At 43.3% G+C, this 57,671-nt stretch carries 47 protein-coding genes, 8 pseudogenes and 1 riboswitch (2 of these 56 running past the window's edge); of the genes and pseudogenes, 34 read left to right on the top strand and 21 right to left on the bottom strand.

The window, feature by feature from the left end:
* Window positions 1–1,319, top strand: the 3' portion of a protein-coding gene (locus NXM86_RS16250; RefSeq protein ID WP_081189855.1) for a TOMM precursor leader peptide-binding protein. Its footprint begins 625 nt before the window's first position; 1,319 of the gene's 1,944 nt are visible here — the last part of the coding sequence; the start codon falls outside the window, past its left edge; its stop codon occupies window positions 1,317–1,319.
* Between the two features lie 11 nt (window positions 1,320–1,330).
* Window positions 1,331–2,911, top strand: a complete 1,581-nt coding sequence (locus NXM86_RS16245) for a SagB family peptide dehydrogenase (protein ID WP_498958304.1) — start codon at window positions 1,331–1,333, stop codon at window positions 2,909–2,911.
* Between the two features lie 171 nt (window positions 2,912–3,082).
* Here NXM86_RS16245 and NXM86_RS16240 read toward each other — a convergent pair whose 3' ends face one another.
* On the bottom strand, window positions 3,083–3,178 hold the full coding sequence (locus NXM86_RS16240) for a YjcZ family sporulation protein (RefSeq protein ID WP_073967986.1): 96 nt from the start codon (window positions 3,176–3,178) through the stop codon (window positions 3,083–3,085).
* A 229-nt stretch (window positions 3,179–3,407) separates the two neighbouring features.
* Window positions 3,408–4,460, bottom strand: a complete 1,053-nt coding sequence (locus NXM86_RS16235; protein ID WP_171699404.1) for a 2,3-butanediol dehydrogenase — start codon at window positions 4,458–4,460, stop codon at window positions 3,408–3,410.
* A gap of 241 nt (window positions 4,461–4,701) precedes the next feature.
* Here NXM86_RS16235 and mutT point away from each other — a divergent pair, with 241 nt between their 5' ends.
* A complete protein-coding gene (gene mutT / locus NXM86_RS16230) occupies window positions 4,702–5,112 on the top strand; it encodes an 8-oxo-dGTP diphosphatase MutT (protein ID WP_012749096.1) in 411 nt (136 codons plus the stop codon).
* Window positions 5,113–5,146: 34 nt separating this feature from the next.
* Here the strand turns inward: mutT and NXM86_RS16225 are convergent, their stop codons facing one another.
* Window positions 5,147–8,308 carry a DUF3427 domain-containing protein gene (locus NXM86_RS16225; RefSeq protein WP_498958303.1) on the bottom strand — a complete coding sequence of 1,054 codons (3,162 nt, stop codon included), beginning with the start codon at window positions 8,306–8,308 and terminating at the stop codon, window positions 5,147–5,149.
* A 460-nt stretch (window positions 8,309–8,768) separates the two neighbouring features.
* Window positions 8,769–10,051, bottom strand: a pseudogene (locus tag NXM86_RS16220) (Gfo/Idh/MocA family protein).
* Between the two features lie 380 nt (window positions 10,052–10,431).
* Between NXM86_RS16220 and NXM86_RS16215 the strand changes: the two are divergent.
* The 4 genes from NXM86_RS16215 to NXM86_RS16200 are packed head-to-tail and all read left to right on the top strand — an operon-like array spanning window position 10,432 to window position 15,181.
* Window positions 10,432–11,475, top strand: a complete 1,044-nt coding sequence (locus NXM86_RS16215) for a nucleotidyltransferase family protein (RefSeq protein WP_062679318.1) — start codon at window positions 10,432–10,434, stop codon at window positions 11,473–11,475.
* Window positions 11,472–12,689 (top strand): glycosyltransferase family 4 protein, encoded by a 1,218-nt coding sequence (locus NXM86_RS16210; RefSeq protein WP_081188398.1) that lies wholly within the window; start codon window positions 11,472–11,474, stop codon window positions 12,687–12,689. The genes NXM86_RS16215 and NXM86_RS16210 overlap by 4 nt, the downstream gene beginning before the upstream one ends.
* On the top strand, window positions 12,670–13,806 hold the full coding sequence (locus NXM86_RS16205) for a glycosyl transferase (RefSeq protein ID WP_089096820.1): 1,137 nt from the start codon (window positions 12,670–12,672) through the stop codon (window positions 13,804–13,806). Before NXM86_RS16210 ends, NXM86_RS16205 begins: the two co-directional genes overlap by 20 nt.
* Window positions 13,757–15,181 carry a phosphomannomutase/phosphoglucomutase gene (locus NXM86_RS16200; RefSeq protein WP_081188396.1) on the top strand — a complete coding sequence of 475 codons (1,425 nt, stop codon included), beginning with the start codon at window positions 13,757–13,759 and terminating at the stop codon, window positions 15,179–15,181. The genes NXM86_RS16205 and NXM86_RS16200 overlap by 50 nt, the downstream gene beginning before the upstream one ends.
* A gap of 369 nt (window positions 15,182–15,550) precedes the next feature.
* Here NXM86_RS16200 and NXM86_RS16195 read toward each other — a convergent pair whose 3' ends face one another.
* On the bottom strand, window positions 15,551–16,072 hold the full coding sequence (locus NXM86_RS16195; RefSeq protein WP_498958302.1) for an exosporium glycoprotein BclB-related protein: 522 nt from the start codon (window positions 16,070–16,072) through the stop codon (window positions 15,551–15,553).
* A gap of 634 nt (window positions 16,073–16,706) precedes the next feature.
* Here NXM86_RS16195 and NXM86_RS16190 point away from each other — a divergent pair.
* The 18 genes and pseudogenes from NXM86_RS16190 (at window position 16,707) to NXM86_RS16105 (ending at window position 36,371) form a co-directional block, all read left to right on the top strand.
* The gene (locus NXM86_RS16190; RefSeq protein WP_190305454.1) at window positions 16,707–17,069 is read left to right on the top strand and encodes a DUF3147 family protein; all 363 of its coding nucleotides are present in this window, start codon (window positions 16,707–16,709) and stop codon (window positions 17,067–17,069) included.
* A 14-nt stretch (window positions 17,070–17,083) separates the two neighbouring features.
* A complete protein-coding gene (locus NXM86_RS16185; RefSeq protein ID WP_498958301.1) occupies window positions 17,084–17,377 on the top strand; it encodes a DUF3147 family protein in 294 nt (97 codons plus the stop codon).
* Window positions 17,378–17,817: 440 nt separating this feature from the next.
* Window positions 17,818–18,402, top strand: a complete 585-nt coding sequence (locus NXM86_RS16180) for a PocR ligand-binding domain-containing protein (protein ID WP_498958300.1) — start codon at window positions 17,818–17,820, stop codon at window positions 18,400–18,402.
* Window positions 18,387–19,487, top strand: a complete 1,101-nt coding sequence (locus tag NXM86_RS16175) for a response regulator transcription factor (RefSeq protein WP_498958299.1) — start codon at window positions 18,387–18,389, stop codon at window positions 19,485–19,487. Before NXM86_RS16180 ends, NXM86_RS16175 begins: the two co-directional genes overlap by 16 nt.
* Window positions 19,488–19,767: 280 nt before the next feature.
* Window positions 19,768–20,169 carry an ATP-binding protein gene (locus NXM86_RS16170; RefSeq protein WP_062754923.1) on the top strand — a complete coding sequence of 134 codons (402 nt, stop codon included), beginning with the start codon at window positions 19,768–19,770 and terminating at the stop codon, window positions 20,167–20,169.
* Window positions 20,170–20,190: 21 nt separating this feature from the next.
* Window positions 20,191–20,529, top strand: coding sequence for an STAS domain-containing protein (locus NXM86_RS16165; protein ID WP_012749106.1), 339 nt, complete (start codon window positions 20,191–20,193; stop codon window positions 20,527–20,529).
* Window positions 20,526–22,054, top strand: a pseudogene (locus tag NXM86_RS16160) (SpoIIE family protein phosphatase). Before NXM86_RS16165 ends, NXM86_RS16160 begins: the two are co-directional and overlap by 4 nt.
* A gap of 174 nt (window positions 22,055–22,228) precedes the next feature.
* Window positions 22,229–22,636: an RDD family protein gene (locus tag NXM86_RS16155; protein WP_498958298.1), complete on the top strand. Its 408-nt coding sequence runs from the start codon at window positions 22,229–22,231 to the stop codon at window positions 22,634–22,636.
* A 399-nt stretch (window positions 22,637–23,035) separates the two neighbouring features.
* Window positions 23,036–23,460, top strand: a pseudogene (locus tag NXM86_RS16150) (DUF2935 domain-containing protein).
* 187 nt (window positions 23,461–23,647) lie between these two features.
* Window positions 23,648–24,901 carry a methyl-accepting chemotaxis protein gene (locus tag NXM86_RS16145; RefSeq protein ID WP_498958297.1) on the top strand — a complete coding sequence of 418 codons (1,254 nt, stop codon included), beginning with the start codon at window positions 23,648–23,650 and terminating at the stop codon, window positions 24,899–24,901.
* Between the two features lie 63 nt (window positions 24,902–24,964).
* Window positions 24,965–25,079, top strand: a riboswitch (TPP riboswitch).
* Between the two features lie 151 nt (window positions 25,080–25,230).
* Window positions 25,231–26,951 (top strand): annotated as a pseudogene (gene thiC, locus NXM86_RS16140) (phosphomethylpyrimidine synthase ThiC).
* Window positions 26,929–27,114, top strand: a complete 186-nt coding sequence (locus NXM86_RS16135; RefSeq protein WP_012749112.1) for a hypothetical protein — start codon at window positions 26,929–26,931, stop codon at window positions 27,112–27,114. The pseudogene thiC and the gene NXM86_RS16135 overlap by 23 nt, the downstream one beginning before the upstream one ends.
* 231 nt (window positions 27,115–27,345) lie before the next feature.
* Window positions 27,346–28,830: an NAD-dependent succinate-semialdehyde dehydrogenase gene (locus NXM86_RS16130; RefSeq protein WP_498958296.1), complete on the top strand. Its 1,485-nt coding sequence runs from the start codon at window positions 27,346–27,348 to the stop codon at window positions 28,828–28,830.
* Window positions 28,831–29,151: 321 nt separating this feature from the next.
* Entirely contained in the window at window positions 29,152–30,717 is a 1,566-nt protein-coding gene (locus NXM86_RS16125) for a Na+/H+ antiporter NhaC family protein (protein ID WP_498958295.1), read from the top strand.
* A gap of 66 nt (window positions 30,718–30,783) precedes the next feature.
* Window positions 30,784–31,953 carry an aminotransferase class I/II-fold pyridoxal phosphate-dependent enzyme gene (locus NXM86_RS16120; RefSeq protein WP_498958294.1) on the top strand — a complete coding sequence of 390 codons (1,170 nt, stop codon included), beginning with the start codon at window positions 30,784–30,786 and terminating at the stop codon, window positions 31,951–31,953.
* Window positions 31,954–31,958: 5 nt separating this feature from the next.
* Window positions 31,959–33,617: a thiamine pyrophosphate-binding protein gene (locus NXM86_RS16115; RefSeq protein ID WP_498958293.1), complete on the top strand. Its 1,659-nt coding sequence runs from the start codon at window positions 31,959–31,961 to the stop codon at window positions 33,615–33,617.
* A gap of 81 nt (window positions 33,618–33,698) precedes the next feature.
* Window positions 33,699–35,180, top strand: coding sequence for an aldehyde dehydrogenase family protein (locus tag NXM86_RS16110; protein WP_498959055.1), 1,482 nt, complete (start codon window positions 33,699–33,701; stop codon window positions 35,178–35,180).
* A gap of 36 nt (window positions 35,181–35,216) precedes the next feature.
* Window positions 35,217–36,371, top strand: a complete 1,155-nt coding sequence (locus NXM86_RS16105) for a saccharopine dehydrogenase family protein (protein ID WP_498958292.1) — start codon at window positions 35,217–35,219, stop codon at window positions 36,369–36,371.
* 188 nt (window positions 36,372–36,559) lie between these two features.
* Here the strand turns inward: NXM86_RS16105 and NXM86_RS16100 are convergent.
* The 3 genes and pseudogenes from NXM86_RS16100 to NXM86_RS16090 all read right to left on the bottom strand — a co-directional run.
* Window positions 36,560–37,096: pseudogene (locus NXM86_RS16100) on the bottom strand (molybdopterin cofactor-binding domain-containing protein); the annotation flags it as partial.
* Between the two features lie 43 nt (window positions 37,097–37,139).
* Entirely contained in the window at window positions 37,140–37,331 is a 192-nt protein-coding gene (locus tag NXM86_RS16095; RefSeq protein ID WP_498958291.1) for a type II toxin-antitoxin system antitoxin, read from the bottom strand.
* A gap of 15 nt (window positions 37,332–37,346) precedes the next feature.
* Window positions 37,347–38,192, bottom strand: a complete 846-nt coding sequence (locus NXM86_RS16090) for an SPFH domain-containing protein (protein ID WP_498958290.1) — start codon at window positions 38,190–38,192, stop codon at window positions 37,347–37,349.
* A gap of 247 nt (window positions 38,193–38,439) precedes the next feature.
* Here NXM86_RS16090 and NXM86_RS16085 point away from each other — a divergent pair, with 247 nt between their 5' ends.
* Window positions 38,440–39,126, top strand: coding sequence for a TerC family protein (locus tag NXM86_RS16085; RefSeq protein ID WP_012749123.1), 687 nt, complete (start codon window positions 38,440–38,442; stop codon window positions 39,124–39,126).
* 72 nt (window positions 39,127–39,198) lie between these two features.
* The gene (locus NXM86_RS16080; protein WP_012749124.1) at window positions 39,199–40,131 is read left to right on the top strand and encodes a D-2-hydroxyacid dehydrogenase; all 933 of its coding nucleotides are present in this window, start codon (window positions 39,199–39,201) and stop codon (window positions 40,129–40,131) included.
* 138 nt (window positions 40,132–40,269) lie between these two features.
* Here NXM86_RS16080 and NXM86_RS16075 read toward each other — a convergent pair.
* The 4 genes and pseudogenes from NXM86_RS16075 to NXM86_RS16060 form a co-directional block, all read right to left on the bottom strand.
* Window positions 40,270–40,991: pseudogene (locus NXM86_RS16075) on the bottom strand (LutC/YkgG family protein).
* A pseudogene (locus NXM86_RS16070) lies at window positions 40,991–42,417 on the bottom strand (LutB/LldF family L-lactate oxidation iron-sulfur protein). The pseudogenes NXM86_RS16075 and NXM86_RS16070 overlap by 1 nt, the downstream one beginning before the upstream one ends.
* A gap of 16 nt (window positions 42,418–42,433) precedes the next feature.
* Window positions 42,434–43,150 carry a (Fe-S)-binding protein gene (locus NXM86_RS16065; RefSeq protein WP_498958287.1) on the bottom strand — a complete coding sequence of 239 codons (717 nt, stop codon included), beginning with the start codon at window positions 43,148–43,150 and terminating at the stop codon, window positions 42,434–42,436.
* A 174-nt stretch (window positions 43,151–43,324) separates the two neighbouring features.
* Window positions 43,325–44,041 carry a FadR/GntR family transcriptional regulator gene (locus NXM86_RS16060; RefSeq protein ID WP_498958286.1) on the bottom strand — a complete coding sequence of 239 codons (717 nt, stop codon included), beginning with the start codon at window positions 44,039–44,041 and terminating at the stop codon, window positions 43,325–43,327.
* Between the two features lie 378 nt (window positions 44,042–44,419).
* Between NXM86_RS16060 and NXM86_RS16055 the strand changes: the two genes are divergently transcribed.
* Complete coding sequence (locus NXM86_RS16055) at window positions 44,420–46,096, top strand: L-lactate permease (RefSeq protein ID WP_498958284.1); 1,677 nt, start codon at window positions 44,420–44,422, stop codon at window positions 46,094–46,096.
* 161 nt (window positions 46,097–46,257) lie between these two features.
* Here the strand turns inward: NXM86_RS16055 and mreBH are convergent, their stop codons facing one another.
* Window positions 46,258–47,265, bottom strand: coding sequence for a rod-share determining protein MreBH (gene mreBH / locus NXM86_RS16050; protein ID WP_012749130.1), 1,008 nt, complete (start codon window positions 47,263–47,265; stop codon window positions 46,258–46,260).
* Between the two features lie 370 nt (window positions 47,266–47,635).
* A complete protein-coding gene (locus NXM86_RS16045; protein ID WP_498958283.1) occupies window positions 47,636–48,088 on the bottom strand; it encodes a C40 family peptidase in 453 nt (150 codons plus the stop codon).
* Window positions 48,089–48,433: 345 nt separating this feature from the next.
* Between NXM86_RS16045 and NXM86_RS16040 the strand changes: the two genes are divergently transcribed.
* From NXM86_RS16040 to NXM86_RS16020, 5 genes are all read left to right on the top strand, one after another.
* Window positions 48,434–50,890, top strand: coding sequence for a putative bifunctional diguanylate cyclase/phosphodiesterase (locus tag NXM86_RS16040; RefSeq protein ID WP_498958282.1), 2,457 nt, complete (start codon window positions 48,434–48,436; stop codon window positions 50,888–50,890).
* An 11-nt stretch (window positions 50,891–50,901) separates the two neighbouring features.
* Window positions 50,902–51,273, top strand: coding sequence for a DnaJ family domain-containing protein (locus NXM86_RS16035; RefSeq protein WP_062679345.1), 372 nt, complete (start codon window positions 50,902–50,904; stop codon window positions 51,271–51,273).
* Between the two features lie 174 nt (window positions 51,274–51,447).
* On the top strand, window positions 51,448–52,035 hold the full coding sequence (locus NXM86_RS16030) for a hypothetical protein (protein WP_081188350.1): 588 nt from the start codon (window positions 51,448–51,450) through the stop codon (window positions 52,033–52,035).
* A 61-nt stretch (window positions 52,036–52,096) separates the two neighbouring features.
* Window positions 52,097–52,735 carry an NAD(P)-binding protein gene (locus NXM86_RS16025; protein ID WP_498958281.1) on the top strand — a complete coding sequence of 213 codons (639 nt, stop codon included), beginning with the start codon at window positions 52,097–52,099 and terminating at the stop codon, window positions 52,733–52,735.
* Window position 52,736: 1 nt separating this feature from the next.
* Window positions 52,737–52,922, top strand: coding sequence for a PhzF family phenazine biosynthesis protein (locus tag NXM86_RS16020; RefSeq protein WP_498958279.1), 186 nt, complete (start codon window positions 52,737–52,739; stop codon window positions 52,920–52,922).
* A gap of 51 nt (window positions 52,923–52,973) precedes the next feature.
* Here NXM86_RS16020 and bshB2 read toward each other — a convergent pair whose 3' ends face one another.
* Together bshB2 and NXM86_RS16010 are read right to left on the bottom strand one after the other, a co-directional pair.
* Window positions 52,974–53,627 (bottom strand): bacillithiol biosynthesis deacetylase BshB2, encoded by a 654-nt coding sequence (gene bshB2, locus NXM86_RS16015; protein WP_062754881.1) that lies wholly within the window; start codon window positions 53,625–53,627, stop codon window positions 52,974–52,976.
* A 16-nt stretch (window positions 53,628–53,643) separates the two neighbouring features.
* Window positions 53,644–53,988, bottom strand: coding sequence for a YojF family protein (locus tag NXM86_RS16010; RefSeq protein WP_012749137.1), 345 nt, complete (start codon window positions 53,986–53,988; stop codon window positions 53,644–53,646).
* Window positions 53,989–54,148: 160 nt separating this feature from the next.
* Here NXM86_RS16010 and NXM86_RS16005 point away from each other — a divergent pair.
* Window positions 54,149–54,918: pseudogene (locus NXM86_RS16005) on the top strand (arginase family protein).
* 216 nt (window positions 54,919–55,134) lie between these two features.
* Here NXM86_RS16005 and NXM86_RS16000 read toward each other — a convergent pair.
* From NXM86_RS16000 to NXM86_RS15980, 5 genes are all read right to left on the bottom strand, one after another.
* Entirely contained in the window at window positions 55,135–55,407 is a 273-nt protein-coding gene (locus NXM86_RS16000; protein ID WP_012749139.1) for an acylphosphatase, read from the bottom strand.
* Window positions 55,408–55,522: 115 nt separating this feature from the next.
* The gene (locus NXM86_RS15995) at window positions 55,523–56,269 is read right to left on the bottom strand and encodes a sirohydrochlorin chelatase (protein ID WP_062754875.1); all 747 of its coding nucleotides are present in this window, start codon (window positions 56,267–56,269) and stop codon (window positions 55,523–55,525) included.
* An 11-nt stretch (window positions 56,270–56,280) separates the two neighbouring features.
* Window positions 56,281–57,060 carry a uroporphyrinogen-III C-methyltransferase gene (cobA, locus tag NXM86_RS15990; protein WP_062754873.1) on the bottom strand — a complete coding sequence of 260 codons (780 nt, stop codon included), beginning with the start codon at window positions 57,058–57,060 and terminating at the stop codon, window positions 56,281–56,283.
* A gap of 35 nt (window positions 57,061–57,095) precedes the next feature.
* Entirely contained in the window at window positions 57,096–57,314 is a 219-nt protein-coding gene (locus NXM86_RS15985; protein WP_062679350.1) for a DUF3906 family protein, read from the bottom strand.
* Between the two features lie 12 nt (window positions 57,315–57,326).
* On the bottom strand, window positions 57,327–57,671 hold the end of the coding sequence (locus NXM86_RS15980; RefSeq protein WP_498958278.1) for a nitrite/sulfite reductase. It continues 1,281 nt past the right edge of the window; 345 of the gene's 1,626 nt are visible here — the last part of the coding sequence; its start codon lies beyond the right edge, outside the window; its stop codon occupies window positions 57,327–57,329.

The following is a 57,671-nucleotide window of genomic DNA, read 5'->3' as shown; positions in this document are numbered from 1 at the left end:
ACAGTTACCGCTGCCGTCCGATCGAGGAGTTAAAAGAAGTTCTGGTTAAAGACTATCTAGATTATCGAACTGGATTATTGAATGGTAAAATGCATAATTTCGCGTTGCCGTTTGCGGATGTTGTTGTAAATATGCCGATGTTTATAGGGGACGAGGGAGTAGCAGGCCGGACTCATTCCTATGAGGTTAGCGAGTTAACCGCCATTTTGGAGGGGTTAGAGAGATATTGTGGCATCGAACCTCGTGGCAAACGGACAGTGATTCATGACAGCTACCGAAATTTGAAAGATCAAGCACTCAACCCAGTAAGGGCAGGAGTACACGCGAAGGAACAATATGCGCGGCCTGATTTTCCGTTCAAACCGTTTGATCCTGACCGTCCAATGAATTGGGTATGGGGCTATTCGTTTTTACAAGAGCGTCCGATTTTGGTTCCAGAGTTGCTCGCATATTACAGTTTGGGAGGTGGGGATGGCTTTGTCTATGAAACTTCCAACGGATGTGCATTAGGCGGGAGTTTAGAAGAAGCGATTTTCCATGCCATTTTGGAGGTGGTGGAGCGCGATTCATTCTTGATGGCTTGGTATGCGCAGCTACCTCTTCCGCGTCTTGACCTTCGTTCGGCTAACGATAAAGAATTACAGTTGATGGTCGATCGTGTACGTGCGGTGGCGGGATATGATCTGTATTTTTTCAACTCGACGATGGAGCACGGAATTCCAAGCGTCTGGGCAGTGGCGAAAAACAGAAAACAAAAGGGATTGAATCTCATCTGTGCCGCTGGAGCTCATCCGGACCCTATACGGGCGGTGAAAAGCTCGATTCACGAGTTAGCGGGCATGATGCTTGTGCTTGACGAGAAATTTGAGGCAAACCGAAAGAAATATGAAAAAATGTTGCATGATCCGCTATTAGTACGGCAGATGGAAGACCATGGCATGCTGTACGGTTTGCCGGAAGCAGAGGAGCGCCTGCAATTTTTGTTGGATGATCATCGTCCGTTGCGAACGTTTGAAGAGGAATTCAAGCAGCAAACGAAGAATGCAGACTTGACGGATGACCTGCGGGTTATTCTTCAGAAGTTCCGACGATTGAATCTTGAGGTAATTGTCGTGGACCAGACAACACCTGTCATCAAACGGAATGGATTATATTGTGTGAAAGTACTGATTCCGGGAATGTTACCGATGACATTTGGGCATCATCTTACCCGCGTGACAGGCCTGGAGAGGGTGCTCCGGGTACCAATGGAACTCGGGTATACGACAAAACCGCTCACGCTTGAACAGCTTAATCCACATCCCCATCCGTTCCCATAGGAGGTAGTAGGATGGAGCTAGAGACATTTTTACACCATCTTCATTTTGACATCGATAAGATTATGCCGCCAAATTGGGAGGTAGATTGGGAAGATGCGCCGCTTGCGTATAAGCTGTACCGTAACTTGCCAGTGATTCCGCTTTCTCCAGAAGTGCCGTTAACACTCGAGGGAAGGAAAGCGGATGGCAAGCTCGATCTAGAAGAAATAGGTCATTTTCTCTGGTACGTTTTCGGCCTTACTCAATTTTCTCAGCTAGCCTTTTCCGTGGATCCCACAGAACAAACAGTAAACCTAATGCATTTGTACCGGCGGTTTGTTCCCTCGGGAGGGGCGTTGTATCCAAATGAATTATACGTGTATTTGAAAATAAGGGATATTCCAGATGGAGTGTACCATTACGATGTGGCACACCATCGCTTGGTGTTGTTGCGGGAAGGCAATTTCGATTCCTATCTAACTAGGGCGCTGGGCAATCGCTGTGACGTATCGGCTTGTTTCGGTGTTGTTTTTGTATCGACAATGTTTTGGAAGAATTTCTTTAAATACAATAATTTTGCTTACCGTCTGCAAGGGCTGGATGCTGGCGTGCTAATCGGACAGCTGTTGGAAGCGGCGAAACGGTTCGGCTTCGCATCGGCAGTGTATTTCCAATTTCTTGACAGGGCCGTCAACCATCTACTTGGACTGTCCGAACAGGAGGAGAGTGTGTATGCGGTTATTCCATTATCTTCGGAGTCTTCCATCACTTGGTTTGATAACGATAATAACTTAAAAGAAAGTGCCTCTGCCACTGAATTGTGCAGAGAATTGCCAGAAGTTCAGCATCATTACTATATTCGATCACGGAGGATTATTGACTATCCGATGCTGAGAAAAATGAATGAGGCATCGATGTTGGAATCGCCGCGATCATTTCGGCAGATTAAGGGAGATAAGAGAGATGCCTGTGGGATGCAAGCAGTAGTTCTGCCTTGTGTGAAGCGGTTATCGTATGATCTGGCGTCAGTCTGCCAGAAGCGGCATTCACCAGATATGGATTTTGTTTTGGGAAAGGTAAGCCAAGAACAATTGGCAGCTTTGCTAAAAGAGGCGACGCTTTCTTTCTCGTATCGAAATGATTTGGATGGAGAACACGAGAAGCCGCCGTCCCGTGTCTCCCTGTATGGCTGTTTTTATAACGTTGAAGGCGTTCCAGATGGAGCTTACTACTATGACAGTGCTGCTCATGCGCTAGGTCGGATACGTTCCGGAGATTATCGACACTACCTGCAATACGGAATGTCAATGGACAATGTAAATCTATTCCAAGTACCGCTCTGTCTACATGTGATAGGAGACAGGGATCACCTCCAAATGGCATTAGGGTACAGAGGATATCGCATTCAACAGATGGAGGCGGGGATGCTCGTGCAACGACTGCTCTTGGTGGCGTCTGCCATGGGGATGGGTGGGCACCCGCTTCTCGGATTTGATGTAAACTTATGCGATAAACTTTACAAGATCGATTCGCAAGGGAAAACAAGCTTAATCCAAATCCCGATCGGACCCTATCGTCCCCGCGCCTGGTTAAAAGGGAGTTTGCGCAGCTAGAAGAGACAAGAGTAACGCTTTGGTTTTGTTATAAGCAGACATATGTTAATTAACAGATATTTATGAGTTTTTGGATTAGGGAGAGAAACAAAAGAGTAATTGGGTTGCCTTGAATTAAAAAAGGACAGATCTATACGATCCGTCCTGTAAAACTTTTCAGCCGATTCTAGATTAGTAACGACCAAAAAAACAACTGCACCCAACAATAATTAAAAGGATAAACAGCACCACAATTAAAGCAAAGTTTGATCGAAAGCCACCTGACATTTAGTACACCTCCTGCTTTACATAGGATAGTACATCCTATGCAAAACATAGCGAGTCTGTATAAGACAAACATTTAATTTGGAGGAATTAATACAGATAATGAAAAAAACGCAATTCGATGTTTTGGCAAATATGCTCAAGAAACAAAAATGAATCCGGCTTGACTTCTGAAACAAAAAAGGGATTAATCCATCATGGACTAATCCCTGAAGTGATTTTTTAGCTGTCTTTATTCTGGTTTGACCAGAATTTTCACTTGGTTTTTTTCTTTGATGAGCGTTTCAAATCCTTCTGTTACAATATCATCTAGCTTAATTCGTTTCGTAACGAGCTTTTCAGCTTGGAAGTAGCCTCGTTTCATCAATTCCATTACAGCAGGGAAAATATCGCGGTATGCAATAACTCCCTTTACATTTCTTTCTTTTAATACGATATTATTCGGCTGAAGGTTTGCTTCTTTTTCCCATATACTAACGATAATCGTTTCTCCTTCGAATGTAGTGCTGTCAATAGCTTGTTGTAAAACAGCCGGTACTCCTGTTACTTCAAACGCAACATCGACACCGCCATCGGTCAATTCGCGGAGCTTTTGAACCGGATCTTCTTCTTTTGGATTGATGACAGATGTGGCGCCAAGTTCTTTCGCTTTTTGCAGACGTTCTTTGGAAACTTCTACTGCATAAATTTCTGACGCGCCAGCTGCTTTTAATGCTTCAATAACAAGAAGGCCTATAGGACCTGTTCCAAAGACAGCGGCTTTGTCACCAGGTTTGATTTTGCTTGATCGAACAGCGTGCAAAGCTACGGCCGCTGGTTCCACCAGTGCTCCTTGTTCAAAAGAAAGGCCCTCAGGCATTTTGTGAACCATATATTCATCAACCACGGTATATTCAGAGAATCCGCCGCCACCTCCGGATAGACCGTGGAATCCTAAATGTTCGCAAAGATTGTATTTTCCTTTTTTGCAAGCTGGGCATTTTCCACAGCGAAGAATAGGTTCAACAACGACAGGATCTCCTACCTTGACTTTCGTAACTCCTTCCCCGACTTCAACGACTCGTCCAGAAAATTCGTGACCCATGATAATAGGAGCCACATCTTTACTGACGGGATGAGGATCTTTCACAGGAACAAAAATTGGGCCAGCCGCGTATTCGTGTAAATCGCTTCCGCAGATTCCTGCCCATTCGACTTTAATTTTTACTTTTCCTTTTCCTGCTTTAGGTTCTTCCACTTCTTCTACTCGAATGTCTCTAGCGTTATGCCATCTTGCTGCTTTCATAGATATCCCCTCTCCATTCTATATTCATTATTATTATATCATTAAAATTTATATTATTTTTTCTAATAGAAAAAAGTTCGAAAATATTTCAAAAAACAAGAGATGATCTTTGTCTTTGTTTGAGTGTGATTTGTCCTTTTCAAATCATCATGCTCCTGTCACTACCCGATTTTTGTTTTTGCATAATCTAATTGTTTGCTAAAATAAACTAGAAAATACCATGAAAAAGGGGCGGGTTGTGATGAAGAAAACAGTTCGTGTGGTTGGTGCGGTCATTTATAATGAACAAAATGAGATTTTGTGCGCGCTACGCTCTCCGGAAATGTCACTTCCGAATCTATGGGAGTTTCCAGGTGGAAAGATCGAAGAAGGAGAAAATCCTGAAGAGACATTAGTAAGAGAAATTCGTGAAGAATTAGGATGCACGATTGAAGTGTATGAAAAAATTGAAGAAGTACATCATGAATATCCGAATGTGATTGTTAATTTGCTTACATATAAAGCAAAAATCATTGAAGGAGAGCCAAACGCAAAAGAGCATGCGGAATTAAAATGGGTGCCGCTTCAAGAATTGCACTCTCTTGAATGGGCACCGGCTGATATTCCAACCGTAGAAGCGTTATTAAAAGGGGGCTGTCCCTCATCACCTTAATGTTTTAACACAGTGGGGGGAAGCCCCCATGTTGTTAACGAATCAGGTCAATGTATAAGTCTTCTGGTACGGGGTGGTGCAGCCGCCATTTAATGTTCATTGGCTTATCGCCATAACTGGATACATAGTCTACCTCACCAAGATACATAAATGGCAAGGTCATCCCGTGCATTTGATCAAACTTGCGCACAAACAAATGAATATGAATGCCTCTTTCTTTGTGATAAATATAATTTTGCCCGACAGAAGACTCGTGGGACGTTTGATTTTGACTTTGCCAATGAAAATGCTGCTGATCGATAAAGTAATCCTTATATTGCAAATGCTCTTCTACTTTTTCTGATTTGTTCAAGTTTACGAACAAGAAATAATGGTTGCCTACTCGGCTTACTCCTTCTCTCCAAGAGCCTTCTTTTACTCCTGCTTCAAATAAGAAGATTAGGTCATTTCTCGTGTAATTTTGATAAAGAACAAGCTTTTCGCCTTCTGCGAGAAATCTTTCTGGATGATACGTTCGTCTAAATTCAATAATTCCATAATCAATTCGATCCTTTAAGTATTGATAAAACTCTGGATCTTCTGTTACCGCAAGAATATCATCATTCAATACAAATTTGTCATCAACGACTTTGCCAAACGACCATTTTTGTTTTTTATATGGGGTTGCTAGTCGGGCCATTGACTGCCTAATAAGCGTTTGATGTTTTTCTAAGTCAATTTTTGTTGCAAATCTCTTTTCTAACTGTTTGACGACATCTGCATACGAAACATTTTTTTGTAAAAAGGCTAATTCTAAAATAATGAAATCGTAAGGCCACTTTATTGGAAACTGGTTTTCGAGCCGTTCTACTATTTCACTCATTAACTGGTGGCCCAAAATTTTTCTATCTAATTCATTTACATCATTCATTTTTTCTTTTGTTTTTACCCATGATTGATATTTGTAAATGAAAAACATCAGGCTTGGCGATTGTTCATGATATAAGAAATCCAGGATTTCTGGAGCTCGTCCAAGTTCATTTTTAAATTGCTGATACAGAGACTTCAGCATGTCCGTTGAATTCATTTTGATCGAATCAATGCGGTCTAAAATTTCTTTTTGCGTAATTGGGTCTAAATCAACGTAAGAACCAGCAGGCAAATCAGCAAATTCATGTGTCACTGCAACCCGGAGTGAATCTTTGTCAAAGGCTTTATGATTTAGTTGCCCTGATAAAGCGAGCGGCACGACGAATGATTTTTGGTAGTTACCAATGAAATCTAGTATCGTGACAAATTCTTTCCCCTCTACTTTCCGCAATCCTCTTCCAAGCTGCTGGATAAAAACAGTAGAAGATTCCGTTGGTCTAAGAAAAAGAATTAGATTTAACTTTGGAATATCGATTCCCTCGTTAAAAATATTGACAGTAAAAATCAACTCTAAAGGATGGTTTTCATCTTCTAGCTGTTTAATGACTTTTTCTCGATAATCGATGCTGTGCTCACCGGTCAAGTAGGTTGTATGATACCCACGTTTGTTAAATTCCTCACTCATATATTTCGCGTGTTCAATGTTTGTGCAAAATCCTAGCCCGATCATCCGGTCACCGTGGTAGCCGTAGGTCTTAATCATTTCGATAATAAAATCTGTCCGTTCATTTGTTTTTAATGCTTTTACAAGAGCATCTTCATCAAAGAAGCCGTTTTTAAGAGGGATTTTACTGTAGTCAACGGTATGGTCTGATACACCGAAATAGTGAAACGGTGCTAGTAAATTGGCCTCTAGTGCTTCTCTCAAGCGAATTTCGTAGACAATGTTATGGTCACAAAGCGCTAAAACATCTCGTCCATCCATTCGTTCCGGCGTAGCGGTCAAGCCTAGTAAAAACTTCGGTTGAAAATAGTCGATCACTTTTCGATACGTCGGTGCTTCGGCATGATGAAATTCATCGATAATTATATAGTCAAATTCGTCTCGCTTAAATCGTTTTAAAATCTCGTCTTTATGCAGGGATTGGACCGTGCTGAACAGATAAGGTTTATCAAATTCTTTGACCGTTCCAGTAATTTTTCCGAAAATTTCTTTCTTCGGGATCACTTGCTGAAATGTCTTAATCGCATTATCTAAAAGCTCTTCCCGATGAGCGATAAAGAGAAGTTTTTTCGGATTAAATGCTTTCACATCAAATGCGGACAAGTACGTTTTTCCCGTTCCAGTTGCCGCTATGATGACGCCTTTGTTATTGCCATTTTTTCTTGTATGTTGAAGATTTCTTAATGCTTTTTCCTGCATGGCATTTGGTTTAATGCTGTGTTTGGTTTGATAGTGTTCTTTTGTTTCGGCTGCTATCATTTCTTTTTTCCTGAAGTTTTCGAGCTTTCGTTTTGCCTCAATAAATTCACTGTAATAACGAATAAACTCGCTATCAAGCGTAACTGCTTCTTCGCTGTTCCAGATTTGATCAAATATCCATTTTGTTTGTTCATAAATAGGCAGAAAACTCGTATCAGGGAGTTTAACGTTCAACTCATGCCCATTAATTAAAGCGGAATGAGAAAGATTGGAAGAGCCGATAATGACCGTATTCAATCCTGAATTTCTATGAAACATATACGCTTTTGTATGAAATGATTCTGTTTGCGTATCGATCATCTTGACTTGAACGTTGGAAAATTGCATGAGTTTTTTGAGCGCTTTGACTTCTGTAATTCCTAAGTAGGTAGAGGTAATAATGCGAACCGGTATGTTTCGTTTTTCAAGCTCTAATAGCGGCCGGATGATGAGCTGTAATCCCGACATACGAATAAAACTGACCATAAAATCAACAGAGTCGGCCGTCAACATTTCATATTTAAGAGTTTTAAAAAAGTTTTTCATTGAGTGTTTGTCATTATGTAGCAAGTTCAATCTTGATAAAAACAAATCTTCAATAACAGGTAATTCCCTGTTGGAATAGTTATATGTAATCATCGAAAGCGGTAAAGAAAATTCTTGTTGATGATCGGATGCTAAATTGGAAATGTGTTCTGTCAGCTGGATAATCTCATCAAAACGATTTTCGTCGGCAAGGCGCTTAAATTTATCTCCAAGCTGCTTTGCTGCATGAAGAATAAGGACTTCTATATATTCTTTTGGAGAAAGACGTTGAATGATATTTGATTCGGGATATGTTTTATTTGCGAGATATAGTTCTTCAAAGAAACCTTTCTTTTCCAAGTTGCTCACCTGAAAATTTATTTTTTTTCTATTATTTTAGCAAATTAAGTTTGTTAATGTTATTATTTGTTATCTATTTTCTATTAAGATGGATGAAGGGATCTTTTCTTTCGATTTGTGCCTGTCTTAGTTTTCTGTATTGTATTGGCGAAAGGGAGGCGACGTGGATGCCGGATAAATTAGCGGGCAGTTGTTATTTTTGGAAGAATGGTTACTCTTAATCCCTGTTGTGCATCATTGGTCAAATATATAGATTTTCTTTTACTTCATAGATGATATTCGGCTCAGTGGAATAGGTGAGAAAGGTTCACGACGATAGGGTAGTTTTGATTTCCAACGACAGAACTATAAAAATTTGAAACCGCCAACCAGGCGTTTCCCTGGTTGGCGGTTTTTTTTTCGTACGCCCAACAGATGGAATTATTTAATGATGTCCAGAAAGGAGATGGTTGGGTGCGAATCAAGGTGAAAGCGGTCTCGTCTGATTGGATGAAAAGTCCCGACTCAAGCCTTCCTGCCAAGCTTCCGAAACCGTGCAAGCTTCGGCGAGGGCTAGGTCGGATGCGGCGTCGTCGGGCGTTACCAGTCCGCTCCAGTTCGGGTCTTGGATCATCCGGCAAAAGTCTAGGAAGCGGGCTTGGACCATCGCCTCATACCATCCTTGTCGATCAACTAATGATAACGTCCGCCGATACGGTAGGCGGGAAACAGAAGAAGAGGATGTACGATCGGACGACGGGAACCGCGATGCGGCCCATGTCCGTACCTGTTCGCCAGCGTTTGCCGCAGGTTGCGTAGGTATGGTGTCGAGAAGAGCGTCGATTAGTTCTGCCTGTTCTGCTGTGAGTACGCCCTCGACGTACAGACGTTGAGGAATCCAGCCTTCGAGCACAATCCGCCCTTGGGCACAGTGGACTTCCCATTGTGTCGATTCGGGAGCGTCCGCCTCCATTGTGAATCCGTGGTAGTACTGAACCGGTACGTACTCGTTCGGAGATTCGGCGCCTGCCTCTTTTGTCGGCAATTGCGCTTTCTGTACATGGCCCTGACGTGTGCAGCTGCGGTGAATCACACTCGCCCACACGCGCGACTGCTCGCCGTTTGCTTCGGTTGCGGCAAAACCGCGCGCATCCACAGGTTCGCCAAACCAGTGGCGACCGACTTCGAAGAAGTGAACCCCATGTTCGATGAAGATGCCTCCACTCAATTCGCGGTTCCAGAACCAATGCCCAGATGTGACGCGGTGTGCGGCGTTGTGGAGACTGGCGTGGTGCGCACGACCCAATAGATGGTGACGGAGCATCCATTCGACCGCTTCCACCAAGGGGTTGTAGCGCAAGACCAGATTGACGGCGAACGCTCGCCGTTGTTTCGCTGCGAGCTGGGCATTGCTTTTCAGCGCCGCTGAAGTCAGCGCCCCTGGTTTTTCCAGCAACAGATGCTTTCCTTTCGTCAACGCAAGTTCGCCGAGCGGTGCGTGGAGGTGAGGCGGTGTTGTCAGGATCACCACGTCGATGTCCGGATCGTGGATAAGTTCGGACGCTTCCCGATATTCGCGCGGGGAGCGGCATCGGATCGATGGTGGCGATAGGCGTCCAGCACGCGCTGGCGCTTTTCGTCAGTACGGCCAGCAACGGCTGTCAACTGAAATTCCGGCAACGGAGCGAGAGCGCCGGCCAAGAACTCAGCAAAAGCGCCTGCGCCGGCAATTCCTACGCGATATGGTGGGAGCGGATAAGGCATGGCATCTTTACCTCCTTCATCTCGTATGAATCCTTATTATCTTATATTATGTCAACAATTGTATTATACCGAAAAGACAGCTTTTGGCGCTCCTGTTTTGCGTCCTTCTTAGCACAGAGGGACGCAAAGTCCCAAATCCTCAGGCTTTCTCTTTAGCAGCATGGAGATCGCTGAGCAAACTCAATGTGGTCCAACCAAAAGTACGAGCGTTTTACTTGCCATCACAGGGGATATTATGTATACTAATTATTAGCAACCGGTGATATTGAGTGCTAACAATCAACCTCTCATCTTTCATTTTTTCATTCATCCATCTGTTTCGGTCTTCATAGTAATTTAGTAAACCCTATGAATTTCGAAACTAATGGAGGGATGGCAAAATGAAAGCATTGCTGCTAGCTGGAGGTTTGGGCACACGTCTACGTCCACTAACTGAAAACCTACCGAAACCAATGGCACCCATTGCAAATCGACCATGGTTGGAACACCTCATCACTCATCTGCGTGAACAAGGCGTCGATCAGTTTGTCATAGCCGCTCACCACTGCTCAGATGTGATTCGTCGTTACTTCGGCGACGGACGGCGCTGGGGAGTGAAGATTGAGTATGCTCTCGAACCGTTTCCGATGGGGACGGCAGGAGCCATCAAAAACGCGGAGCGACTACTCGATGAGCGGTTCTTGGTTTTCAACGCCGACATCGTCCACTTGCCACAGTTGATTCCTCTTCTTGAGTTTCACCGCCAGCACGGTGGAATTGCCACCATTGCACTGACAGAAGTAGATGATCCTTCTTCATACGGAGTAGTTGAACAGGATGATACCGGACGGATCTTGCGTTTTATTGAGAAACCGCGCCCTGAAGAGGCACCGTCAAATCGAATCAACGCCGGCTTGTACATCCTCGAACCGGAGGTTATGCGTTATATTCCGGCGCAACGCGAGGTCTCGATTGAACGCGAAACGTTCCCGCGTTTGATTCAGGAAAACGCTGGAGTCTACGGTATGGTAAGCAGTGGCTACTGGCGCGACATGGGAACTCCGGCACGTTATCGCCAAGTTCATTGGGATGCGCTCGACCGACGTTTTCCTCTTTCCATGCAAGGGCGTCAGGTTCAGCCAGGTGTTTGGACAGGGGAAGGCGTCGAATTAGGTTCCGGCGTCCTCTTGGTGCCACCAGTATTAATTGGAAATAATGTGAAAGTAGGCGACCAAGCGGTGATTGGTCCATACGCGGTGATTGGTGATAACTGCTACATCGGTGCTCGCGTGCATTGTTCGAACTCCATCCTTTGGGATCGTTCAGTCGTACGCGATGGTAGCCGTCTCAGCAACAGCATTTTCGGGTATCGGACCGTGGCGCCTGCCGGCGAGGAGTTCAAAAATTCCATTATCAACCAACCTCAAGAGGTGATGCAGGCATGAAGCGGATCGCATACGTCAGCACATATCCACCGCGTCGTTGCGGCATTGCCACGTTCACCGAGCATCTTCTTGAGAGCGTGAGCGCCGCCGGCAAACGACGAGATGTCGATCCGGTGATTGTGCTCTATAACGAAAGCGATGACGATTCAGTGTACCGGAACAATCCGAAGTTTTGGCCGCTGGCAGCACAGGACCGAGCGGCTTACACGCGAATGGCGGAACGGGTTAATCTTAGCGATGTCTCAGTAGTGGTCTTGCAGCACGAGTTCGGTATTTTCGGAGGCGAAGCGGGTGAATACATACTGGACTTCGTCCGAGCCCTGAAAAAGCCGCTTGTCACGACGTTTCATACCATCTTTGCTGATCCTCAACCGCCTTATCGCCGTATTCAGCAAGAAATTGCCGATGCGAGCGACGCTATCGTGGTTATGAATCGTCAGGCGATTTCGTACCTGACACGAGCGTTTAACTTGCCGGAGAGTAAAATCTTCTACATTCCGCACGGTTCACCAAAGCCGCTCAGTGAGGAACGGGATCGCCTTCGCCGCCGCTTGGGCTTCGAAGGACGCAAGGTTATGTTCACTTTTGGATTGCTCAATCGCGGCAAGGGCATCGAGTCAGTGATCTCCGCCTTGCCGGGAGTCGTTCGCGAAGTGCCGGAGACGCTATATGTCATCGCCGGACAGACACACCCTGAAGTGAAAAAACGCGAAGGAGAAGCGTACCGCGAGGAGCTTCAGGAGATGATCCGTCGCCTCGGACTGGAGGAGAACGTACGAATGATCGACCGCTATTTTAGCGAGGAGGAACTCATCGCCTATTTGACGGCGTGTGATCTTTACGTCACTCCGTATCCGGGGATGCAGCAAATTACCAGCGGCACCTTGGCCTATGCGGTTGGCGTGGGCCGTCCGGTTCTCTCGACGCCATATGAACATGCCCGCGACCTGTTGCGCGGATGCGAGGAACTGTTGCTGCCGTACGGCGACACTGAAGCCTGGGAGCGGCAGTTGCGGCGGCTGTTGGCCGATGATGCGGCTTTGCGGCAGTGGGAAGAGCGGATTCGGAAGATTGGTGAAACGACGCACTGGCCTCGTGTAGGCGAGCAACACCTGCAACTGTTTGCAAAGCTCTGCAGTGAAACGGACGGTGATGAAAAAGCCAAAGAGCGATTGGAAGGAGAGGTGAATCCCGTTGCCTCTGTCAGTCGTTAAGTTCGATCATTTAGAACGCATGACTGACGACACGGGGCTGCTTGAGCATAGCTTGGGGCGCATTCCGCGCCGACGCGAGGGATACTCAACCGATGACAATGCGCGTGCCATCTGGGTGTGCATGGAGTGGCTTGATTTATTTGGAGACGATGAGTCCAAGGAGCAAAACAGGCTATATCGGCTGTTGGATCGATACTTGGCCTTCTTGCTCTGGGCGCAGAGGGAGGACGGCTGGTTCCAGAATAACTTTCATTTTGACCGGACGCCGGAATCAGAATCACGCTCAGACGACTGCCTAGGCCGATCACTCTGGGCTGCGGCAGTGGCGTACGTAAATCTCGATGATGAGGCCCGGAGATGTGTGGCCGCCGAGATCCTGGGCCGGGCGCTTTCGGCCAGCCGCGGGTTGCGGTTTTTGCGCGGTCAGGCATGGGCTCTTGCGACTTGTTGCCTGCTATTGTCTAAGCGGAGAGACGGTTTGGATTTGCCTTCTGGTGTGACCGAGGCTGATCTCATCAATCTGGCGGACGTATTTGAGCGGAGTTTGCTCGACGCTTACCACATGAACAGAACGGATGACTGGCGTTGGTATGAGCCGCAAATCACCTACGCCAATGGGCTGTTGCCGTGGGCGTTGTTTGTGGCCTATCGGTATCGCGGCCGCGTTGAGACGCTGCAGGTAGCTAAAGAAAGCCTCGACTTCCTGCTGGATAAGATGAGCGGCCAGGGAGGCGTCATCCGTCCTATCGGCAATCGCGGTTGGTGCAGCCGCAACGGACGCGCTGACTGGGATCAGCAACCCGTTGATGTGATGAAACTGGCCTTGGCTGCCCGCGAGGCCTATCGGGTATTGGGAGACGACACGTACCGAGAAGTCGTTCGTCGCTGCCGCGATTGGTTTTATGGCGATAACGACCTCGGTGTTCCCCTCGCCGATCTGAGCGATGGGAGCTGCTGTGACGGCCTAAATTCGGATGGGCCGAATCCGAATCGAGGGGCTGAGTCGACACTTTCCTATTTATTGACGGAAGCTATGGCAAATTCCTTGCAATTGGAGGTGGCTTTCAATGAGTCTTTCGATGGAACAACGATCCGTTCTACCGAAGCACGTGTTTAAAGAGTACGATATTCGCGGACGCGCAGGAGAGGAGCTCGACGAGAATTTTGCCTATTTGTTAGGATTGGCGTTTGCGGAAATGGTACGGCAAGCCGGTGAGGAGAAAGTGGTGGTTGGCCACGACAACCGCATCTCTTCACCTGCATTACACCGTGCGCTGATTGCGGGGCTTAGCCAGGCGTCGTGTCGGGTGATTGACATCGGTCAGGTGACGACCCCGATGTTCTACTACAGCCTCGAGTACACTAATGTGCCGTGCGGCATGATCATCACCGCAAGCCACAATCCAGGCGACGAAAACGGTTTTAAGATTGCAATGAATAAGACTACCATTTATGGCGAGCGCATTCAGGAATTGCGGCGGACGATGGAGCGGATTCTCCACTCACAAGGGATCAGCCGCATCGACACGTGGAAGGAAGGATATGTGGAGACGCTTGACATCGAACCGGCCTATCTGAAAATGCTGCAAGACAAGATCCAGCTGGGATCGCGCAAGCTCAAGGTAGTGGTCGATTGCGGCAACGGGACCCCTTCGGCGATTGCGCCGAAAGCCTTGGAGGCATGGGGCTGCGAGGTCATACCTTTGTATTGCGAATCCGATCCGACATTCCCTAATCACCATCCAGATCCGGTGGTACCGGAGAATCTGAAGGATTTAATTGACGTGGTGCGACGGGAAAAGGCGGATCTCGGTGTGGCATTCGATGGCGACGGTGACCGATTGGGAGTCGTCGACGAGGCAGGAAACATCCTCTGGGGCGACCAATTGATGATTTTATTCTGGCGTGAGATTCTCCGTCGCTATCCAGGGGCCGAAGCGCCGGTTGAGGTCAAGTGTTCGCAGGCGTTGGTCGAGGAAATCGAACGGCTTGGCGGCAAACCGTTCTTCCATCGCACTGGCCATTCACATATTAAGGCGACACTGCGCAGCCGGCCAGAGATTCCGTTTGCAGGAGAAATGTCCGGACATCTGTTCTTCAATGACGAGTTCTACGGCTATGATGACGCCTTGTACGCGGCGGGGCGGTTGTTGCGTATACTCTCCAATGATGACCGCAAGCTGTCGCAGCTATTTGCCGACGTCCCACGGTATCATGCCACTCCGGAGACGCGCGTGCCTTGTCCGGAAGAGCAGAAGGCGGAAGCCATCGCCGCGGTCAAACAGCGGTTTGCAAGCAGTCATAAGGTCGTAGACGTGGACGGCGCCCGCATCCAGTTCAAAGACGGTTGGGGATTGGTGCGTCCGTCGAATACGCAGCCTATCCTTGTTCTGCGCGCCGAAGCCAAGTCGCCGGAGACATTGGCCGATATCAAACAGCAGCTGGCTGACGTACTCAGCAAGCCGCCGCTTAACTTGACTATTCCATGGTGATGTGGAGCACGATTGAAATCGGATCACCGATTATCGGCGCTGTCCCGAACAGCGTAGACTGTTCGGGACGGTGCCGTTTTCCTTTTTTGCAGTTATGTCGTGTCACTTATTGACCATAAAAAGTGAAAGACTGATTAACGATGTGGTGATGAAACAGCCGCAGGAGAAAGAGCTAGCGGAGGAAATATAGGTGGTGGACGCAGATTTTAAATCATTGCGGGCTCTACACAGTGGATCGCGGATAGGGATCATGAAAGAAAAGAAAAAGTTCACGAGGAGCGTGAACTTTTTCCTTTTTCAACACTTTGGAGAGGCATCCTTATTATGAGGATGTCTCCCTTTTGTGTCGACTAGGTCATGGGCTATTTATTAACTGATTCCAATACCTGCACTTGCAAAACCTGTAAGGGCGCCGATATTAATTAGAGTAGATCCAGATGTCCTTAAAGAAAAAACCAGTAATAGTTTATCACCCGCAGCTACTGGAAGTGACGCCGCAGCAGTATTAGCAGCAGTATTGCCAACGGAAACTATAGGGCCGAAGTTTGGTGCTAAATCTACAAAAACGCCTGTTGGAGTAAAGGAGTTGCTTAGTGCAGATGCCCTCCATAATTCTGCTCTGACTGTTCCAGCTGTAGCTAAAGTTACACCTACTGTAGCGCTAAAGAATACAGATATGGATGTGACTGTTCCGGCACGAGGAACCACAAATGCGAAGTCAGGAATGTTTATGGCGGCGGTGCCTAGATTTAGTGTTCCTGCACTAAGGTCAACAGTTGGCGCAGAACTTCCGAATCCAAGGATAGATCCAGTACTAACTACTACACCTAAAACATCAGTTGTAGACAGTGCAACAGGAGTTAGTCCAGATGCATACGGAATAATAAGCACCAGCCCCTGGAGGTCCTGGAGGTCCCGGAGGTCCCGGAGGTCCTTGCGTTGCAGGTCCATTCACTGTCACTACTTGCCCATTAATACAACCACATCTTATCTTTGGCTTATGGTGATCTTTACATTTTTCTTCCCAATCTTTTGACATATGTTTCACCTCTTTTAATTAAGATTCGATATTAATATATGAGCAGGATAATAAGTTTGATTAGACAAGTTGTAGGTTAAGTGTTTGTATTTCCAAAATTAGGCTATTGAATATTCGGAGATGAGATAGCCAAAAGGAGGCATTCCCTCTTTCTCTTGTAGATTTTTTCAGTTCAGAATGTTCATTGATGTTCCAGCTAGCCATGCTGTTTTTGAATGTTTGCATTTACGTTGTTCATATGATGATTAAATCGATTTACTATAAAAATATTTGCCGCCATGGTTGGGAGTAAGAAAAAATAAGTTTTATTCAAACATTTGTCACAAATTTGGAAGTGTAAGCGTTACAAGAAAAAAATTAAATAAAAGTTCACAAGCGTTTGTTCTATCGTCGTTTACAATATATACGTGAAAATAATCACAAATAAATATATAAAAATAATATTTACCTCACTAGATTGGTCACCAAAGAAAGGATGAATCTATCTTGGAGTCATTATCGATTAGTGGAATAGTTATTCGATTTTTATTAGGGGGAGGCGCGGTCGTCGCTTCTACCATTATCTCGAGAAAATTAGGGCCGAAAATAGGAGGAATTTTTGCTGCCTTTCCCGCTGTATTTTTAGCAGCATTACTGACACTTCGGCTCGATGCAAAGGGCAGTGAATTAGTGGAAAAGTCGATTGTTCTATCTCAAGGAGCCGTTGTTGGGATGTTCATCAATATTATGTGTGCAATAGGGGCCGTTTACTTTTGTACTAAGCAAGGTTGGAAACGTGGGCTTACACAATCAATAGCTGGGTGGTTTCTCGTTTCCATCCTTTTTGCTGTCATTTCAGGATATTTTTAATTAAAGGTGATTGTATGGATAGACGTGATTTATTTTTCCGTTTTTTATTCGGCGGATCAGCCGTTGTGTTAAGTTATGTAACGGCAAAACTATTACCATGGAAAGTTATCGGGGGAATTTTTGCCGCATTTCCAGCCGTTATGGTTGTTGCTGTGATGATGGTTGGCATGAAGAAAGGTTCTAAAGAAGCAGCGAAAACTGCGCAAGGGTCTGTTTATGGGATGATTGGTGGTTTCATTTGTGTGTTAACGGTTTTATTTTCTCTACAATTTACACAAAATTGGTGGGAAGTTTTATCTTTGGGTTGATTACATGGTTTGCAAGTTCATTATTCCTTGTATACATGCGGGATCATAAAAAAGAAAATAGAGCATCAAATATCAAATTGGAACATTGATAAAGAGGTGGCAGACCGAAAAACAATGGAGCCATGAGTAACGAATACAGAAGCCTGGCATGATACGAACGTGCCGGGCCTTTTATATGTTATGAAAGATTGAATTAATAGAATCGTAAACAATAGATGGAAAATGGTAGAGGTTGTTTGCCTGTTAACTGATGGTTTTGATCAATCGGCATTTCAAGACTAAAAAATTATTAACAGATCGACTTATGATATTGAACATATGAAAATAGGACTATATAGTTGAATTATCTATCCTTATTTTCCTAAACTTGACTTCGCTTTACTTATACGTAAATAATAGATAAGGATGACAATATTACAAGTAAGTGAGTTGAGGAGGAATTGAATATTAAAGATTTTTTGCAGCATGTTCAAGATGCATATGCAGCACTCACGGAGTTAAGCATTATTATGCTTGATTTACAGCATCAACCTGTTACAAAAGTCTCAAATATAACGGAATTAGCGGAGCTTGTACTTTTTTCTCCAGATAAGCCGTTTCCTCCTTCATGTTTTCCGAATGACTATACCGAATGGCAACGTCCGATGGTTGTTCAGACAGGGTATTGGGGAGTAAAGGCAATTGTCGCACCTGTACTAGTGGAACAAAAAGTCGAGTATTGGATTTGGGCAGGTGCGTTTATTGAAGAAGAGACAAAACCGATGATCAAGGAGCAGTGTTTTCGTTTCCCTGACTCACAAATATGGCTTCAAGCCATTGAACAAACAAAAGAGCAAACGATATCGGCGGTGGAAAAAAAGTTAAATGATATTGAAAAAATGGCAACAATATGTGGCGAGTTTATTAGCAATAATAGACAAAAACAACATTACGAACAGTACTTCTATTTATTAGATACGGCAGTGGATCGTGCGCAACAGTTTTCTTTGCATATGGACGATTTTTACATATGTTTCAAAAGATAGACTCTGATATAGATTTTTCATTGTATATAAAACGGCAAAATCGCGAATGGGTTGTTGCACACGCTGTGGGAGAAAAGGCAGAACAGCTTTGGAATCAGCAGATAAAGACCGCTTTTCCTCCACTATCAAACTCCCTATTTCATTCGCACAATGTTGTTTGTGTTGAAAATGCCGCGCTTGACCCACGTTTTGCTTTTTTCGTGAAAAATGGAATAAAACCGAGTACTGTTGTGATATATCCGATTTTGCACAACGATGAAGTAGAAGGCTGGATTGTGATCGGCAGTCAAACAAAACGTTCATTACCGAAAGAGGCAGTCCAAATCGGCGCTATTCTCATGAAATATTGGCAATTACATTCCAAATATGAATTAGCTTACATAAAAATGGATCGACATTTCATGAGATTATCGATGTTAATAGAAATTGGCCGGGCAATGAATGTTGTAAAAGATACCGATGAAATTATACGGATGATGACAGATTTTGTTGCGGAACTGGCGTACGGTGATTTCGCATTTACAGTGTTAGCCGATCATAAAAGGAAAGTAAAGGTTCATTGTGGCGCCATTTCAGAACAACAAGTAACAGAATATTATGAAGATGTTTGCCAACGCTACTTTTCTACTGAAAAAAGACTGCTAGAAAATATACCGAAGCTGCGTGAAACAAAGTTTGGGACTGTAATGGAAATTTCATTTTCGGTTCATGAACATGTGCACGGCGTGATGGCTGTTCATTTGAAAGATATCGAGGCTGCAAAAGAAGCGGAAGTATATGTTGCGGCATTAATAGGGATCGGCACAATGGTCATGAAGCAAAATACTTATCAGACGCCAAAGCAAGAATTGAATATCGATATGCTATCGGAACGCTTAACGACCCGGGAGATGGATGTGTTAAACTTATTAGTCCAAGGATGCAGCAACCGCGAAATTGCGGATCGATTATTTATTAGCATTCATACGGTGAAAAACCATATTACAAATATTTTTCAAAAAATAGGGGTAAACGACCGTTCTCAGCTAATTGCTCTTGTATATCAGTTAAACAATCGTAAAGTTATCAATGAGGAACATCATTAGACAAAATTATGGATCGATGATGTTCCTTTTTTATTTTCTGCTTGTTTAACATGGAAATGTTTTGGTATATAGGAAATAGGAAGCAAAATAAATTTGTATTATAATCATTAATAGTATATAAGAACTAGGTATTTAGTTATAATAAACATATAGAAGCGAACATAGTGCGATGTTGCTGTGTTGTTATAAAGATGCTCATCCCCTATGAATAGAAAGTGTTATCGTACTTACAAAAGTACTATTTAGCACACATATTATAGAAGAAATAGGGGGAATATTGATGGAAAGTATAAGTATAAGGAGAAATATCACAGTAATGGCAGATTCTGATATTATGAAAGCGATGGATATAACCGAGCAAATCGCAAGTGAAATGGGATTTTTGCCACGTGATTGTCTCTTTCTTCGATTAGCAACGGAGGAAGCGTGTACGAACGCGTATGAATATTGTCAAAAAACAAACCAGCTGCCTTTTGAAGTATTTTGGAAATGTGGAAAAGAGAATTTGATTATTGGTGTAAAGCAACATGGAAAGAAATTTGACATTACAAGAAAGGATGAGGTCAACAAAGGCTTGCGCGGCAGGGGGTTGCAGCTTATCACTCATATTGTAGACGATGTTTATATTGAACAAAAAGGGAATAACGTATTGTTTTATATGTGTAAATATAAAGCTCATTGACGACTGTTGGAGGAACGGAATATGGGTGCACAGCATGAACTAATTGATGTTTTCGTATGGAATGAAGATATTACTTTGAACAATACCGAACAATTTCGAAAAGCGATGGCTAAGTTTATTCAAAATCCAGCTGAGTATCTCATATTAAATATGGAACAAGTGAAATATATTAATAGCGCTGGTCTTGGCATTATTGCCAATAGTGTCATGACGGCAAGAAAGCAGCAAAAAGAGCTGGTGATCGCAGGGGTTCGAGATTCGCTTCAAGAAATTTTCCATATTGTTAAGTTTGCTTCGTTTATTAAACTTTTCGATACGGAAAAAGATGCGATTAATTTTTTTATGGAGAATGGGATATGATTCATAAGCATTTGCAAAAAATCAGGAAAGACAAAAATGTTTCGTTAAAAGAATTATTGGAACTTCTTGACGAATGGAACACACTCTATAATAAAGCGGACCAAGTTTATTGGCTAGCCAACTTAGCGGAAAGGCGGGTTATTTTTGTTTCTCCGTCTTGCGAGAAGATTTACGGAATACAGCCTGAAGCCTTTTATCAAGATGTAGAGCTATGGAAAAAAGTTATTCACCTGGAAGATCGAGAAAAGGTAGAGAAAAAGCAATCTGCTCTTTGGAAGGGAAGCTGTCTTGAACATGAATATCGCATTATTCATCAACAGGATGGGACGGTTCGCTGGGTTTTGGACCAAACGTTTCCCGCATTTGATGAAAATGGAAAGCTAGTAATGTTAAGTGGAGTGATTACGGATATTACGGAGATAAAAAAAATGAATGAAAAGCTTTTACTAGCGGAAAAAGTGTGCGAACATGTACAGCAGGCTATATTGATTACAGATGAAAATGGAGTTATTCAATTTATTAATCCCGCTTTTACAGAAATTACGGGGTACGGGTCAGAAGCAATCGGTTTATCATTAGACTTTTTGTATTCTGGTTACTACAATGAACATTTTATCAAACCATTAAGAAAACTGTCGCTGAAAAAGGACAGTGGAGAGGGAGTCTGCGTGGGCGCCGGAAAAATGGGGAAGTGTATGCTCAACAGACGACGATTACAGCGATTCATGATAAAGAAGGGCATCTGATTTTTTATCTTTTTCTATTTTCAGATATGATCAAAAACGAAAAGACCGCAACAAGCTTAAAAGATGATTTAAAGTTAGCGCAGGAAGTGCAAAAACGTGTATTGAGCAAGCCGCTTAAAACGGAAGTGATTGATATATATGGTATGTATGTCCCTTCAGGAGAATTAGGGGGAGATATGTATGCATGGTATCGGATTGATAGCGACCGATACGGAATCTTTTTGATGGATGTGATGGGGAACGGAGTAGCTGCTTCACTCATTTGTATGTCCGTTCGTTCATTATTAAATGGGGTTATTCGAAAATGCATTTATCCGCAAGAAGTATTTCATGAGTTAAATAAACATATGCAGTTGTTGTACCATGAAGATGGGCCAATGAATACGTATTATTTTACTGCCGTTTATGCGATGGTAAACACAAAAGAAAAGTTCATTGAATATGCTTCGGCAGGTCATCCTCCTGGCTTTTTATTTCATCCAAACGGTTTAGTCGAGGAGATGGACCAAGGATGTGCCCCGATCGGGTTGTTATCGTATCTCCATGTGGAAACGGGAAAACTAAATTACGCTCCAGGAGCAACGTTAGTGCTGTACTCGGATGGAGTAGTCGAAGGGGCCCATGGTTCTGTTAGAACCAATATCGAAATGTTCCGGGAAAAACTAAAACCATATATTCATTTAGACAACAAAAATATGATAGTACATATAAATAAAATGTTTAAGGAAGAGTATCCGTTTCTCGATGATATTTCTGTCGTTGTGGCGAAATTGCATTAAATTGAACTGTTTTTCAAAGTTCGATAATGAAAAAATAATGTCATGCATTGTCAATAAAGAGATAAACCGGTATGATAAATAATAATCGGTATGATAAATAATAATCTTCCATGAATCGGATGCAATGGTGATGAATACATTGTAGTGACGAAGGGAAAGAAAGGGGATTGTATCATGGTGAGGAATCCAGCGGGATTTTGGAAACGGTTAGCGGCTGGTTTATTAGACGGTCTTATTGTCGGTTTGCCGCTAGTGTTTATTGGCTACCTTATTACGGGAAGCTGGGAGGAGAATTGGTTCACTACGGCAGCAAACCTCGTTTACGCTTTAGTTGTGCCGGCGGTTTGGTCTGGATATACTGTAGGGAAAAAGTTGTTAGGCATCCGCATTGCGAAAGTAAATGGCGGAAAAGTCGTAATCGGGACGATGTTTTTACGGTCCTTTGTCGGCGGGCTTGTTTATGCTGTGACGCTGGGCATTGCGCTAATTATTAGCGCCATTATGGTGGCGGCGCGCGAAGATAAACGTTCGATTCATGATTTTATTGCCGGAACGTATGTGACGACAGAGAAACCAGCATAATTGGATATTGATCATAAAGAACGGGTGTCTAAGAAGGAGATGCCCGTTTTTTTATGGTGAATTACAAGTACAATCGGAGAAAGCCCATGCAGGGTGTAGCCCGTCTTTAGACATGGGATGAACCGATTGCTTTGACGTAGTCAAAGATGGTATACTACTCTTATAGAGAAGAAAAATCCAACGTCTTGAATCGGGCGCACAGGGCGATAAGCACCAGTGAGGTGTTTGCCCATGAAAGTCTTGTGGAATTAGAGTCAGTATCCATGCGAAGGTATGGAAGAAGCTCTATAGTACACAAGAACCCCGTGGCTTTAGCCATCGGGAGGTTCAGAGGAACGCTTGTTTGTATATTCATACTTTTTCATTTTCCCCCATATCATGCAATATGGGGGGATGTTCATGCAATTTTACTATGGCCAGCAAATGCCGCTGCGTATTTTAGACGAAGCGGAATTTTGGAAGCATCAAGAAGAGGAGCATACGGTCGTTATTCGGGAGCTTGTTAGCGGTTTAGAGCCGGCTTATGTCGAAGCGTTGAAAAAATGGGAAGAGGCGCTTTCTGCAACACATCAGCAAGTAGTGCGTTTTATTGAATCGGTCGTTCGCGCGGGATATTACGTTCCTTATCAGCTTTACCAGCAAGTGTTGCAGCTAGTGTCTCATTGCTTGCAGCAAAGTCTTGATTTATTAAGCTGTGTCAACAAATAAAAACGGAAAGCAAAGCAGTGAGCAAAAATCCAACGGCAAAAGTAGTGCTGAACCATATTATTCGTGAGTCAGAATATTTTATTGGCATTGCTCAATTGTTGTTATACGGAAAATAAGGAAAATGCCTATTCGTTTCGGATAGGCATTTTATGTGTTTGAAAAAGAGCAGAGTAAGTAGTAATGAAAAAGGGTAACGGTTTGTTTTATGTTTTGTAATATACTAGAAATATAAAAAAGAGGTGAATATATCCGATATAATTAATAGTAAGATTCTTTAATATTAGAAAAAAGGTGGGAAAAAGGTTGTCGCTGCATAGTTATATTTTGCGCACGATGCTCGTTGTCATTCCTGGCACTGCATTCATCGGCCTTGGTGTATGTATGGCGAACGGCATTAGCGGCGCGGCGTTTTGGTGGACGCTTGTTGCGACCATATTATTTGGGGCTGTAGTCGGAGTCGTTTCTGCGATATTAAACTATCGACGATTTATTGCCCCGATCGCTATTATCAATCAGCATTTAGATAAGATGACTGATGGAGATTTATCGGCGCGTGTTCCTATAAATGAAGTAAGACAGTTAAAACCAATTGCCGTTTCGCTCAATAAAATGGCGGAAACGTGGCAGGAAGTCATCGCCAACATTCAGCGCCATTCCGATGAGATGACGCAATTTTCCGGGCAGTTAACGATCATTGCGGAACAGACGACGAAAGCGACCGAACAAATCGCATCGACAATGGAAACGATTTCATTAAATTCCGAACAGCAAGTGAAAACGGCGCAAGAAACGTCGTCAGCGATGAACGACATCTCCGATACGCTTGGGCAAGTGGCTGCGAACACGAAGCACGTGTCTATGAACGCAAATGAAACATCGGCAAAAGCGCAATCCGGAAAACAGTCGATTTCGCAAATGGAAGAGCAAATGCAGTTTATTTATGACCATGTCCAATCACTTGGACAAGTTATTAAAGCGCTTGGAGAGCGTTCGAATGAAATCGGCCAGATTACGCAGGTGATTACAGGAATTGCTTCGCAAACGAATTTACTTGCCTTAAATGCGGCGATTGAGGCGGCAAGGGCTGGAGAACAAGGAAAAGGGTTCGCCGTTGTGGCGGATGAAGTTCGCAAACTGGCGGAACAGTCTGCTCAATCCGCACAGCAAATTTCGCAGCTGATCGGCTATATCCAAGAAGAAACGGAAAAAGCGATCGAATCGATGGAAACAGTCGTTAGCGAAGTATCGCAAGGGCTTGATGTTGTGCAAACGGCTGGACAGTCGTTTGAACAAATCCGCCAATCCATCGGCGAAGTCAATGCCCAAATCGAACAAGTATCCACAGCGATCGAGCAAATGACAGAAAACGCGCAACGGGTGGCCGCTTCCATTGGACATATGACGGAGATTGTGGAACAATCTTCTTCTGGATCGGCGAATATTTCGGCGGCAACGCAAGAACAAATGGCATCGATGGAGGAAATTGCTTCATCGGCATCATCGTTAAGCAAAATGGCAGAAAATATGCAAACAATGTTAAAACGGTTCACCGTATAAGGAAGCGTATTTACATTGCTTTATAAGTATGTTAATATTAAGAAAAATTAAATAAGTTTGTCGCTTATCTACTAGGGGAGTCCAATAGCTTGGACTGAGAAAAGAACGCGCTTAAGTTCTTTGACCCTTTGAACCTGATCTGGGTTATACCAGCGTAGGGAAGTAGATAGCGGGAGTGTATGCGTTTGCTGCGTACGTTTCGCTATTTGCGTTCCATCGGGTTCTCTTAGAGAATCCGATTTTTATTTCCGCATATATTCTCCTATCTCCGCCCCGCGTTTTGGTGTAACTTCAGATCCTAAATCATTATTTTAAAGGAGAGGAGTTACATGCAAAACATCAAATCTTTCATGCAATTTCCTGCGAGTAAAAAGGTGTATGTCGAAGGTTCAAGACCGGATATTCGTGTTCCGATGAGAGAAATTACGTTAAGTCCAACAAAGACAGAAACAGGAATCATCGAAAATGAACCTGTTCGTGTTTATGACACAAGCGGTCCTTACACCGATCCTGATTTTCAGCCGGACATTCAAAAAGGATTGCCGCCGCTAAGAAAACGCTGGATTTTAGAAAGGGGCGACGTTGAAGAATACGAGGGGCGTCCAGTGAAACCGGAAGATAACGGATTCCGTAATGGGAAGCAATCAGAGATTACTCTGCCTTTCGAGAGAAAACCGCTGCGCGCAAAAAAAGGAAAAACTGTGACGCAAATGCATTACGCAAAACGAGGGATTATTACGCCGGAGATGGAATTTGTTGCGATTCGCGAAAATATAGATCCGGAAATCGTGCGTCAAGAAGTTGCCGCAGGCAGAGCGATTATTCCTTCGAATATTAACCATCCGGAAAGTGAACCGATGATTATTGGGAGTCGTTTTCATGTAAAAATTAATGCGAATATTGGCAATTCCGCAGTCACATCATCCATTGAAGAAGAAGTCGAAAAAATGCTTTGGGCGGTGCGCTGGGGAGCAGACACGATTATGGACTTATCGACGGGAAAACACATTCATGCGACACGAGAATATATTATTCGCAATTCCCCTGTGCCTGTCGGGACGGTTCCGATTTATCAAGCGCTTGAAAAAGTGAACGGCGTCGTCGAAGACTTAACGTGGGAAATTTACCGTGATACGCTCATCGAACAAGCGGAACAAGGGGTGGACTATTTTACGATTCACGCGGGGGTGCTGCTTCGTTACATACCGATGACCGTAAACCGAACGACTGGTATTGTTTCACGCGGCGGCTCGATTATGGCGCAATGGTGTTTAGCCCACCATGAAGAAAACTTCTTATACACGCATTTTGAAGAAATATGCGAGATTTTGAAAACGTACGATATTGCAGTATCTCTTGGAGACGGGCTGCGCCCAGGCTCGATTGCCGATGCGAATGACGAAGCGCAGTTTGCTGAATTGGAGACGCTCGGAGAATTAACAGAAATCGCTTGGAAGCATGATGTGCAAGTGATGATTGAAGGACCAGGGCATGTGCCGATGCATAAATTAAGGAAAATGTCGATAAGCAAATCGAAATTTGCAAAGGTGCGCCGTTTTACACATTAGGACCGCTTACGACCGATATCGCGCCGGGATATGACCACATTACATCCGCGATCGGAGCAGCGATCATTGGCGCGTACGGAACGGCGATGCTTTGTTACGTGACGCCAAAAGAGCATTTAGGGCTGCCGAATAAAGATGATGTGCGCGAAGGAGTGATCGCTTATAAAATCGCAGCACACGCGGCCGATTTAGCAAAAGGGCACCCGGGAGCGCAACGGCGGGATGACGCGTTATCAAAAGCGCGCTTTGAGTTTCGTTGGAACGATCAGTTCAACCTTTCGCTTGATCCAGATCGAGCTCGGGAATATCATGATGAAACATTGCCGGCGGAAGGGGCGAAAGTCGCGCACTTTTGTTCGATGTGCGGGCCGAAGTTTTGCTCGATGAAAATTTCACATGAGCTGCAAAAAACGGTGAGGGAAGAAGGGATGAAACAAAAAGCGAAGGAGTTTGTCGAAAATGGCTCATCTCTCTATCGATGATGTTCAAGAATTGCAAAAGGAAATTGCCGAATTGAAGGAGAAAATTCTTAAATTGGAACAGCAAATTGCCCATATCCAAAAAAATTGTCAGCATTCGTTTTTCGAGACACCGTTTATGCGAAAATGTGTCAAATGCCATTATATAGAGATTTTATATTATTAAGGGGATTGTCAAATATATAGCTAATTCATCTCCCGTTTTGAAGAGAGAAAATCGGGAAATGAATTAGCTTTTTATTTTTTAGTCATTTCTTTTGAGCTCTTTTATATATATTTTCATGAAAAGTTTATTTGATTGGCTGCAGTGGGGATTGTGCATGATGGATGACAAATCATAGAACATCTAATCATTATTTGCAGACTATTCATAATTAATGAAGTGGATGATAGAAAAATGTTTTCATTTTGGAGGGAAACGATACATGACCAAATTTTCCAATTATACAAAACGATTTTTATTGATGGGCAATGGTTGGAAGCGCATAACGGCAGCACGCTTCCTGTTCAAAATCCCGCCACGTTAGAGACGATTACGGAAGTTTCATACGGCAATGAAATGGAAGCGGCACAGGCAGTACGTGCGGCCCGCCAAGCGTTTCCGCAATGGTCAGAAAAAACGGCGAGGGAACGGTCGCAACTGTTATATGCCGCATATGCGAAAATGCTGGAATATAAGGAGGAACTAGCTGTCATTTTAACAACGGAACAAGGAAAACCATTAAAAGAAGCAAGAGCAGAAATCGATTCGGCGGCAAGCTACTTTCTTTGGTATGCCGAGGAAGCGAATCGTTTGTACGGAGAAATGATCCCTTCATCGAACAAACATAAACGTTTAATGGTCATTCCACAGCCGATCGGCGTTGTCGCCGCCATCACTCCTTGGAATTTCCCGGCCTCGATGATTGCCAGAAAGTTAGCCCCAGCCCTTGCCGCGGGGTGTACCGTGGTGTTAAAACCGGCTCCAGAAACGCCGTTAACTGCTTATCGGATCGTAAAAATATTGGAAGAAGTAGGGATTCCAAAAGGGGTTGTCAATCTCGTCACCGGTGATGCCGTTTCGATCGGGCAGTGCTGGATGAATCATCCTGATGTGCGGCTTATTACGTTTACGGGTTCTACGGAAGTCGGCAAGTTATTGATGAAAGGAAGCGCGGATCATGTAAAAAAACTTTCTTTAGAACTAGGCGGTCATGCGCCGATTATCGTATTTGATGACGCCGATCTTGATTTGGCGGCGGAGATGGCGCTTGCAAGCAAGTTTCGCAATTGCGGCCAAACATGTATTTGTGCGAACCGTGTGTATGTGCAAAAAACGATTTGGGATGATTTTCTCGAAAAACTAATGGCGAAAGTACGATGTTTATCGATCGATATTGGCACAAAAGAAACGGCGGATATCGGACCGTTAATTAATGAAGAGGCTGTTCAAAAAGTGCAGCAGCATTTAGAGGATGCAGTACAAAAAGGGGCTTCGGTCGTTTGCGGCGGAAAGAGATGGAATGGTCCGCATCCGGGGCATTTCTTTGAACCGACCGTGTTAGTGAATGTTACGAAAGAGATGAAAGTAATGAACGAAGAGACGTTCGGTCCGCTTCTTCCGCTGCAGCCGTTTGTGGAGGAAGAGGAAGCGATTCGTCAGGCAAATGATACGCAATATGGGTTAGCAGCTTATATTTTTACCGATTCGATTCATCGTGCGTATCGAGTCATGGAGAAGCTGGAATATGGAATTATCGGCATTAATGACGTCTTTCCAGCGGTGGCGGAAGCTCCATTTGGCGGTGTGAAACAATCGGGGCTAGGAAAAGAAGGCGGAAAAGAGGGCATTTTCGAATTTGTAGAATTAAAATATGTTTCCATGGGGATACGGCTTGGCTGAGCCACATAAATTTTCTAAGCATAATCCATGATCAACCATCATATAACAATGTATATAAAACTGCGTAGTCTATTTAAACCGTCTTTGCCGGCGGTTTGTCAAAATAGACATCGGCCAGTTTAATCATGAGTGGTTACACTGGTCGTTTTCTGTTTTTTAACGGAAGGATTTTATCGAATAGATTCACTTGTTCAAGAAAACGTTTACATTATGAGAAAGTAAGGGAATTTCCCGACTTATAGCAAAATGAAGCAAAAGAAGCTTTGCGATAAATTGCAGAGGCCGTTGTGCATAAGGAAAACAATGGTGAGGAGGATGAACATGGAAAATACAATTTTTTCTTTAGTTCCGCCGGTCGTTGTTATTTTGATGGTGATGATTACAAGGAGAGTGATTTTATCGTTAGGAGTCGGTATTGTTACGGCAGCGTTATTGTTATCGAATTTCTCGTTAGGAAAGACGTTCTTCATTTTGTGGGAAGCTGTTAAAGGAATTTTTATTTCTGACCACACATGGAATACGTGGAGCATATTTATTTTGCTTTTCCTCATTCTTCTCGGAGTTGTAACCGCTTTCACAAATATATTGGGTGGTAGTAAAGCTTTTGGAGAGTGGGCGATGAAGCGAGTAAAAAGCCGTACGGGAGCTCAAGTCATGACAGCGATCGTTGGCATCATTATTTTTATCGATGATTATTTTAACAGTTTAATAGTTGGGCAAATTTCCCGCCCTGTTACTGATTCTTATCGGGTTTCGCGAGCAAAATTAGCTTATATTATTGATTCTACATCTGCTCCTGTCTGTGTTGTTTCTCCTATCTCTAGTTGGGGTGCTTACATTATTGGTATTTTAGGTACTATTTTTACCCTTCATCATGTGACGGAATATTCTCCGCTTACCGCTTTTATCAAAATGATCCCAATGAATTTATACGTTTGGGCTGCTTTAGCGATTGTCTTTATTGTTGCTTTTTGGGGGATTGACTTTGGTCCAATGAAGAAACATGAGGCAAGGGCGGTTCGAACTGGCGAAGTGGTGGATAAAAATAAGACAATTAGTGGGGATTTTATGAACCCATTACCAGTTTGTGAAAATGGAACCGTAGGGGATTTAATATGGCCGCTTGCGAGTTTAGTAGCCGCTACTGTGCTCGCCATGTTATGGACGGGATATGAAGCGATAGATGGCGGGAAAGTAAGCATTTTAACCATCTTTGAGAATACGGATGTAGCGAAATCGCTTCTGTATGGCGGATTAGGCGGCCTTTTCGTAACATTGGGGATTTTCGTTTATAAAAGTTTTGTAAAAAAGTCAATAAATCCGAACACTTTTATCGTAGGTGTAAAAGAAGGCGTAAAATCGATGGTTCCCGCTTGTATCATTTTAATTTTTGCCTGGACGATTGTGACGTTAATTGATGAATTTCAAACAGGAGATTACCTAGCTAGTTTAGTTCAACAATCGAATATCCACATTTCTTTATTTCCGTTTCTTCTGTTTATCGTTGCAGGGATGATGGCTTTTGTTACGGGAACTTCTTGGGGATCATTCGGAATTTTATTGCCGATCGCTGGTGAAATTGCTGCTTCGACCGATATGAATATGTTATTGCCTGCGTTGTCTGCAGTGCTCGCAGGGACGGTGTTTGGTGATCACTGTTCTCCTATTTCTGATACGACAATTTTATCTTCGACAGGTGCAGGAAGCAATCATATTGATCATGTAATCACCCAGCTTCCTTATGCTTTCGCAGCAGCATGTATTGCAGCAATTGGCTATCTTATGCTTGGCATTACCGAAAGCACGCTGGCTAGTTTAGCTGCAGTCATCGTTGGATTGTTTATTCTTGCGGTGATCGTTAAGAAACAAAACTTCAATGAGAGTTAAACAACGAGCTGGAGGCATAGAGTAAGAGAGAAAGGATAATAAATTGAAAAATGCGAGGGGATATGGATGGATATTTGTTCCGATATTATAAGAACCATGCCGCCATATTTGTTCTCTGTTTTTCAGCAAAAGAAAGAAGAACTAGTGAAAAAAGGAGTAGATGTGATCGATTTGGGGATCGGGGCGCCCGATTTACCGCCGCCTGCTTTTGTTATTGAGAAATTAAAGGAAGAGCTGGATAATCCTAAAAATTTTACGTATTCTCCATATGCCGGGTGCCGAGAGTATAGAGAAGCGGTTGCGCTCTTTTATAAACGGGAATATGGCGTAGAGTTAGACCCAGATACAGAAGTGTTGGCATTAATCGGTTCAAAGGAAGGAATTGTTCATTTATTACAGGCGATTCTTCATCCAGGGGAGATTGTATTAGTTCCAGACCCTGGCTATCCGGTTTATAGCACAGCTGTACATTTAGCAAGAGGAAAAATCGTTCGTTTGCCGCTTGATTCGGAAAACGGATATAAGCCGATTTTTCCGAAAGTTTCTTCTCAAATCTATCGGGATGCGAAATTGCTGTTTTTAAACTATCCCAGCAATCCAACGGCTGCGACTGTCGAAATCGACACGTTTGCTGAGGCGGTTTCGGTTGCGAAACGATATCGTATTTTCATTGCTCATGATTCAGCTTATTCTTTTGTTACGTTTCAAGGATTTAAAGCTCCAAGCATTTTGCAAGTAAATGGGGCAAAAGAAGTAGCGGTGGAGTTTGGTTCGTTATCGAAAAGTTACAATATGGCCGGTTGCCGAATCGGGTATATTGTTGGAAACCGCGATATGATTAAAGCGCTGTCGATTATCAAAAGCAATATTGATACTTGCCAGTTTATTCCGGTCCAAAAAGCGGCGGCGGCAGCGTTAACAAGCGATCATGAAGCGGTCAAAAAAAACAATCGAATATATGAACAGCGGATGAATATGATGGTAAAAGCTTTGCGCTCGCTTGGCATAAATGTTCATCCCCCGAAGGCGACGTTTTTCCTATGGATACCTGTTTTAAAAGGATACTCTTCTGCACAGTTTGCAACCAAATTGCTGGAAGAAGCGGGAGTAATTGTCACGCCAGGAACAGCGTTCGGTCCATCAGGAGAAGGATATGTTCGGTTATCGCTTTCCGTTTCGGCTGAGCGGTTGCAACAAGTGGCTGACCGACTCAAACAAGTAAATTGGGAGGAGTAGAAGCGGTGAAACAGGAAAAGAGAAAAATTACGGCTGCAAAGGCGATTGTCCATTATTTGAAAACGGAAGAAATTTCCCATGTGTTTTGCGTGCCGGGAGAAAGTTATTTGCCGCTAATGGACGCTATTTTTGATGAACCATCCATTCATCTGATCTCCGCCCGTCATGAAGGAGGCGCCTCTTTTATGGCGGAAGGATATGCAAAAGCAACAGGAAAGCCAGGGGTTGTGCTGGCGACAAGAGGTGTTGGAGGCGCGAATTTGGCGATTGGCGTTCATACGGCAAAACAAGATTCGACTCCAATGGTCGTTTTTTTAGGCCAAGTGCAAAGCGATTTTCGCGGCAGAGAAGGGTTCCAAGAAGTAGACTTAGAGCAATTTTTCCAACCGATTGCGAAATGGACGGTGGAAATCAATGATGCAAAACGAATACCGGAGCTTGTTCAACGGGCATTTCGCGTTGCACAAACGGGAAGACCAGGTCCTGTCGTTGTATCGCTTCCGGAAGATATATTCCATGAAGAAATAGATGAATTTGTTTTTTCAAAAATGACCGTTCCGAAACCTGCTCCGAATCAAATAGATATTTTGCGTGTTCAAGAAGTCTTACAAAAAGCAGAAAGACCTATCATTATTGCCGGTGGGGGCGTGAAACTTTCGAAAGCGGAACGAGAATTGCTTTTGTTTGCTGAGAAGTTTGCGATACCTGTTTCTGCCTCTTTCCGCAGGCATGATGTATTTCCAAACGATCACCCATTATATGTTGGACATCTCGGTTTAGGAACGTCAAAAGGGATTATTGAGACAGTAAAACAAGCGGACGTCATTATTGCGATTGGAACGAGATTATCGGAAGTGACGACACAAGACTACCGCTTGCTATCAGCAGGACAAACGCTGATTCATATTGATATCGATGCAAATGAATTGGGAAAAGTATACCCGCCAACAGTGGCAATCATGGCTGATTGCAAGGAAGCGCTTTCGAAATTATTGGAAATCAATATTCAACCGTCTTGGCGTGACTGGGCAACATCGAGACGAAAAATATACGAACAAGCATCAACACTCTCAATGGAAAAACGAAATGTGAATGAATCCGTGATTGCTAGTCTACAAGAACATTTGCCGCAAGGTGCGATCATCACCAATGATGCAGGAAATTTTGCTGGTTGGCTGCATTCCTTTTTTCAATTTACGGAAAAACATACGTATATCGGCCCTACTTCCGGAGCGATGGGATATGGCATGCCGGCCGCCATTGGCGCCAAGTTGGCATATCCGGATCGTGTAGTAGTTTCTCTATCGGGAGACGGCGGTTTTATGATGACCGTTCAAGAGTTAGAAACAGCTGCTAGATATCATGTTCCTATCATTAGCATTGTGTTTAATAACAGCATGTACGGGACGATTCGCATGCATCAAGAGCTCCGTTTCCCAAAGCGAGTGATCGGCACAGATTTAGGAACGGTTTCCTTTGCCGAATTAGCCAAATGTTTCAATGCAAATGGCATTCGGGTCGAAACGGAAGGGGAATTTACTGATGCCCTCATTCAGGCGCTGCAAGAAGCGAAACCGACTGTTATTGAAATAATGACGGATCCAAATCAAATTTCTGTCACCACAACAATTGAACAATTGCGGAAACGGGCGAATTCTATGTAAATAGCTTGATTTAATTAATAGCAACCATCATGGATGCATAAGTTTTTAATAGAAAATAAAGAACAAGGAGGAACTCCGTTGATGAAAGTATTGAATTTTATTAATGGTGAGTGGAAAGAATCGAGCAGCAAACAATTCGCTCCCGTCATTAATCCGGCGACAGGAGATACGATTGGAGAAGTGGCAGTTTCGCTCGAAGCGGATGTAGATGCAGCGGTAAAAGCGGCAAAGGCTGCGCAAAAAAAGTGGGCGCTTGAACCCGCGCCGAAACGCGCCGAAGTGTTATATAAAGTAGGATATTTGTTGAAGGAACGAAAAGAACAATTAGCAAGAATGTTAACCATGGAAATGGGAAAAGTCATTGAAGAAGCTCGCGGAGAAGTACAGGAAGGAATTGATATGGCGTTTTATATGGCGGGAGAGGGAAGACGATTATTCGGAGATACGACTCCTTCCGAATTAAAAGATAAATTTGCGATGAGTGTCCGTGCCCCTGTAGGAGTCGTTGGCATTATTACTCCATGGAACTTTCCGATTGCGATCGCCACATGGAAATCGTTCCCTGCCATTGTAGCCGGTAATGCCGTCGTTTGGAAGCCAGCGTTGGAAACGCCGTTTATGGCGCAGGAATTAGCAAAAATTTTTGAAGAAGCTGGATTGCCAAAAGGAGTATTTAATGTCGTCAATGGTGACGGTCCGACAACGGGGAACGCGCTTGTCGAACATCCTGATGTACGGGTGATTTCCTTTACCGGATCCAATGAAGTAGGCAGAAAAATTGCGGAAAAATGCGGCCGAAGCTTGAAAAAAGTGTCACTCGAAATGGGCGGAAAAAATGCGGTGATCGTGATGGACGATGCGGACTTATCTTTAGCGGTAGAAGGAATTTTATGGAGCGCTTTTGGCACTTCCGGACAAAGATGTACCGCGTGCAGCCGAATTATTGCCCATGAAAGTATAAAAAAAGAATTAGAAAATAGACTGCTAGAGGCGATGCGAACTCTAACAATCGGGAATGGCTTAGATGAAAATGTAAAAGTTGGACCAGTCATCAATGAAAAAGCGTTGCAAAAAATTGACCAATACGTGCAAATCGGTAAAGAAGAAGGAGCAAAACTATTGACGGGTGGATACATTTTACAAGAAGGAGAATATAACAAAGGATACTATTACGCTCCGACGCTCTTTACGGATGTAACGCCAAATATGCGGATCGCGCGGGAGGAAATTTTCGGTCCAGTCGCTTCCATTATTCCTGTGAAAAGCTTAGAAGAGGCAATTGAAGTGAACAATAGTGTTGACTACGGATTATCTAGCTCTATTTTTACACGGGATGTTAACAAAGTGTTTGTAGCGATGCGTGATTTAGATACGGGGATTGTATACGTGAACGCAGGCACGACAGGGGCGGAAATTCATTTGCCGTTTGGCGGAACGAAAGGAACGGGAAACGGCCATCGCGATTCCGGTGTAGCGGCGTTAGACGTATTTACAGAATGGAAAAGTATCTATATTGATTTCAGCGGTAAATTGCAGCGGGCGCAAATCGATATTGACGAATAATGAATTCATCTGCGAAAGAATAGGGGGGCAAATGCCATGAAAGCGTTGGTTCTTGGAGCAGGACTGATGGGAAAAGAAGCAGCACGCGATTTAGTGCAAAGTGAAGCGGTTTCTTCCGTCACCATAGCAGATGTCGATATAAAAAAAGCGGAGCGAGTTTGCCAGCAGTTATATTCTAGTAAAATCGAGGCCAAACAAGTCGATGCATCGAATGAAAGAAAGCTAGCGGCATTAATGAGCGAACACGATGTTGTCATTAATGCGCTATTTTATACTTTTAACGAAATCGTGGCGAAAACAGCTGTTCAAGTCGGCGTCCATTCCGTTGATTTAGGCGGACATATCGGCCATATTACGGATCGCATTTTACAATTGCATGAGAAAGCAAAACAAGCTGGTGTGACGATCATTCCTGACTTAGGAGTGGCACCGGGAATGATTAACATTTTATCTGGTTACGGAGCAAGCAAACTAGATGAATTGAAATCAATTAAACTATACGTCGGCGGGATTCCTGTGCGTCCGGAGCCTCCGTTAGAATACAACCATGTCTTTTCACTGGAAGGATTGTTCGATCATTATACGGACCCGTCTCTCATCATCCGGGATGGACGGAAGCAAGAAATCCCATCTTTATCAGAGATTGAAACAATCTACTTTGATAGGTTCGGGCCGCTAGAAGCATTTCATACATCAGGAGGAACATCCACGTTATCTTATTCCTATCCGCAATTAGAATGTTTAGAATATAAGACGATCCGCTATCCAGGCCATGCGGAAAAATTTAAGTTGCTCGTCGATTTAAATTTAACAAGAAATGACTACGAGGTGGAAGTGAAAGGGCAAAAAGTGAAGCCGCGAGACGTGCTTTTAGCAACATTATCCCCGCTTTTAGACTTAAAAGATAAAGAGGATGTCGTCTTGTTAAGGGTGATTGTCGGAGGAATAAAAAATAATAAAGAAACGATTTTTGAATATGAAACGGTCACATTTAAAGATCGAAAAAAGAATATTACCGCAATGGCGCGGACAACAGCGAATACGATTTCGGTCGTTGCACAAATGATTGGAAACGGAATCATCGAAAAACGAGGTGTTTACCCGCCAGAACAAATCGTTCTGGGTGACATCTACATCAAGGAAATGGCAAAGCGCGGCGTTGTTATCAAAGAGAAACGATATGTAAAGTGATAAAAAAAGGCTGCTTTTAGGTGGAAAAATCTCAACTAAAAGCAGTCTTCATTGTGATCCGTATGGCGCATCGATTTGTGGCGTTTCGATAAACTCCACAATATATTCCGGATGTTCGCCGAAGCGAATTGGCCGATAAGTGCGCAATTGCGGATTTAGCACCCGTTCGTAGCGGTCAAATAAAAATTTTTCGTTCCTGTTCCGATTTCCACCACACCGGAGATTACATTCACACTTCCATCCGGATTGAATGTTAAAATGGCTCCGGAGCTCGCATCCGTGTCAATCGTTGACGTTTTCCATGCGCAGCTGATGCCTTTTGCCCGTACGGTATAAGCGTCGATTTCGATGCGCTGCCATTCGTCCCATTTCATTAGCTCGCGCAAACGATCGAGGCAGGCCGGCAAATTGCCGACATTGCTTCGGTTTAATCACACTTGTGTCGGGGTCGTGTGGCCGGGGCGAATCGCGTTTTTTCGCCGTAATTCCCATTTGTCCATACCTAGCTTTTCGGCAAGCAAGTCGATGGCCCGTTCGATGGCAAAAGCTTGTTCGCTATGGCCGAAGCCGCGAAATGGGGTGGCATACGGATGATTCGTATACACGCATAATGAATCACACCACACATTTTCGATATGGTACGGTCCTGTGCAATCCACAGCGGCGGCGCGGCTGACGTCAATTGCTTTATCGGAATAGGCGCCGCCGTCAAACAAAAACAAAATTGACAAAAATAAAAAGGCTAGCATTCCGCCTAAAACGGAAATGCTAGCTTCTTTCATCGGTGGATTTGTCTGTATTTATTTTTCGCTGCGTAAGTCGTCCGGCTCGTTTAGCGGCTTCGCGCAATAGAAATTCGATATGTGCATTGACGCTGCGAAATTCATCGTGTGCCCACCTCTCAATGACTTCGTATAAGGCTGGATCGATTCGTAAGGGGAAACTTTTCTTTTTTGCCATAGCACTCCACAACCGTTAATATAGACTTCCGGTATTGATCACCGGTTGGGTCGCGCGTTCGGATATGATGGCGACCATTAAATTGTTAACCATGTTTGCTTTTCGTTCATCATCTAACTCTAAAATTCCTTCTTTGTCAAGTTGCTCGATCGCCATTTGCGCCATGGAGACAGCACCTTCGACAATTTTCTTTCTTGCCGCTAAAATCGCGGCTGCTTGTTGCCGTTGCAACATCGCGCTTGCAATTTCTGGAGAGTAGGCGAGATGAGTAAGGCGAGCTTCGATGACTTCCACTCCGGCTACTTTTAGGCGCTCTTGCAACTCGTTGGCAAGGACATCGGAAATAATATCTGCATTGCCTCGTAATGTGATTTCATCATCATCGGTAAAGGTATCATAAGGATATTTCGTCGCAACATGGCGAATGGCTGCCTCACTTTGAATCTCTACAAACTCTTCATAGTTATCTACATCAAAAACTGCTTTTGCGGAATCAATGACCCGAAATACAATAACAGCGGCAATTTCGATAGGGTTGCCTTGAACATCGTTTACTTTTAATTTTTTGCTGGTAAAATTACGGACGCGCAAAGAAACTTTTTGCCGAATCGTAAACGGGATGGTAAGAAACAGTCCGCTATCGCGAATCGTACCTAAATAGCGGCCAAAGAAAATTAACACTTTTGCTTGGTTCGGCTGAACAATGGTGATGCCGCTGGCCAACACGATGGCGGCAACAACGAATAGAGCGGCAATAATGACTAGCTGCTGAAGCAAACTAATAATCGCCACTGCCACTAATACAGCAATACCAATAATCCCAGCAAACCCGTTCATATACCATGCCTTTGTTTCCTTCATGAGCATCGCTCCTTTAACATCAATTTTATATCAATATGATATCATATTTTGAAATAAATGTAAATTTATTTTTGTGCTCTTTTATTACAAAGTTATTGGTTATATATTTCAGAATTAGATAACTTTTTTTAATAAGGCGGTTTGCTTGTTGCGATTTTTGAGAAGTTGCTGATAGGGAGCATTTGCGGTAAGATGAAAGAAAAAGGGGAAAAAGTTAGTTTCAGAAAAGGAGAAGAGGTGCGTTTATTTGACAATATCTTCGGAAGCGCTGTTGGCATTATTGAAGATTATAGCGATTGATATCATTTTATCCGGTGATAATGCGGTTGTCATTGCGATGGCGACGCGCAAGTTGCCGAAGCACCAGCAAAATAAAGCGATTTTTTGGGGGACAGGCGGGGCTGTTTTCTTGCGTATTTTATTTGCGGCAATCATAGTATTTTTATTAAAAATTCCGTTTGTCCATTTAGCAGGCGGGTTGTTATTGCTTTGGATTGCTTATAAAGTGCTTCTTGAACAAGAAGAAGAGACGCATATTCAGTCATCAGACCGCCTTTTCAAAGCCATTATGACGATTATTGTCGCCGATGCGGTGATGAGTTTGGACAACGTCGTTGCAATAGCAGGGGCATCGGAAGGACATATCGGCATGATTGCGTTTGGAGTGGCGATCAGTATTCCGATTATGATTTTCGGGTCAAAAGCAATTGTGAAAGTCATGGAAAAATATCGCTGGATCGCTTATGTCGGATCTGGGATTTTGGCATGGACAGGCGGAAAAATGATGATGGAAGACGAAGGGTTTATGCAGCTTCTTCATTTCCGCGAAGGAACGTTAACGTATGCTGTTAGCGCTGGATTAACGATTTTCGTGTTAGCTGCTGGATATATAACAAATAAAAGAGCAGAAAGCAAAGAAGGGACCATTGTGTAAACGGAGGGATTTCTCCATTTGGGGATATCCCTTTTTCTTTCATAACTGATTGGTGGTAAAGGAGGAAGGTTGATGAAGGTTCATAATATTTTAGTAACGGGACGGTTATATTCGGAGATGGCAAAGCTATTGCAAGAAAAGGGGGTCAATAAAAATTTTCGTTTTGTTGCTGAAAATGAGGTATGTCGAGACGACTTTTTTTGGGCGGACGCATATGTCGGGTTTCGCCCAGCACCTCGTTTTGAATTTGGCAACATTCGTTGGGTGCATTCTCTCGGAGCAGGCGTCGATTCATTTTTATGGAATAGAGAGTGGAAAGAAGATGTGTTGCTGACAAAGACGGTCGGCTCGTTCGGTAAACAAATTAGCGAATATTGCCTTAGCTATATGCTTCGCGATTTACAATGTCATGACGTTTATGGATGGTACCAATCACAGCGGCAGTGGAAGCCAATTCCCCCGCAGCCATTGCAAAGTCAATGTGTCGTTATTTATGGGACAGGACATATCGGACAGCAGCTGGCTAGTTATTTGGGCATGTTTGGTGTTCAACCGATTGGAATTTCACGAAGCGGGCAGATGAAACCGCATTTTGTTAAAGTATTTCCAACCGATCAAGCGAGCGAAGTGTTGCCGAAAGCCGATTGGGTCATTGCCGCGCTTCCATTGACAAACGAAACGTATCATTTATTTGACGAACAGTTTTTTGCCCTTTTAAATAATGCTAGTTTTATTAACGTGGGCAGGGGGGCAACTGTTGATGAAATGGCATTATGGGATGCGTTGGAAAACCGAAATGTTCGTCTTGCCGTTTTAGATGTCTTCGAAAACGAACCATTGCCGCCTGAATCGCCGTTATGGCAACATCCGAACGTCATCATCACCCCGCATATTTCTGCATTGACATCTGCTGAAGAGGCAGTGGACTGCTTTTTACAAACACTACAGCGAATTGAAGCGAATGAACCGCTTTGCAACAAAGTGGATGTGCAGAAAGGGTATTAAAAACGGGCACGTTCATTCCGGACGTGCCCGTTTATACGTTTATAACGGGTGCGACATGAAAACGTATAAGGCTGGCATCAAAAAGTGCAAAAGAGAAGGCTCCCATCTGCTTCTAAATGGAATGCAGATAGGAGAGGTTTATCGGTCGGTAACGACAATGTAAGTTGCTTTCATCGGGCCGTGCACTCCAACGACTAAGTTCATTTCAATATCGGCAGAGTTGCTTGGTCCGGTGATAAAATTGATGCATGAAGGAATGAGATGCCCTTTTTCGATTTGTTGATGAATGTAAGCGGCAGCTTGGGTCATGCGCGGTACGATCGTGCTTTTCGCGATGATGGCAATATACGTTTTTGGCAGGAAGCTGACGGTGCGCCCTTTTCCATTTCCGCTAAATAGCACGACTGTTCCTGACTCGGCAAGCGTGATATCACTGAATGTAATACCGACGTTTGCCTGTTCGGCATAGTTGATATTTTTTCTGCCGGCAGAAGCGTCCCAAATGTGGACATCAACGTTTTCATTCGGCCATTCGTTGCGCAGTAAGCGGTTAATCCGTATTCATCAAAGCGGGGGTCGTCCCATGTCACACTCGGGCCGCCCCCGTGCTTGGCGACCACTTCCTTTAACGTTTCTTTTAGTTCAACAGCTGTTGTTTCGACGCATTGGGTGTGAATGCGCGGACATTGCGCTTTCAATGCTTCCAATAATTCATCTTGACTATAGCCTTGAAATACGGTCCATTGCGGCTGATGGCGCCAATGCGGCCGGGATACTCCCGATGTGCGCTGATGGCGCCCGAGCCGATTGGCAACGGTTTGCAAAAATTTGTCACGATTATGAATCGTGCCAGTTTGCATCATTTTTCTCCTCCTTTTTGATGTTCGCGAAACCAGTCGCGGAATCGCTCTTTATTTGGTGCAGGAAACTCGCGAATTTCTGTCCACGCTTTCAGCGGTCCTGGCCCTTTGGAAATTCGGTCGTCGTTTGTAAACGGCGTCAAGGCGCTTGGGGCAACTTTAGAACCGAGCTTGTAAAGAAAGGATGAAGATGCGCCTAAACCGAACGCTTTCATCGCCAATTTTTCTGAAATCGGCGCTTTTCCTTCACGCTCGACGATCACTTGACGGTGTTTTAGCAATAATTCATGGAGCGGAATTTTAACTGGGCAAGCTTCCGTGCAGGCCGCGCAAAGGGAAGAGGCGTACGGCAGCTCTTTATAGTCGTCATACCCGCCTAATAACGGGGAAAGAACAGCGCCAATCGGGCCGGAATAAATGGAGCCATACGAATGTCCTCCAATATGGCGGTAAACCGGGCATACGTTGACACAGGCAGCACAGCGAATGCATTGCAATACCGGCTGAAACTCTGTGCCAAGAATGTTGGAGCGGCCGTTATCAACGATGACTAAATGAAATTCTTCCGGGCCGTCCACGTCGCCTTCATCGCGCGGTCCCGTTAATACGGTAATATAGCTCGTTAATTTTTGCCCGACGGCACTCCGCGTTAAAAGGCTGACAAGCACTTCCATTTCTTCAAACGTCGGGACGATGCGCTCCATCCCCATGACGGTGATTTGCGTTTTCGGAAGAGCAGTAACTAAATCGGCGTTTCCTTCATTGGTGACGAGCGTGATCGAGCCGGATTCAGCAATGGCAAAGTTACAGCCGGTGATGCCGATATCGGAGGTTAAGTATTCATGACGGAGCATTTTGCGGGCATGAAGCGCAAGCTCTTCCGGTTTTTCTGTTTGCTTGTAGCCGAGTTTTTGGCGAAAGACGTCACGAATTTGTTCTTTATTTTTATGAAGTGCTGGAGCGACGATGTGAGAAGGAGGATCGTGATCGTCCACTTGCAAATGTATTCGCCAAGATCCGTTTCGATGACTTCACAGCCCGCTGCTTCCAACACAGCATTTAAGTTGATTTCCTCCGTCACCATCGATTTCGATTTGACAATTTTTTTCGCGTTTTTTTGGATGACGACATTGCGAATGTAGTTGTTTGCTTCTTCCGCGGTTTGCGCGAAAAAGACGTGTCCTCCGCGTTTGGCAACGTTTTCACTTAATTGCATTAAATAATAATCTAAGTTTTCTAGTGTATGCTGACGAATTTCTTCCCCGAGCGAGCGCCACTCTTCCCAGTTCCCAAGCTCTTCGGCCGCTTCGAGACGTCTTGTATGCAGCCGCTCTTGCGCTCCTGCAACAGCGCCGCGCATAAACATGTTGTGAAGATTTGTTTCGACTCGTTCGTGGAAATTTGCATCGCCAATTTTCATCGGCATGTGGGGGTCCCTCCTTTTATCGGCTGTTTAGCACTTCAGCGATGTGCATTACTTTGATTGGCTTCCCTTGCCGCTCTATGCGTCCGCCAATGTTCATTAAGCAGCCGCAGTCGGCTCCGATTAGATAATCTGCATTTACTTCTTCGATATGTTCAATTTTTTCATCCACCATTTGTTCGGAAATCGTTCCCATTTTTACAGAAAACGTTCCACCGAACCCGCAGCACTGATAGGCATTCGGCAATGGAACAAGTTCCAATCCCTTTACATTTTTTAGAAGCTTAAAAGGCGCTTCTTTGACGCCGAGCAGACGTGTCATATGGCACGAGGTATGATAAGTGGCGCGTCCCTGAAATTTAGCGCCGACGTCCTCCACCTTCAACACGTCGACGATGAATTGGGTGAGTTCATACGTTTTATCAGCGAGTGCTTTCGCCTTCGATTCCCATTCGCGATCTCCTTGGAAAACGCGTGGATATTCTTTCAACATGGTTGCGCATGAGCCGGAAGGAGTGACGACATAATCGGCATGTTCAAACGTGCGAATCATATGTTTCATTGCTTCTTTTGCTTCTTTTACATAACCGCTGTTATAGGCTGGCTGACCACAGCATGTTTGCGCCTCCGGAAAGTCAATTTCGCACCCTAATCGCTCCAATAGTTCTACCGTTGCTTTTCCAGCATTAGTATAGAATAAATCGATGAGGCAGGTGGCGAATAACGAAACTTTCATTATGAATCCCCTTCCCAGTAGCATATTAGGTGAGCAGGTCATCTGATGACTTTGTATAATAATTATATACCATTTTCAGTGATGAAAGGTATTCTTTTATGAAAATTTGAAAAATCAAGCACTTTTTTTTAAATTTATAAAAAAAAATAAATGCCCGGCTGTTTTGCCGGGCGATTATCGAGAATATATATATTTGCGCAGTACATTTTCCACGTTGGTTAAATGCTGAAGCATTCGCTCTTGCGCGGCATCGGCGTTTTTTTCTTTTATTGCTTTAAAAATTTCGGTATGTTCTTGCAGCAGTTTTTCCGTGGTTGTTTGCTTAGAGAACAGCCAAATACGCCGGGTTTCCCGCATCGTTTCGATCATCATTTCCGATACACTGTTCATTAAGCTGACTAAAATCGGATTGTGGGAGGCGGCCGCAACTGCCATATGAAAAGCGAGATCCGCTTTTTCCCCAAGCTCATCGTTTCCGATTCCTTCCCTCATTTCATGAAGAGCTTGTTCCATCGCTGCTAAATCGTCATCTGTCCGTTTTTCTGCAGCTAAAGAGGCAGCGCCTACTTCCAACAGTTTGCGCACTTCAAGTAAGTGCCAAATATCTTCTTTATTCATTAATACCGCAATGGAAAGAGGAAAGGAAATCGTTGCTGGATCAAATTCTCGGACATAGGTGCCTTCTCCTTGCTTTAATTCGATGAGCCCCATTGCTTTTAAAGCAGTTAGCGCTTCACGAATGGCGGCTCGTCCCACTTGAAACTTCTCAGCCAGTTGCTGAACAGAGTCCAATTTATCTCCAGGTTTTAATACACCGGTCTTGATCATATGAAAAATTGCTTCCGCTACTTCTTCGTAAATCTTTTTCGTTTTAATTTGTTTAAATTCCAATGTATTCACCTCGATATAAGTCCTAACTTGATGATACACGTTTTGAATTATTTCTGCTAACGGAAAGGTCAGCTACATTTGTTATTTAGCATTGGATGTTCAATAAAAAAGCAAATGGGAAAGGAACTGACGTTGTTTATTATTATAATACACGGAATGAGACGGTAATAAGAAATCTTCTCTCTTCAAAAAATGCTTTATAAAACTAAAGATTTAGAAAATTAAAAAACCATATTGCATTTTTGGCTCATCATCTTCTATAATTTGACTCAGAACAGTATTTTATTATCCGGTCATCTGATGACTTGATGGGTGAATTGTCAGCTACAACAATGTGAGAACAAGAGAAAAAATTAACAAAATATAGGAGGAGTGTTGATGCAGTGGAAACAAGATTTTACGCCAATTGCTGATCATCTTTGGTTATCAGCTGTTGTAGCACTTATTCCAATTTTATATTTTTTCTGGGCTCTGGCTATCAAGCGGATGAAGGGCCATATAGCTGGAGTTACCACCTTGCTTCTTGCTTTAGCAATTTCTGTAATCGCTTACAGGATGCCGGCCGGAATGGCAGTGATGTCGATAACACAAGGAGCCGTTTATGGATTATTGCCAATTGGATGGATTATTATCACTTCCGTTTTTTTGTATAAACTGACAGTTAAATCCGGCCAGTTTGATATTATTCGCAACTCCGTGTTGTCGATCACGGAAGACCGTCGTCTGCAAGCATTGTTGATAGCGTTCTCATTTGGGGCGTTTCTTGAGGGAGCAGCTGGATTTGGGGCGCCGGTAGCTATTTCTGCAGCACTGCTTGTCGGCTTAGGATTCAATCCGTTGTATGCAGCGGGAATTTGCTTAATTGCCAACACAGCTCCAGTTGCCTTTGGGGCGATCGGAATTCCGATTACTGCGATGGAAGGGCCAACTGGTATTCCGGCGATGGAAATTTCGAAAATGGTAGGGCGGCAATTGCCTTTCTTATCGGTATTGATTCCGTTTTATCTTGTCCTTATTATGGCTGGATGGAAAAAAACAGTGGAGGTATTACCGGCGATCATTGTGTCAGGGGCCTCCTTTGCGATTACGCAATATGTTAGCTCTAACTTTTTAGGTCCTGAACTTCCGGACATTTTATCGGCTTTAGTTTCGATGTTTGCACTCGCCGTCTTTTTAAGGTATTGGAAGCCAAAAAGCACGTATCGTTTTTCAACGGAATCCGAAGTGGCAGCAGCAGCCCAAGCAAATAAAGCTGCCTATACAAGCGGGGAAGTATTTAAGGCATGGTCTCCATTTTTAGTGCTAACCGCATTCATTTCCCTCTGGGGAATTCCGCAAGTGAAAGCGGCTTTGACAGGACATTACGAGGGAACGAATGGGCTGTTAAAGCTAGTCAACGCAATTGGTTATCAGCTGACATTTATGCCGGAAGTACCGGGATTGAACAATAAAATCATTAATGCAAGCGGCCAGCCGATTGCGGCAGTATATAAACTAGAACTGCTCGGCGCAGCCGGTACAGCTATTTTGTTGGCTGCGGTGGTAACCAAATTTATTATAAAAATGTCTTGGAAAGATTGGGGAAGTACGTTTATCGAAACATTAAATGAATTAAAGTTTCCAATTGTTACGATTGCTTCGGTTGTCGGTTTTGCATATGTAACAAACGCCTCCGGTATGAGCACGACGCTTGGGATGGCCTTAGCGAAGACAAATTTCTTATTCCCGTTTTTCTCCCCGTTTTTAGGATGGCTCGGCGTATTTATTACTGGTTCCGATACGTCCTCGAACTTACTGTTTGCCAATTTACAAAAAGTGACGGCGACTTCCATTGGCATGGATCCTGTTTTAGCGCTAGCAGCGAACTCTTCCGGCGGGGTTGTCGGAAAAATGATTTCGCCGCAATCGATTGCGGTAGCCTGCGCGGCCGTCGGATTAACCGGAAAAGAATCCGATTTATTCCGATTTACGGTGAAGCATAGTATTTTCCTAATTATTTTGATTGGTATACTCGTATTTTTGCAATCTAATATTTTATCGTGGATGATTCCATAATAACGTTTGTAGAGAGGGACGGTGCCTAGTGGACTAAGAGTTGCGAAAAAAGGCGCATTCATAAAACATTATAACAGTTATGACAAACAAAGGACTCTTGTCCGGTGCATAAAAAACCCCCGCATTATTCTATATGCGGGGGTTTTTAGTGAAAAGACTCTTTACGGAACGGAAGTGATAAGCTTTTGAATCGTACTGAGTGCTTTTCCCGTTCCGATTGCTACTGCTTCAAGCGGGTTCGGAGCAGTATGGACTGGAACATGCAATTCTGAACTTAGCCATTTCTCGATTCCGTGAAGAAGGGCGACGCCGCCGGTTAAGACGATGCCGTGGTCAATAATATCGCCGCTAAGTTCCGCAGGACATTCTTCGAGCACAGTTCGAATCGCGCTAAGAATTTGTGAAAGCGATTCTTCCATCGCTTTTTGCACTTCTGTAGAACTCAATGGAACGGCTTTAAGAAAACCGGTCACTAAATCACGGCCATGAATGGTCATTGTTTTTTCTTCATGAGCAATTGGTGCATGGCCAATTTCGATTTTAATTCGTTCCGCTGTCTGCTCGCCAATGAGCAAGTTATAATGTTGCCTTACGTATTGAATAATATCCTCGTCGAGTTGATTGCCGCCGATGCGAAGCGACTGGCATGCGACAACTCCGCCGAGAGAAATAATCGCTGCCTCTGTTTTGCCGGCTCCCAAATTAACAACGACATTTGCCACTGGCTCATCTACTGGCAAGTCGGCGCCGATCGCCGCAGCGATTGGCTCCTCGAGTAAATATACTTGTTTGGCACCGCAATGTTTTGCTAATTCATAAAAAGAGCGGCGTTCTACGGAAGTAGAATGAAATGGAATGCTAATGACAACATTTGGTTTTTTAATGGAAAAACCGATGCGCTTGCTAGCGAGCTTAAACACTTGTTTTAGCATTGTTGTCGTTTTGTCAAAATCTGCAATAACACCATGTTTTAATGGATATATTGTTTCAACATTATTAGGTGTTTTACCGATCATCATTTTTGCTTCCGTTCCAATGGTGAGCACTTCATTCGTTTGGACGTCGAAAGCGATCACCGCTGGTTCGTTAAAGACAATTCCTTTATTTTTACTATATAGCAGTATATTCATCGTTCCTAGGTCGATTCCAATCTCCGACGAACCGAACATTGTCAACACCTGCCTTTAATATACTTAAAAAATCTACCGAAAGAAGTAAAAAAAGCATAACTATAAGTTCACACATATATAACTTTCGACTTATTTCTCACATTTATGACTATAAAATGACGAAATGTATCAATTGTTAAGTTTCTCCACATAAATGAACATTAGAAAAAAATTTTTTTATTTTCATGTATAAAATAACAAAAAAGGGGGAATAAATAGTAGCGAAAAGTTTTCCAAGTATTCCCCCGATCCCCTATGAATATATAGAACGCCCTCCTAATAAAGGAGGGCACTTTTTTTGGAAAATGAAAAACTCTCCTACATATCAAGTATGTTTACTTAATATGCCAGAGAGTTTTTCATGCTTCCCTTATAACCGTTTTGCTCCAACATATTTTGACTTCCAATATGAATTATTTAAACTGTCAATTTTTACTCCTTTGGATGTAGCATGAATAATTTGGTTGTTCCCGATGTAAATTGCTACATGAGAAACGCCTGTTTTGGTTTTAGATGTATTAAAGAACACTAGGTCGCCTGTACGTAAGTTTGATTTATGTACCGTTTTTCCTTTTTGATACATTTGTTTGGAAGTGCGCGGTAAAATTTTTCCGATTTTTTTATGTGTATAGTAGACAAATCCCGAACAATCAAATCCTTTTGGTGTTGTCCCGCCATATCTGTATGGAGTGCCGATCAGTTTTTTCGCTTCAGTGATCAGTAATTTTGAGTTTCCAGCTGCTTCCGTACTAGAAGTGTTTGTAAATAAGGAAGAAAACATAACTAAAAAAGATAGTGAAACTAATGCGATGAATTTTTTCATTTTCCGTAAACCCCCGACAACAATTTTTCCAATTCGACTTTCCATGGCTATAGTATAACAAAGGAATTACCGCTGTTCTTTTACAGTTGAATTAAATAATATTACAGAAAAGTTACAAATATGTGACTTGGTGCTAAGTTCTCATATAAATTTTTGCTATTAAGTAGTGTTTTTTGTCGATAAATGAAAATATAACTAATCATAGTACAATACTTATGTACCAAATAATTGTGAAAGATGTCGTAAAATGTCGAAAAAATAGGAATGGGGTGGGGAGGAAGGGCAGGAATAATGCTTCTATAATGTTCATGAGAAGCCGAATTTAAAATAATATGGTGGTCACTTATGTCGAAAGAAATCGAATATACATTGTTTGTATTGATTGCTATATTCATTGTTCTTGTTATACATCTATGGCTCTATCGTGTCGTGAAAAAGAAGCTATCATTATCGCTTTTCCAAATTGCGCCTCGGTTAACAGTAAGTTTTTACATGATTGCTGCGGCATTGCTTTTTAGCGGAATCATCTATATCAATTATTTAGAAAAAGAAGAACATAAGGAATATGAAGAAGATGCCAGGAATTTGGCAAGGTTGTTGGCTGACGGTTTGTCAAATATGCATCATGAGCAGTTGAATGAACAAACAGATGAAAATGATGAAACTTATGTTCATATTTTACAAATGATGGAACAATGGCAAAATGATCATTCCGAAATATTGAGTATGTACACGTTAAAAAAGAATGAACGAGGGAATTATTACTTTGTTGTTGCTTCGGAAGTGGATTACAAACGCAAGGGGAAGATAAATGATAAGAGAGAACAGCATTTGCCGATCGGTACGGTTTATCGCGCCTATATTCCCGAGCTTGAACAGGCTTTTCAAGGAAAATTTGCTATGGAGAAATACCCTACGAAGGATGAATGGGGAGAAAGCATCGGTGTGTTTATGCCGGTATTCAAACAGGATGGAACGGTAGACGCGGTTTTAGGGATTGGTTATGATGCAAAAATATATAAGGAAAGACTAGAAAAAGAGCGTCAGAAAGGGATGTGGATCTGTTCCCTTGTTTTCCTCGTCTGGAAGGCGTTTTATTTATTAGGTATATATATGCAAGTCGAACGGAAGTTGTTTGAGAAACATAAGCAAGCACTAGAAGTGAGTGAAAATCGTTTTAAACGATTGGCGGAAAGTATAATGGAAGGAATTATTGTACATGCGCATGGAAAGGTAATCGAAGCTAACAAGGCTGCATGCCGGTTGTTCGGATATGTAGAAAGCGAACTTATTCATATGCCGGTTCAAGATTTAATGATTCTTGAATCGTTGAAAAAGATAGAACATAATGATCAAGAAGAGCTCTATGAAATTCAATTGCGGAGAAAAGATGGGACCATTTTTCCAGCGGAAATGGTTCAACGTGAGTATGACTATGACGGCAGAAAGGTGAACGTCACTGCGATCCGTGATATTACAGAACGAAAGAACAATGAAGAAAAGATGCATTATATCGCTACTCATGACGATCTGACAGGTCTGCCGAACAAAGAGGCATTGCATCGCGCCATCACGGAAAAAATTCAAGAAGCGTTTGATCGTCAGGAAGAAGTGGCGATTATGTTTCTTGAAATTAGCGGTATGAAAACCATTAACGATTTTTACGGATATTCCGTTGGCGATCAAGTGTTGCTGCAAATTGTAGAAGAGTGGAAAAAACGAAGTTGTAAAGATGTCTTGTTAGGAAGATGGAGCGGAAATGAATTTATTGCTATTTTGTCGGGAAGCACAAAAGAAAAGGCGACAGCTGCAGCAAATCAGTTTAGCGAAATCGCCGATGAGCCAGTGATCGTTGAAGGTCGTGAACTATATGTTACGATAAAAATTGGAATCAGTTTATATCCGCAAGATGGAATGGATCCAAAAACACTAATTCGAAAAGCGGATATTGCACGGTACAAGTTGCGTCAAAAACCGGCAAGTCAATTTTTGTTCTTTGAAGAGCCAATGGCTCGAGTAATTCAAGAAAAAATTGGGATGGAGAGAGAATTGCGCCGTGCGTTGGAAAAAGGAGAATTTGAGCTTTATTATCAACCGCAAATTCAGTTAGACACCGGTATGGTGACAGGAATGGAGGCGCTGATTCGCTGGAATCATCCAGAAAAAGGATTGATATCCCCTTATGCGTTTATCCCTGTTGCAGAACAAACGGGAATGATTATACCGATTAACGAATGGGTAATCCGCATGGCATGTCAACAAACGAAACAATTGTTAAATGATTTTCCAAATTTATCGGTGTCTGTAAACTTATCTCCGTATGAATTTGAAAATCGCCGCTTTGTTCATAAGCTTATGAAACTATTGGAGGAGACAGGACTGCCGCCACACCATTTAGATTTGGAAATTACGGAACGAATGACGATAGATACAGAAAGAGCGATTACTATTTTAAAAAGGCTAAAATCGATCGGCGTTACGATTAGCATGGATGACTTTGGAACGGGATATAGCTCGTTAAGTTATTTAACAGACCTTCCGATCGACCGTTTAAAAATTGACCGTTCATTTGTACGAAACATTCAAGGAAAAAAAGAGGCGATTTTGCCATCTATTATTCGCCTCGGGCATAATATTGGCGTGAAGGTGCTTGCCGAAGGAGTAGAGACAGAAGCGGAAGTCGCATACTTAAAGGATAAGCATTGTGATGAAGCACAAGGATATTATTTTGCGCAGCCGTTATCGTATAAGGAGTTAAAAGCGTTTTTGTATGAACATCGCTGTAAAGTGCTGCAAGCATAGGAGATGAAATGATGGATATTATTTGGAGAGTTGCTGAAGATAAAATCCGTGAAGCGATGAAAAACGGCGAATTTGACAATCTTCCCGGCTTTGGAAAACCGCTTGAACTGGAGGATTTGTCCCATATTCCAGAAGATTTGCGAATCGGTTATTTGATGTTAAAAAACGCCGGCTACGTCTTTGAGGAAGTCGAGTTAAAAAAAGATTTAATGACGCTAGAAGATTTGTTGCGCTGCTGTGAAGATGAAGACGAAAAAGAGAAATTAAAGAAGAAGCTAAATGAGAAATTGTTGCGGTGGAATGCGCTCATGAAAAAGCGAAATAAAACAAATTCCCAAGCATTGCGCGACTACCAGCGGCGAATTGATGAAAAATTTCGGTAATCTAGGGAAAGCTTGCCATTTTTCAAAAGCAAGCTTTTTTTGTTTTTTATGCAACGTTTTTAGAAAAGAGGGGAAAATATCGTTAGGTTTTGCGAATTTATTTTCTCACCTGATAAAGAAAACAAACAGCACTTGCAGAAGAAAACGGATTCTTAAAAGGAGAGTGGAAATGGAATGAAAAAAATGTGGCTTTCTTTTGCGATAGTGATGATGCTCATCATCCCGACAGGAGCGTTTGCGGTACATGAGAATGCAAATGTAAAACAGCGAGACACGGAAGCAATCGGTCATGTGCTTGCAGGACATATGTTCAAGCATGGAGAATTAGATGAACAAAAATGGATGAAAATAGTCAGACAATATACGCCAGACCAAGCGGATGAATGGCAAAAGGTGCTTGATGAGCGGAAAACGCTAAGAAAACAAATGCAGGACGAACAAGTGAAAAAAGCGTTGAAAGCAAAATGCAAGGAAATGAAAAAGAAGCGTGAAGCAGCGCTTGACCAATTAATTGATCGTTTCGCTAATAAAGAAATAACGAAAGAACAATTTAAACAAGAATTGAACCAATTACATAAGAAGAAAAAGTGGATGTCAAAAGAGGAAAAGCAAAAATTGCGCAAGCTTCATTATCAAACATATGAAGCGATGAAGGAAAACGACAAAAATGCCATGGCCATGTTATTGCCCCAATGGCTTGAACATATGAAAAAAGAAAATAAACGGTTGGCGAAATGGATTCAAGAAGCGACGCAAAGATAATATAATGGAGGAAAAGGCCGTGGGTTTCTACACGGCCGTTTTTTATAAAGGGGAAATTCGTATGGGATATCCGGTTATGTTAAATATCGCAAATCAACACGTTGTCGTCGTCGGCGGCGGAAAGGTGGCGGAACGGAAAATTCATGGATTGCTTGAAGCAAAGGCAAACATTACGGTTGTGGCTCCTACGATTACATCGGAAATTCAACAGTTAGAAGCAGCTGGAAAACTTATTTGGCGGCAAAAAACGTTTTCTCCTGACGATTTGGAAGAAGCATGGGTTGTGATTGCCGCAACGAATAATCGGGATGTCAACGAAGCGGTGGCGAAAGCGGTGAAGCCTTATCAGCTTATTAACATTGCCGATGATCCGGAACGGTCCAATTTTCATGTTCCTGCGGTCATAAGGCGCGGCAGATTGACGATTGCCATTTCGACAGGCGGCGCAAGCCCGACCATCGCCCAGCAAATTCGCCGCCAGCTTGAGGAACTGTACGATGATGACTACGGACGGTATATCGATTTTCTTTACCAATGCCGGCAATGGATTTTACGAAATGTGCACGATGAGCAAAAAAGGAAAAAATTATTTAAAGCAATTGCGGATGAATCATTTCGGAAGAGGGGGGATTGGGAGGAGGAGTTTGAACAGCTGCTGGAGAATGTGGTAAAAGAGGAAATTAGGCGAAAGGAAGGGTAGGATGATGATATCCATTTATGTCGTCGATGCGTTTACGAACGAGCGATTCAGCGGGAATCCAGCAGCTGTTTGTCTTCTTTCTGCCCCAATGCCAGAAGAATGGATGCAAAAGGTAGAAGTAAATCATGATAGAGTGGGACTGTCTGGGCAAGCAGTAACCGTATGGAAAGGGGAATTAATAGACTGATAGAAATTGGAACAAGCAACCTTCCCTCTATGGAGAAAGTTGCTTGTTTTTTCAATCATCCCATTTATACGTCCAAAACCGCTCGGTCTTCAGCCATTCTAACACGTCGCCGCCGCGTTTTTTCGCCGCTTTCATCAATCCTTCCGTTTGTGAGCGGTGCGCTTGGATGGCAGCAAGTTTTTTTTCGATGACCGAACTGACATCACGGATGACATCTGGCTTGCCCAAGTCTTGCTCACAGTTTTTTGCAAATGCGACGCAGTGAACGACAGGGCGCTTGTCTTTCGGAAGGCGCTTGAGAGCGCGAATAACGGCGGCGCCGCATGCGTCATGATCAGGATGGACGCTATAACCAGGGTAAAACGTAATGACAAGCGATGGATTCGTTTCTGCGACAATTTCTCCGATTCGATCGGCAAGCAATTCTTCATCCTCAAATTCTATCGTTTTATCGCGGTATCCAAGTAAGCGCAAGTCATGGATGCCGATAGTTTTACATGCTTCTTCGAGTTCTTTTTTGCGAATGAGAGGAAGTGTTTCACGGTTGGCAAATGGCGGCACTCCCATATTTCTTCCCATTTCCCCAAGGGTTAAGCAGGCGTACGTAATCGGTGTGCCACTTTCAGCGTGCTGCGCTAACGTTCCAGACACTCCAAACGCCTCGTCGTCGGGATGGGGGAATACGACTAATATATGTCTTTCCATGAAAATCACTCCTTCATTAAAATGGCTCATGGCTTAATTGCAGTGCAACAGCCAGCCTTCCTTCATAATCGTGCCCGGCTAACAGCAATTGTCCTTTCTCTGTCATTTCCCAGTCTGTTAATCCTTCCGCATACACCCAGCCGAAATCAAGTTTTAAGCCGACACGATACGGCCCGTTTCCAACGATTTTCCCGCGGCTGAAACGAATAAGACCGTTGCGGATATAAGCTCCGGCAGAAAAAAATCCTTCATTATGGTGAGAAGCATATGCTCCATTTGTCGTCTCTAAATGAATATATACGTCTTGGTTGGCAAAGCGGTTTAATGCGGTTTGCACTTCGCAAACATCAATCGGCTGCAAGCGAATCCCTCCTGCTATTTATTTTCTATTATTTTACATGAAACGAGCAAAAAAACGAAAATATTTCGTCTATCGAACTTCTTGATTATAATAAAAGAAGACAGTTATTGAGACTCATCAAGCTTCGATTTTACGCCAAAATAGAGAAGAGGTGTTATTGATGAGTTTTCAAGGAAATGGAATAACGTTTTTAAACTTTGACAATACGTATGTTTCGCAAAACAGCTTTTTCATTTTCCACATGAATGGATCGATTTTACCGATTTAGCACATACAAACTTGTATTGTGAACCCGAATCATTACGCGAGATTGAGAGACGCATACGTCTTCGTAAACAAAAAGGAGCGGTGCTCATCGGAAACGGAAACTATCACTATGTTTCTTATTTGCTTATTCAAGAAATAAAGGAGCCTTTTACTCTCATTTTGTTTGACCATCATACGGATGTTGGAACTGGGGATGATCCTGTTATTTCGTGCGGTTCATGGGTATCGTATGCGCTAAAGCATCCTTATTTAAAAAAGGTGGTTATGATCGGTCCAAAACCTTCACAACAGTATCTTCGTTTATCTTCTAATATTACTGTCTTCCCAATTGATCATTACGATATTTCTCCAAGCATGCTTTTTTCCGTCATTCCTACTCATTGTATATATATTAGTATTGATAAAGACGTGCTTTGCCGTGATGATGCGGTGACAAACTGGGATCAAGGAACGATGCCGCTTTCGTTTTTGCTTTCCTGTCTGCGTCATCTATTATTCTATAAAAAGGTAGTAGGTGTGGATGTGTGCGGTGAATATCCGCAAGCTTCCATTGATATTTTTAACCCTGTTTGCCGCGAAGCGAATCGAAAAAACGAATATGCGAACCGATGCATTATTGAAACGTGTTTACATTACACATCTACACATCCCCTTCCTGCGTAATTGCTCACCATCATACAGTAGCATTATAGATGTAAGTTTTGCCTTTTGATCAAAGAATCACGATGTTTTTCGGCTGCGCATAAGCGTGATTGAGGCAAGCCACGGCCTTGCCCCGGACAGACGAAAAATCTGCGGCAAACTTCTTGTCCGCCAGAAGTTGAATCTTCCAGATAAACTTATATTACAAATAAAAGAGCTGTATCTATTTGCAGCCCCTTAGTACATGATGCGAAATTGCGTTTCATTATTAATAACTGGAATTTCTTGTGCGGAAACATCGGTTACTTTCGCAAAAAGCGTTCCTTCTCGGATCGTGTCAATAAATAACTGGATCGCCTCTTCATTTCCTTGTACTTCAAGTTCCACTGTTCCATCGTCATTGTTTCTGACCCAGCCTGTCAATTGCCGTTTTAGTGCTTCATATTGGGTAAAATACCGGAATCCCACGCCTTGAACGCGCCCATGAACGATTAAGTGAAACCGTTTCATATTGCTCGCCCCTCGCCATCTTTTTTCTATTCTCATCATACAATAGATAGGGGATTTTGTATATGTGGATGTAAGATAAGAGGGAGGACGAAAAGCGAAAGGGAGCTTGGCGATGTTAAGCTCCCTTATTCGCTCGTAACAATATTTGTGCGTTTTCTTTGATCATATTCTGCAAAAAAGGATGGTATCCTAAATAGTTGCATAAAATCCACTGTTTATTGGATGAAGAAAGAGAACGGAGCTGTTTTTCAATTGTTTTCATTAATACGCCAGTAAATAATAAATAAGGAACGACGAAAATTTTTTTGTAGAAAGAACGGCTTGCTTCATATAAACCGTCTTCCAATGTTGGCCGGATGGCGGCTAAAAAACATATATCAACGCGCGGGACGTTTGTTTTTGCTTGAAGCAGCTTAGCGATCGCGGTGATATCACGCTTCGTATCCGGATCGCTGCTGCCGCGTCCGATAAGCAGAATCATCGATTCATGGTCTAGCGGCACTGCTTGTTCTTTTATCCGGTCTACAACAATATCAATCATCATTTCATGCACGCCAAACGGTTCTCCAAGCACGATTTCTAAGTGGGGATGGCGCTGTTTTGCTTGCCGGATCGCCTCTGGAATATCATGTTTAGCATGTCCTGCTGATAAAAGCAGAAGCGGGAGGACAACGATGCGAGATGCCCCTTTTTGAACGCAAATATCGATTCCAGTGACAATATTTGGGTGGGCAAGCTCAATAAAACAAAGTTCTTGAATGGGAACATTGATATTTGCCTTGCATTGTTCTACAAAGTTACTTGCTTCCGCGCGAGCTTTGGCGATGCGGCTGCCGTGACAGACGTACAATATCGCTTGCATATTCCACCTCGTCATAATGCTGCGTTAGCGGCCGTCTGTTGTTTTTGAAGAAGCTGTTCAAACCATTGAATGTTTTCGCGAAGTTTTACGACGTTCCCGATAATAATCATGCTTGGATTTTCGATTTTTTCTTTTGCGACAACCTCAGCGATCGTCGATAAGGTAGCAGTTACGGTCCGTTGTTCGGACATGGTTCCCCATTGAATGACCGCAACGGGGGTTGAAGGAGCTTTCCCGTATTGGATGAGCTGGCTGCAAATATATGGGAGATTGCTGATGCCCATGTAAATGGCAAGCGTATCAATGCCTTTCGCGAGATTTTCCCATTTGATTTCTTCTTCGCTTCCTTTCCGCTTATGACCGGTGATGAAGGCGACGCTAGAGCTGAAATCTCGATGGGTGACAGGAATACCAGCGTAAGCAGCAGCGGCGATTCCAGAAGTAATGCCGGGAACGATTTCAAACTCGATTCCATGTTTCGCAAGCGCCTCTGCTTCCTCACCGCCTCTGCCAAATACGAACGGGTCGCCGCCTTTCAAACGAACAACCGTTTTTCCTTTTTTGGCGTACCGAACGAGGAAATGATTAATGGTTTCTTGCTGCATGGTATGGTAACCCGGCAATTTGCCGCAAAAGATGAGTTCTGCATCTTTTTTCGCATAGGATAACAGCTCTTCATTGATGAGGCGGTCGTATAAAATAACATCGGCTTGCTGGATGCATTTGAGGCCTTTTACGGTAATTAGTTCAGGGTCACCAGGGCCCGCTCCAACTAGGTATACTTTTCCCATCTTTGTTTCAGCCCTTTCTCGTTTGCTTGTTTTTATTATGAAGAATGGCGGGGTTCGCTGTAGACAACGAACCCGCCTCCGCGACGAATCAGTTTTTTTTCATGTAGAGAAATATCCGTATAATCAGGAACTTTTAAAAAATGTTTTTCTAATTCTACTTCGACGAGGCGAAATGCTTGTTCATCATCGTTTGCGGCAATGACGACATAGATGATTTCTGTTTTTGTTGTTACTTCAAATCGATAAAGAAACATTGCTGTCACCTTTTATGCTACCGTGCTGACTTGCGCTAAAATGCTGTCTAGTTCTGTTTGCAACGCTTCTATTCCAACGCGGTCTAAGTAAGCTAAGAATGTTTCGCCCGGCAATTTGGTTTCTTTGAAATAAGTTAATAGCTGCAAAAGTACTTCGGAAATTCGTTCCGCGTCTACTTTTCCTTTTAATTTTTGATTGTATTTGCCGCCGTTGTAGAGCGTGCCGCCGACGTAAATTTCAAACGCTTCAATCATGCCTCTGTCTTTTGTTTTTGTTTTGATCCCTTGTAGGCCGATATCTCCAATTTGCCGTTGGCCACATGAGTTTGGACAGCCAACCATATGAATGCGTACTGG

The organism is Geobacillus sp. CX412 (assembly GCF_027942335.1).
In the GTDB taxonomy this organism is placed as follows: Bacteria; Bacillota; Bacilli; order Bacillales; family Anoxybacillaceae; genus Parageobacillus_B; species Parageobacillus_B toebii.
This window is presented reverse-complemented; position numbering and strand designations above follow the sequence as displayed.

Bases quoted from the DNA above. Each gene is read 5' to 3' on its own strand.
- NXM86_RS16105 (WP_498958292.1), top strand. From the start codon at position 35,217: ATGAAAGCGTTGGTTCTTGGAGCAGGACTGATGGGAAAAGAAGCAGCA.
- NXM86_RS16170 (WP_062754923.1), top strand. From the start codon at position 19,768: ATGGAAAGTATAAGTATAAGGAGAAATATCACAGTAATGGCAGATTCT.
- mreBH (WP_012749130.1), bottom strand. From the start codon at position 47,265: ATGTTCGGTTCGTCGGAGATTGGAATCGACCTAGGAACGATGAATATA.
- NXM86_RS16055 (WP_498958284.1), top strand. From the start codon at position 44,420: ATGCAGTGGAAACAAGATTTTACGCCAATTGCTGATCATCTTTGGTTA.
- NXM86_RS16215 (WP_062679318.1), top strand. From the start codon at position 10,432: ATGAAAGCATTGCTGCTAGCTGGAGGTTTGGGCACACGTCTACGTCCA.
- NXM86_RS15995 (WP_062754875.1), bottom strand. From the start codon at position 56,269: ATGCAAGCGATATTGTACGTCTGTCACGGCAGCCGCATCGCCAAAGCT.
- NXM86_RS16245 (WP_498958304.1), top strand. From the start codon at position 1,331: ATGGAGCTAGAGACATTTTTACACCATCTTCATTTTGACATCGATAAG.
- NXM86_RS16155 (WP_498958298.1), top strand. From the start codon at position 22,229: ATGGTGAGGAATCCAGCGGGATTTTGGAAACGGTTAGCGGCTGGTTTA.
- NXM86_RS16030 (WP_081188350.1), top strand. From the start codon at position 51,448: ATGAAAAAAATGTGGCTTTCTTTTGCGATAGTGATGATGCTCATCATC.
- NXM86_RS16165 (WP_012749106.1), top strand. From the start codon at position 20,191: ATGGGTGCACAGCATGAACTAATTGATGTTTTCGTATGGAATGAAGAT.
- NXM86_RS16040 (WP_498958282.1), top strand. From the start codon at position 48,434: ATGTCGAAAGAAATCGAATATACATTGTTTGTATTGATTGCTATATTC.
- NXM86_RS16120 (WP_498958294.1), top strand. From the start codon at position 30,784: ATGGATATTTGTTCCGATATTATAAGAACCATGCCGCCATATTTGTTC.
- NXM86_RS16090 (WP_498958290.1), bottom strand. From the start codon at position 38,192: ATGAAGGAAACAAAGGCATGGTATATGAACGGGTTTGCTGGGATTATT.
- NXM86_RS16025 (WP_498958281.1), top strand. From the start codon at position 52,097: ATGGGATATCCGGTTATGTTAAATATCGCAAATCAACACGTTGTCGTC.
- NXM86_RS15985 (WP_062679350.1), bottom strand. From the start codon at position 57,314: ATGTTTCTTTATCGATTTGAAGTAACAACAAAAACAGAAATCATCTAT.
- NXM86_RS16240 (WP_073967986.1), bottom strand. From the start codon at position 3,178: ATGTCAGGTGGCTTTCGATCAAACTTTGCTTTAATTGTGGTGCTGTTT.
- mutT (WP_012749096.1), top strand. From the start codon at position 4,702: ATGAAGAAAACAGTTCGTGTGGTTGGTGCGGTCATTTATAATGAACAA.
- NXM86_RS16210 (WP_081188398.1), top strand. From the start codon at position 11,472: ATGAAGCGGATCGCATACGTCAGCACATATCCACCGCGTCGTTGCGGC.
- NXM86_RS16065 (WP_498958287.1), bottom strand. From the start codon at position 43,150: ATGAAAGTTTCGTTATTCGCCACCTGCCTCATCGATTTATTCTATACT.
- NXM86_RS16080 (WP_012749124.1), top strand. From the start codon at position 39,199: ATGAAGGTTCATAATATTTTAGTAACGGGACGGTTATATTCGGAGATG.
- NXM86_RS16185 (WP_498958301.1), top strand. From the start codon at position 17,084: ATGGATAGACGTGATTTATTTTTCCGTTTTTTATTCGGCGGATCAGCC.
- NXM86_RS16125 (WP_498958295.1), top strand. From the start codon at position 29,152: ATGGAAAATACAATTTTTTCTTTAGTTCCGCCGGTCGTTGTTATTTTG.
- NXM86_RS16035 (WP_062679345.1), top strand. From the start codon at position 50,902: ATGGATATTATTTGGAGAGTTGCTGAAGATAAAATCCGTGAAGCGATG.
- NXM86_RS16130 (WP_498958296.1), top strand. From the start codon at position 27,346: ATGTTTTCATTTTGGAGGGAAACGATACATGACCAAATTTTCCAATTA.
- NXM86_RS16175 (WP_498958299.1), top strand. From the start codon at position 18,387: ATGTTTCAAAAGATAGACTCTGATATAGATTTTTCATTGTATATAAAA.
- cobA (WP_062754873.1), bottom strand. From the start codon at position 57,060: ATGGGAAAAGTATACCTAGTTGGAGCGGGCCCTGGTGACCCTGAACTA.
- NXM86_RS16000 (WP_012749139.1), bottom strand. From the start codon at position 55,407: ATGAAACGGTTTCACTTAATCGTTCATGGGCGCGTTCAAGGCGTGGGA.
- NXM86_RS16110 (WP_498959055.1), top strand. From the start codon at position 33,699: ATGAAAGTATTGAATTTTATTAATGGTGAGTGGAAAGAATCGAGCAGC.
- bshB2 (WP_062754881.1), bottom strand. From the start codon at position 53,627: ATGGAAAGACATATATTAGTCGTATTCCCCCATCCCGACGACGAGGCG.
- NXM86_RS16200 (WP_081188396.1), top strand. From the start codon at position 13,757: ATGAGTCTTTCGATGGAACAACGATCCGTTCTACCGAAGCACGTGTTT.
- NXM86_RS16235 (WP_171699404.1), bottom strand. From the start codon at position 4,460: ATGAAAGCAGCAAGATGGCATAACGCTAGAGACATTCGAGTAGAAGAA.
- NXM86_RS16020 (WP_498958279.1), top strand. From the start codon at position 52,737: ATGATGATATCCATTTATGTCGTCGATGCGTTTACGAACGAGCGATTC.
- NXM86_RS16095 (WP_498958291.1), bottom strand. From the start codon at position 37,331: ATGGCAAAAAAGAAAAGTTTCCCCTTACGAATCGATCCAGCCTTATAC.
- NXM86_RS16135 (WP_012749112.1), top strand. From the start codon at position 26,929: ATGGCTCATCTCTCTATCGATGATGTTCAAGAATTGCAAAAGGAAATT.
- NXM86_RS16045 (WP_498958283.1), bottom strand. From the start codon at position 48,088: ATGAAAAAATTCATCGCATTAGTTTCACTATCTTTTTTAGTTATGTTT.